This is a genomic window from Kitasatospora sp. NPDC059408, assembly GCF_042751525.1.
Lineage (GTDB): Bacteria > Actinomycetota > Actinomycetes > Streptomycetales > Streptomycetaceae > Kitasatospora.
Map to the genome: position 1 here is coordinate 57,672 of NZ_JBHYWI010000021.1, position 57,671 is coordinate 115,342.

Genomic DNA, 57,671 nt, shown 5'->3' on the forward strand with positions numbered 1-57,671 from the left:
CGCCCGGCCTGGACGGTGGCCCGACTGGCCGACCGGCTGGCCGCCGAGCAGGACCGGATGGCCGAGCTGCGGCTGGGCGACCTGGCAGTGGCGGGCGCCTTCGAGTGGGGCTACCGCCAGTTGACGGCGGAGCAGGCCGACGCGTTCCGGGTGGTCGCCGCGGTGTGCCGGCCGGACATCGGCGCACCGGCCGCGGCGGCCGTCCTCGGGACCGGGCCGCGCCGGGCCGAGGACCTGCTGGAGTCGCTGGTCGACGCCGGCATGCTCACCGCCCCGCGGCCCGGCCGCTACCGCTACCACGACCTGCTGCGGGTCTACGCCCTCCAGATCACCGGCCCCGACGGCCCCGACGGCACCGAGGAGCAGGCCGAGGAACAGGCCACGGCGCAGCGCCACCACCTGCACTTCCTGCTGGCGCACGCCACCGCCGCCTTCCAGTGGCTGGTGCCCGGCGATCCGATCGGCACCGCACTCACCTCGGCGCTCACCCCCGCGCTCACCCCGGGCCCCGCCTTCGAGGACGCCCAGGCGGCGGCCGACTGGGTGGCCGAGGAGTTCGAGGCGGCCATCACCGCGGTCCTCGCGACGGCCCGCCGGGCGGCGCCGGTCGAGGACGTCCGGGCCGCCGCCGACCTCCTGGTCGCGCTCAGCCCGTTCGACGCCGACCCGCGCTACGGGCGTCTCGCCGACGCCGCCGCGGCCGTCGCCCAGGCGGCCGACGCGCTCGGCGACCAGCGCTCGCTGGGCCGCGCCGAGTTCGTCCGCGGCAACCTCGCCGTCCAGGCGGCCCGGCTGGACGAGGCCGCCGAGCACAGCCGCCGCGCGGCCGACGCCTGCCGGGCCGGCGGCGACGTGGTGGTGTTGCAGCAGGCGCTGAACGACCTCGGCCTGCTCGCGCAGTTCCAGCACCGCTACCAGGAGGCGGTGCGCCTCTACGACGAGGCGAACTCGCTGGCCCGCGCGCTCGGCCACCGCGACGGGCACACGACGACGGCGCTCAACTCGGCGCTCGCCCAGGTGCGCGACGGCCGGCCCGCCGAGGCCGCCGCCGCCTGTCGCCGGCTGCTGCCGGGCCTGACCGACGCGGAGGAGTGGACCGGCCTGTCCTACGCCCTCTACGTGCTCGGCCTGGCCTCGCACGAGCTCGGCGAGCACCAGCAGGCCGTCACCGCGCTGGAGGAGTGCCTGCGGATCTGCCGGGCCGCGGGGATCCCGCTGCGCGAGGCGCAGGCCCGCTACCGCCTGGCCGACACGCTGCGCCTGCTGGACCGTCACGAGGAGTCCCTCGACCAGGCGCTGCGGGCCCTGGCCGACTGCCGGGAGCTCGCCGCCGAGCGGGACCGGGGCCACGCCCTGGTGATCGTCGCCAGGACGCTCGACGGCCTCGGCCGCACCGAGGAGGCCGTCGACCGGCTGCGCGAGGCGCAGGAGCTGTTCGACGGGCTCGGACTGCCCGACGCCGAGGACGTGCGGCGAGTGCTGGCCCGGCTGGACGGTTCGGCCGACGCACCCGCATCACCGGCGAAGACCGGTTACGTCGTGGGCGTCGCGTAGGACACACCTTGGCCCGCCGGGGCCGGAACGGCGACCCCGGCGGGCAGCGACCCGCCGGGGTCAGGACCCGGTGTTGTTCCAGACCTTCATGTCGCCGGCCCTCCTCGCTGCTCCCGCGCGCATCATCGTGAGCGCGAGTTCCTTCGCTGCTCCCGCGCGCATCTCCGTGAGCGCGGATTCCCCTCGCGGTGGCCGCGTGCACGGCACCACTTGCGGCCACAGCCTCCCAGCCCCCGATATCCGTCCGATATCCGGCGCTCTTCGCCGCACCGCAACCCGCCGCCGAGCCGGTTCCCGGCCGCGTAGACCACGCGCGTATCCCACGGTGATCGACTGGGGGCAAGCTCGTTCCTCCGCGGAGAAGAGGAAACGGAGTACGGGATTTGAGCACGGTCCTCGTCAAGCGCCCGCCTCGCGCCGACGGCCCCCCGCTCCCCGAGGGGCAGATCGAACTGGCCGAGCCCCCGGTGCTGGGCGAGCCCGCCACCCCCGACCTCGGCTCCGCGCTGATGTACCTGCCGATGGGCCTGGGCGCCGGCGCGATGGTGCTGATGTTCTCCATGCGCGGCGGCGGTGCGTCGACCTACATGATGTCCGGGATGATGGGCGTCGCGATGGTCAGCATGACGCTGACCCAGATCGGCCGCCCGGGCGCCGAGCGCCGGCGCCGGATGCGCGCCGAACGCCGCGACTACCTCCGCTACCTGACGCAGAAGCGCGTCCAGGCCCGGCAGGCCGCGGCCGAGCAGCGCGCCGCCGTGCTGTGGGACCACCCGGACCCGTCGGAGCTGTGGGCGCTGGCCCGCGGCACCCGGCTGTGGGAGCGGCGCCCCGGGCACGAGGACTTCGCGCGGGTGCGGATCGGGCTGGGCGCGCGCCGCGCCGCCCTGGAGTTCCTGCCGCCGCGCACCAAGCCGGTCGAGGACCTGGAACCGCTGTGCGCGGTGTCGCTGCGCCGCTTCACGCACGCCCACCAGAGCGTCCCCGGGCTGCCCGTCCCGGTGGGTCTGCGCCGTTTCAGCAGCGTCGAGTTCGCCGGCACGGCCGAGGACGCGCTGGGCCTCGCGCGGGCGATCGTCGGGCAGCTGGCGGTCCTGCACTCCCCCGACGAGCTGCGGGTGGTGTTCCTCGGCGACGAGGGCGCCCGCGCGCAGTGGGACTGGCTGAAGTGGCTGCCGCACAACGCCCACCCCGGCGAGGAGGACGCCGCCGGCCCGGCACGCCTGGCCGCCGAGGACCCCGAGACCCTGCTGGACCTGCTCGGCCAGGAGGTCCGCGACCGCCCCGAGCACGACCCGGCGGCCTCGCCCAGCGTCGCCGAGCCGTTCGTCGTGGTCGTCGCCCAGGGCGTGCGGATCCCCGCCAGCTCCCGCCTGGCGGGCGGCGGTCTGCGCAACGTCGTGCTGCTCGACGTCACCGGCACGATGCCCGGCGGCCCCAAGGTGCTGCGGCTGACCGTGAACGACGGGAAGGTCGAGTTCGCCTCCGGCGAGGACACCGACTCGGCCGACGCCGACGCGCTCAGCGCCACCGCCGCCGAGGCCCTGGCCCGCTCGCTGGCACCGATGCGCACCAGCGGCAGCGTGGACCTGGCCGACCGTCCGCTCGAATCGGACCTCGACCTCGTCACCCTGCTCGGCCTGCGCGACCCGCACAGCTTCGACGTCGCCGCCAAGTGGCGGCCCCGGCAGGTGCAGTCCGCCCGCCTGACCGTGCCGCTCGGCGTCACCGACGACGGCGAGGTCGTGGAGCTGGACCTCAAGGAGTCCGCGCAGGGCGGCATGGGCCCGCACGGCCTGCTGATCGGCGCGACCGGCTCCGGCAAGAGCGAGCTGCTGCGCACCCTCGTGATGGGCCTGGCCGCGACCCACTCCTCCGAGGTGCTCAACCTCGTCCTGGTGGACTTCAAGGGCGGCGCGACCTTCCTGCACATGGACCGCCTGCCGCACACCTCCGCCGTCATCACCAACCTGGCCGACGAGATCCACCTCGTCGACCGCATGCGCGACTCCATCAACGGCGAGATGATCCGCCGCCAGGAGCTGCTGCGCGAGGCCGGGTACTCCTCGCTCTTCGACTACGAGAAGGCGCGGGCCGCCGGCGCCGGCCTCGCCCCGCTGCCCTCGCTGCTGATCGTGGTCGACGAGTTCTCCGAACTGCTCGCCAGCAAACCCGAGTTCGTGGACCTCTTCGTCTCCATCGGCCGGCTCGGGCGCAGCCTCGGCGTGCACCTGCTGCTCGCCTCGCAGCGCCTCGACGAGAGCCGCATCCACAAGGTGGAGGGCCACCTCTCCTACCGGATCGCCCTGCGGACCTTCTCCGCTATGGAGTCGCGCAGCGTGATCGGCGTCGCCAGCGCCTACGAGCTGCCGTCCTCGCCGGGCAACGGCTACCTGAAGATCGACACCACCAACCTGGTGCGGTTCAAGGCCGCCTACGTCTCCGGCCCGGCGCCCGAGCCGCTCGCCGCCGACGAGCAGCCCTCCCAGGAGGCCGGCGCGTCCGGTGTGCTGACCGACTTCGGCCTGGCGCGGCAGGGCGCGCTGCGCTCCGAGAGCACCGACGAGTCGCTGGCCGCACTCGCCCCGACCGGCCGTCCCGAACCGGCCGCCGCCGCGCCCGACGAGCAGGCGAACGCCGAGAGCCTCCTGGAGGTGCTGGTCGGCCGCCTGGAGGAGAGCGGGCCGCCGGCCCGGCAGGTCTGGCTGCCGCCGCTGGCCGCCTCCCCGAGCCTGGACGAGCTGCTGCCCGGCATCGTGCCGGACCCGGTCCGCGGCATGAGCGCCGCCGGCCACCCGTCGCTCGGCACGCTGCGCGTCCCGCTCGGCATCGTCGACCGCCCCTACGAGCAGCTGCGCGAACTGCTCGTCGCCGACCTGTCCGGGGCCGACGGCCACGTCGGGCTCGCCGGCGCCCCGCAGACCGGCAAGTCCACCCTGCTGCGCACCCTCATCCTGTCGCTGGCGCTCACCCACACCCCGGGCGAGATCCAGTTCTACTGCCTCGACTTCGGCGGCGGCGGCCTCGTCTCCACCGCCGGCCTGCCGCACGTCGGCTCGGTCGCCACCCGGCTGGAGCGCGACCGCGTGCTGCGCACGGTGGAGGAGCTGACGCAGCTGCTGGAGCGCCGCGAACGCGAGTTCACCTCGCGCGGCCTGGAGTCGATGGCCGCCTACCGCGCACTGCGCGCGGCCGGCGAGATCGACGACCCGTACGGCGACGTCTTCCTCGTGGTGGACGGCTGGTCGACGCTGCGCCAGGACTTCGAGGACCTGGAGGCCAGGGTCATCGACCTGGCCGCCCGCGGCCTGTCCTTCGGCCTGCACCTGCTGGCCTCCGCGGTGCGCTGGTCCGAACTGCGGCCCCGCCTGCGCGACCTGCTCGGCACCAAGTTCGAACTGCGCCTCGGCGACGCACTGGAGTCCGAGGTCGGCTCGCGGATCGCCAATGCCGTCCCGCACCAGCCCGGCCGCGGCCTGAGCGCCGGCGGCCACCACTTCCTGTCCGCGCTGCCGCGCCTGGACAGCTCCGGCGGGACCGCCGACCTCACCCCGGCCACCAAGGCGGCCGTCGCCGAGATCGACGCCTTCTGGACCGGCTCCCCCGCCCCCGGCGTGCGCCTGCTGCCCACCCGGCTGCCGGCCGACCAACTGCCGCCCGCCGAGGGCGACCTGCGGCTCTGCCTCGGCTGGGACGAGCAGCGCCTGGAGCCCACCTGGCACGACTTCTCGACCAGCCCGCACCTCATGGTGTTCGGCGACGGCGAGACCGGCAAGACCAACGCGCTGCGCCTGGCCGTCCGCGCGATCACCTCGCGCTTCAGCACCGACGAGGCCCGGATCGTCGTCGCCGACCCCGAGCGCGGCCTGCTCTCCTCCGTCCCCGAGGAGTACCGGGCGGGCTACGTCGTCGACCGCGACTCGCTCGCCCAGCTCGCCGCGAACGCCGCCCACTCGGTGGGCAAGCGGGTGCCCGGGCCGGACATCACCCCGGAGCAACTGGCGCAGCGCGACTGGTGGGAGGGCCCGCGGCTGTTCGTCGTCGTCGACGACTACGACCTCCTCGCGGGGGCGCCCGGCGCACCCACCCCGCTGGCGCCGCTCGTCCCGCTCCTCGCGCAGGGGCAGCACATCGGGATGCACGTGATCATCGCCCGCAGCACCTCGGGGGCGATGCGGTCGATGACCGACCCCGTCCTGCGGCGGATGTGGGAGCTCGGCAACCCGGCGCTGCTCTTCTCCTACCCCAAGGAGGAGGGCAAGTTCCTCGGCGAGGCCAAGCCGCGCACGCTGCCCGCCGGGCGCGCCCAGCTCGTCACCCGCCGGGCGGTGCGCCTCGTCCAGACCGGGCTGGTGACGCCCGCGTGACCGCCGCTCTCCCGTCCACCGCCCCGTCCACCGTGCCTTCCGCCCCGTCCGCCTCTTCGCCGTCCAGGAGCAGCATGTCGACCCCCGCGCCCGCCGGTGCCCCGCCGGTCACCGAGGTGTGCCGGCTGACCGTCGTCCACACCGACGGCCGCTTCGACGTCTCCGTCCCCGTCTCCACCCCCGTCTCGGCCCTGCTGCCCGTGCTCCTCGGCAGGCTGACGCTGAGCCCGCAGGAGCGCGGCACCGTACAGGTGCTCCAGCGGCTCGGCGAGAACCCCCTCGACCCCGACGGCACCCCCGAGAGCCTCGGGCTGAAGCACGGCGACGTGCTCCACCTGCGGCCCGCCGAGGCCGCGCTGCCCGCGCTGCACTTCGACGACGTCGCCGACGGCGTGGCCCAGGTGATCGGCGGCCGGACGGACCGCTGGCAGCCGGTGGCCACCGTCCGCCTCGCGCTGGCGGCCGGGGCCCTGCTGCTGGCCGTCCTCGCCGCCGCCCTGCTCAGTGGCGGCCCGGGACCGCTCACCGCGGCCACCACCGGCGTGAGCGCCGCCGCGCTGCTGACGGCCGCCTGCCTGGTGGGCACCCGGCCCGGCGCACGGCGCGGCACCGTGCTGACCGCCGCCGTCGGCGCCATGGCCCTCGCCGCCCTCGCCGGGCTCACCTTCCGCGGCGGGCCGGACCACGCGTTCCTGCTCGGCCCGGCCGAGGTCCTCGCCGGCGCCGTCGCCACGGCCGTCGTCTGCGGCGTCCTGCTGATCGTCCGTCCGCTGCCGTTCCTGCTGCCGGGCACCGCGCTGCTCACCGCGGTCGCGGCGGCGGCCGGTGCCGGCCTGGTCCACGTCGCGCACTGGGACGCCGCGCAGGCCCTCGCGGTGGTCGCGGCGGCCCTGTTCGTCCTCGGGCAGCTCGGCCCGCGGCTGGCGCTGCGGCTGGCCGGGGTGCGGGTGCCCGCCCTGCCGCACGACGCCGAGGAGCTCCAGCAGGACATCACCCCCGAACCCCAGGCCCGCCTGGAGCGCGCCGCCGGGGCGGCCAACGACTACCTGGACGCGCTGGCCCTGGCGTCGGCGGTGCTGTACGCGGCGGCCTTCTGGTTCCTGGTGCGCGAGCCCGGCTGGATCAACTGGGTGCTGCCGCTGGTCCTCGCCGGCGCGGTGCTGCTGCGCTCGCGCGGGCTCACCGGCGTCCTGCAGCGGGTCTGCGCCGTACTCGCCGGCACGCTCGGCCTGGCGCTGCTCCTGCTGGCGCACGCCGCCTCGCACGGCACCGCCGCCCGGATCCTGGTGCCCGCCGCGCTGCTCGCCGCGGCCGTCCTCCTGCTGGTCCGCGCGCCCCGGCTGACGGACCGGCTGCTGCCGATCTGGGGGCACGCCGGGGACATCCTGGAGACGGCCACCGTGATCGCCCTCCTGCCGCTGGTCCTCCAGGCCCTGCACGTCTACAGCGCGCTGCGCGTGCTGGCGAGCTGAGCGGGGGCCGGGCATGCAGACACGACGCGACCACCTCCAGGCGTACCGCTTCGCCATGGCCCGCCTGGCCACCGCCCTCGTCCGGGGCGACGTCGGCCGCGGCGAGGGACCGACCGGGCGGGCCACGCTCGCCACCGTGCTCGGCGCCGGAGTCGTGGTGCTGCTGTGCGTCGGCTTCGCCGTCTACGGGCTCATCGCGCCCGTCGCGGACACCCGTTGGCGCAACCCCGGGTCGATCATCGTGGAGCAGCAGACCGGCAACCGGTACCTGCTCCTCGACGGACAGCTCCGGCCGGTGCGCAACTACGCCTCCGCCCTCCTCCTCGGCGGCAAGAGCAGCGCCGTCCACACCGTCTCCGGCGCCGAACTCGGCACCACCCCGCACGGGGCCCCCGTCGGCATCCCCGGCGCCCCCGACTCGCTGCCCGCGCCCGCGGGCCTGCTGCCCGGCCCCTGGACCTGGTGCCTGCGGCCCGACCTCGCGGGCGGCCAGCTGCTCGACCTCGCCCCCGACGGCCAGACCGCCGCCTTCCCCGACGACCGGCAGGTGCTGCTCGCCGCCCCCGACGGCTCGCACTGGCTGCTGTGGCGCGGCGTCCGCTACCCCGTGCCCTCCGACACCGCGCTCATCGCGCTCGGCCTGGACGGCGACCGCCCGGTCCCCACCCCGCAGAACTGGCTCGGCGCGCTGCCCACCGGCGCCCCGCTCGCCGCCGCCGTCCCGGAGGCCGGGAAGCCGGCCGGCCGGGTCGCCGGGCACGAGGTCACCGTCGGCCAGCTCTTCCGCACGGCCACCGGCGGCGTCCAGCACTCCTACGTGATGACCGACGCCGGCGTCGCCCCGGCCAGCGCCACCGCCGCGGCCCTGCTGGCGGCCCGCCCCGGCGCCCCGGCCGTCCTGACCGTCGGCGCCACCGACATCGCCGCCGCCCCCGTCTCCCCCGACCAGTCGCTGCTCACCGCGCTGCCGGACGTCCTCGGCGCCCCCGGTCTGGACGCCGGCGCCCAGACCGCGTGCCTGCGCCAGCGCGCGGACGGCACCAGGCTGACCAGCCAGCTGGTCGTCGAGGGCGGCCAGGCCGCCACCGGGACCCGGACCGTGCTCGTCCCGCCGACCCGCGGCATGCTCGCCGTCGACCTGGAGCAGCTCGCCCGCCAGAACGGCAACGCGCAGACGTTCCTGGTGACCGATCAGGGCATCGCCTACCCGCTCGGCGACAGCCGCGCCGGCACGGCCCTCGGCATCACCGGCGCCCCCGCGACCGCGCTGCCGGAGGACCTCCTCAAGCTCCTCGGCCACGGCCCGACGCTCACCGCCCGGGCGGCCGCCGACACCGTGCAGGGAGGCTAGCCGTGCGCCTCGCGATGAAGCCCGCCCGCGCCGCCGGCCCCGCCCTGCGGATCCGGACCGCCGGGCACGCCCTGCTGGTCCACCCCAAGGGACCGCCGGAGCCCAGCGCGCTGGCCTTCGCCGGGGCGCTCACTCCCGACCCCGAGCACACGCTGGTCGTGGTGGACCTGCTGCCCGCCGACCTCGACACCGCCTGGCCGGCACTCGCCGACCTGCTCGCCCGCCGCCCCGGCAGCCTCCGGCTGGTCTTCCACCCCTCGGTGGAGGGCCCGCCGGTCGGCCAGCGGATCGCCGACCAGCTGCGGCGGACGGTCCTCACCCCCGACGGCGAGGCGCTGCCCACCGCCGGCGGGGGCCTGTTCGTCCCCGCCGACAGCGGCACCGGCTGGCTGCGCCTGCGGCCCGGCCGCGCGGCCGAACGCGACTCGCACCGCTACCCCAAGCCGCTGTGGGAGTTCGCCACCTACGACCGCATCTGGCAGACCAGCCCGCTCGGCGTCGTCGAACCCGTGCCCGGCGGCGTCTGGGTGCGCAGCGCCCGGTCCGCCGAACTCGCCGCCGGACGGCGCCGGCTGATCGCCGCGCTGCCCGGCCACCCGAACGCGCTCACCGTCGTCCTCGGCAGCCCCGGCGGACCGGCCGTGCCGCTGGCCGACGTGACCCGCTTCTGGGGCACCGTGCTGCCCTCGGCCCGCACCGGGGTGCGGTTCGTCCACTTCGGGCCGGTCGCGCTGCCGGAGGGCAGCGGCGCGCTCGGACAGGTGCTGGCGGACGCACTGCGCCAGCGCGTCGTGCTGTCGCCGGGGCCGACGGCCGCCGAGGCCGTCGGCGGCGGGCCGGTGCTCCAGGGCGAGGTGGTCTACTCGCCGGCGCCCGGGTACCTGGCGGAGCCGTCGGCGTGGAACGCGGATGCGGACGCCCCTGCGGTGCGGGTGGTGGAGCCGCCGGTCGCGTCCGTCGAGGCGCCGGTGTCGGTACCGGTGCCGGTGTCGACGGCGGCTGCCGAGGGGGTCGTCGAGCTCGGCCCGGTGCCGGTGAGTACGCCGACGCCGGCTGCTGGGACGGTCGTCGAGGTGGATCCGGTGACGGTGGGCGCGCCGATGCCGGCGGCCGGGGCTGTCATCGAGCCGGACCCAGTGACGGTGAGTGCGCCCACGCCCGCCACCGGGACGGTCGTCGAGCCGGAGCCGGTGCCGGTGAGCGGCCCGGATCCGGTGGCGGAGCCCGTCTCCGCGCCGCCGCCGCTGCCGACGTCGCTGGTGACGTCCTCCCCGGGCCCGGTCGCCGACTGGCCGGCTCCGGCCTTCGAGCCGAAGGTCCCCGTGCTGGAGACGGAGTCCGAGGCCCTCCCCGAGCACGCGCCCGCCCCGACGAGTCCCCCGGTCCTCACGTCCCTGCTGGAGTCGGCTCCGCCGGAGCCCGTGGCGCCCGTGGCGCCCGTCGCGCCGGTCCCCCCGGTCACGCCCGTCACGCCGCTGCTGCCGCTGCCGTCCATCGAGCCCTCCAACGCCCCTGCCGCCAACCCCGAACCGACCACGCCTGCCCCGGCACCCGAGCCCGCGACGCCGGTCCCCCCGGTCACGCCCGTCACGCCGCCGCTGCCGTCCATCGAGCCCTCGAACGCCCCTGCCGTCGCCCCCGAGGCAGCGCCGACGGCCCCGCCCGCCGAAGCCCCGCCGACGCCCGCTCCCACCCCCGCGCCCCTCCCTGCGATGCCCCGGATCCGCCTGGAGTCCGGCGCCCCCAGCGCGCCGCCCGTCGAGCCCACCCCTGCCCTCGACGCCCCGGCGCCCCCGCCCACCGCACCCACCACGCCGGTGCTCCCCCCGGCCGCCACCCGCGCGACCGCCGTACGCGTGCAGCCCGTCCCGTCGGCCGCCGCCCTCGCGCTGCCGCCCGAGCGCGGGCTGGAGCGCGAACGCGACTGGGTGCGCCGCAAGTTCAGCGCCCAGTACCACGCCGTCGCGGGCACGGTGGCCCGGGTGATGTCCGAGTCGCCGGGCCTGCGCAGCTCCTCGCGCGCGCTGGACGGCGACGCCCTCACCGACCTCGTCGCCGTACGCCTCTACCTCTCCGGCGACAGCGCCGCCGTCGACGCCGCCGTGCGCGCCGGAACGGCGGGCCCGCACGTGCCGCTGGCCCGCTGCGTGGCGTCCGGGCTGAACCGCCTGCCCTCGTACCGGGGTGTGGCCCTGCTGCGGGCCGCGGTCTCCGGTCCGGAGCTCGACTGGTACGAGGAGGGCAGGGCGGCCACCGAGTGGGCGTTCTGCACCGCGCGGATCACCGTGCCCGAGACCCCCGGCGACGGCACCACCGACTTCCTGATCTGGTCGATGACCGCGCGCCGGACGAGCCTGCTCGACCCCTCCGACCCCGACCGCGTGCTCTTCCCGCCCGGGACGGCCTTCAAGGTGCTGCGCGCGGGCTCCGCGACGGAACCGGTGCTGCTGCGCGAGCTGCTGCCGTCCGAGGGCGACGAGGACACCGACCCGGACGCCCCCCGGCTGCCGCTGGACGAGATCGCCCTGGAGGGCCTCACCCAGGCCGCCGAGCAACTGCCCACCCACGGACGCCCCGGGCCCGGCGGCCCGCCGCTCACCGCCCCGCCCGGACTGATCACCGCCCCGCCCGAGCCGTCGGCCCGCGCCGCCCAGGGCACCCGTGCACCTATCGAGGGAGCAGAGAAGTGACCCGGCAAGTCCTCCTGGTGTCCGGCGACCGGCCGGGCGCCCACCGGTCCATCGCCGCCGCCCTGGCCGACGCCGTGGACGGCGCGCTGATCACCGTCGCACCGGGCCGCTACGACGAGGCGCTGACGGTCACCAAGGCGGTGACGCTGGCCGCCGAGGGCCCGGCCGGCACCGTGCGGATCCACTCCGCGGCCGGCAGCACGGTGGTGCTCGACGCGGAGGCCGTCCAGTTGTCCGGCCTGCACCTGAGCGGCGCGGACCGCGAGGCGCCGGTCCTGGACGTGCGGCGCGGGCAGGCCGCGCTGGACGGCTGCCAGGTCGCGGGCGAGGCCTGGGCCGCGGTCCTGGCCTGGCACGAGGGCGTGCTCGGCCTGCGCGACTGCACGGTGACCAACACGCAGGGCGCCGGGATCGTCGTGACCTCCGGCGGCGGCAACGTCGTGGAGCGCTGCGAGATCACCGACGTCGGCTCGTCGGCCGTCGTGGTCGCCGAGCACGGGCGGCTGACCGTGCGCGAGTGCTCCGTCCGGGGCGCCCGGGGCAACGGGATCTGCGTCAACGGCCACGGCACCGCGCTGGTCGAGTCCTGCCGCATCGACGGCAGCGGCAAGCCCGCGATCGCCGTCGAGCAGAACGGCCGCGCGGACCTGCGCAAACTCACCGTCACCGGCAGCGCCGCCCTGGACGCCTACCTCACCAGCGCCGTCCAGACCCTGCTGACCGACTGCACGTTCACCGGCTCGGGCGGCCAGGCCGTCCACGTCAGCGGCGGCGCGGCGCCGGTCCTGCGCAACTGCGTCGTCGAGGGCGCCACGAGCGGCGGCGTGCAGGTCGCCGCGGGCTCGCGGGCGCAGCTGGAGCACTGCCGGATCGCCGGCACGCCGGTGGGCCTGCTGGTCGAGGCCGGCGGCGAGGCGGACTGCGCCGACCTCACGGTGACCGGCGCGGGCGTGGCCGCCAGGGCCACCGGCGAGGCCAGACTGACGGTGCGGCAGGGCGAGTTCACGATGGACGGCGGTCCGGGCGGCATCGGCCTGGACCTCGCCGACCGCGCGCAGGCGTCGCTCACCGGTCTGCGCCTGCGCGCCACCGCGGGCACCGGCCTGGCGATGGCCGGCGGCGCCCGCGCCGAGCTGACCGCCACCCTCCTGGAGGGCTGCCGGACCGTCGTCGGCCCCGACTGCGAACTCACCGCCCGGGACAGCGGGTTCGCCGGTTCGGACGCCGACGGCATCAAGGTCTCGGGCGGCGGCGCGGTGACGGCCGTCGGCTGCCGGATCAGCGGCGCGCGCGGCCACGGCCTGAACGTCCAGGCGTCCTCGCGCGCGGAACTGGACAACTGCGCCGTCTTCGACAACTCCGGTGACGGCGTGCGCTGCAACACCGACGAGCCGGTGCGCGTGCACGACTGCGAGATCCGCGACAACGGCGGCACCGCGGTCCACCAGCTCAAGTCCGGCGGACGGGTCTCGGTCGAGCGCCTCGACACCGGCGGCGACGAGCGCACCGCGCCGGCCGGGGGTGGCGGGCAGGAACCGGCCGACCCGGCGGGCTCGCCGCGCCACCTGGGCACCGGGCCGCTCGCCGAACTGGAGGCCCTGGTCGGCCTGGAGAGCGTCAAGCACGAGGTCACCGGCCTGATCAACGTCAACAAGATGGCCCAGCGGCGCCAGGAGATGGGCCTGCCGATGCCGCCGATGAGCCGCCACCTCGTCTTCGCCGGGCCGCCCGGCACCGGCAAGACGACCGTCGCCCGGCTGTACGGCGCCGTCCTCGCCGAGCTCGGCATCCTCAGCCAGGGCCACATCGTCGAGGTCGCCCGCGCCGACCTGGTCGCCCAGATCATCGGCGGCACCGCGATCAAGACCTCCGAGGTCTTCACCAAGGCGCTCGGCGGCGTCCTCTTCATCGACGAGGCGTACACCCTGACCAACCAGTCCCGGGGCAGCGGACCGGACTTCGGGCAGGAGGCCGTCGAGACCCTGATGAAGCTGATGGAGGACCACCGCGACGAGATCGTCGTCATCGTCGCCGGCTACTCGGCGCAGATGGACCAGTTCCTCGCCTCCAACCCGGGCATGGCCTCCCGCTTCGCCCGGACCGTCGAGTTCCCCAACTACAGCCCCGCCGAGCTGGTCACGATCGTGCGCGGCCTGTGCTCCAAGCACTTCTACGAACTGGACGCCGGCGCCCTGGAGGCGCTCAACCGCTACTTCGAGGACGTGCCGAAGGGCGCCACGTTCGGCAACGGCCGCGTCGCCCGGCAGGTCTTCGAGGAGATGATCAGCCGGCAGGCGTCGCGGCTGGCCGTCCACCCGCCGACCGACGACAGCGAACTGAGCCGGCTGAGCAGCGAGGACGTCATCACCGTCCCCGGCGACCAAGCGGGCGTCCAACCGGCCACCCAGCCGACCGCCCAGCCGGCTGCCCGGGCCACCACGCCGACGGCGTCCGCCGCGCCGGTCCCCGTGAGCGAGGGCACTCCCCCGCTCGACACGCCCGCGCTGCGCCGCATCGACGGCCTCGTCGGCCTGGACGGCGCCCGGCGGACCCTGCGCTCCCGCCTCACGCAGCTGGCCCGCCTCCGCGACGCCGGCGAACCGCTCGCCGGCCTGGGCAACATCATCCTCCAGGGCCCGCCCGGCGGCGGCCGTCGCGCGCTCGCCGGACTGTACGGGCGCGGCCTGGCCGAACTCGGCCTGCTGCCCACCGGCGTGACCCACCGGCTGGCGCTCTCCACCGTCCCGGCCCGGTGGGCCGAGCAGCCCGGGTTCCGGTTCGCCGCCGCCTGCGCCGAGGCGGAGGGCGGGCTCCTCCTGCTGGACCTGGACCCGGCCTTCGCCGAGCGCGCACCCGCCGCCCGCACCGCCGTGCTGACGTCGCTGACCCGGCTGGCCGCCTCGGGGCCGGGCGTGGTGCTGGCCCTGAGCGGCAGCACGGCGCACGTCATGGAGGTGCTGGGCGAGCACACCGACCTGATGGAGGCCTTCGCCGAGAACGTCGAACTCGCCGCGTACCGCGCGGAGGAGCTCGTGACGCTCACCGACCGCCGCCTGCGCTCGCTCGGCTTCCAGCTGGGCGAGGCGGCGGGCACCGAGCTGGTCGCGCGGTACGCCGCGCAGCCGCCGCAGGGCGGCGCGTTCGCGGCGCACCGGCTGGGCGACACGCTGGCCCGCTCGGCCCGCGCGCGCACCGTCGCCGTCGAGGACCTGCCGCCCGTGCCCACCCCGCCCGAGACGCCGGCCGCGCCGCCGCAGGCCGTCCCGGTCCCCCAAGAGCCCCGGACGCCGGGCACCGCACCCCTGGTGCACTCCTGACCCCGGCTCCGTGACCCCGCACGGTGCGCGAGCGCCGTGCGACCCCCGAAATGAAAGGACGTACCCATGGCACTGACCTCCGTGGAAATCCAGGGCATGACGGCCGCCCAGGGCACCTTCCAGACCGCCCTGGACGAGGCCAGCGGCTCGTACGCGCAGATGGAGGGCCAGATCGACGGCCTGCGCGGCAGCTGGAGCGGCGAGGCCGCGCAGGTCTACCACCAGGCGATGCAGGACTGGCTGACCGACTTCCAGAAGGTCAACCAGGCGCTGACCACGATGCTGGAGAAGCTCGCGGCCAACACCAACGTGTACGCCAACATCCACGAGAACACCCAGCAGATCGCCGGCCAGGTGGCCTCCGCCATGGCCTCCGGCGTCACCGGCCTGCCCGGCTTCCCGGTCTGAGCCACCCCCTTCCACCGCCGGCGGCGGTCCGCACCGCCCCGGCACCCCGTCCCAGTCGAGGAGAACGCAGCATGAGCACGTACACGGTCCAGATGGAGCAAGTCGACTACATCGTCGGCGAGATGAACGCCATCACCCAGAAGCTCAACCAGACCCTGGCCGAGCTGGACAGCCAGGCCAGGATCAACCTGCAGGCGTGGACCAGCGACGCCCAGGCGACCTACACCCAGGTCAAGGCGCAGTGGGACCAGGCCGCGGCCGACATGACGGCCAAGGCCGCCACCGCCGTGCAGATGCTCGGCACCATCAACGAGTACTACTCCCACGGTGAGCGCCAGGGCGTTCAGCTCTGGGGCTGACGGCATGCCGGGCTACATCCCCCCGAACCACTACAAGCCGAAGCCGAAGCCCCCGATCGACCCGTACCACGGGAGCACCAGCGTCCCCGACGCCACGGGCACCGGGACGGCGACGGCGCACACCACGTTCACCGCGCCGCCGGTGCCGCCCCCGGACGGCCAGCACAGCGGGACGTCCGTGGACACGGCCTCGATGGAGACCTTCGCGAAAAACATCCAGCTGCTCATCCAGCCGACCAACGACGCGCGGAAGCTCCTGGACGCGGTCAACATCGCGCCGGGCGCCTTCTACCACGCGAACAAGATGCGCATCGCGGTCAACGGCCCCAACGGGGACGACGGGCTGAAGAAGCAGTTCGAGAAGGTGCTGGACGACCTGGCCAAGGGTCTCACCGACCTGCACCAGGGCGTCATCGACCTGGCGACGAAGTACAAGACCATCGAGGACGCCAACCACATGGCGTCGACCGAGCTGCAGACCTTCATGGGCAACTCGTCGGCGGACTTCGGCGGCCTGGTCACCGATGCCGGGGGCAGCCCGGCCCCCGGTGGCGGAGGCGGGGGCGGCGGCAAGCCGGGCAACGGCAACACCTGACGACCCCGCGCAGGAACCCCGTCCGGGTCCCCCGCACCACACGCGGGGGACCCGGCGGGACCGCCTGGCCCGGACACCGGGCCACACTCCGGACACCACAGCGGACACCACACCGGGCGGAACGGCCGACGGACGGCGGAACGACAGGAGGGAGAGGGCGCGATGGGCGACCCGAACTACAACGGCAACGGCTTCAACCAGGGCAACGACGGCGCGGTCTACGGCGCGCCCGGCAGCGACCCCGGCTCGACGGGCGACTACGAGACCTGGGACTGGAAGCAGATCGAGGCCGCCATCAACGGCATGGCCGCCGGCACCGGCGACGACAGCGGCCACGGCAAGTCGGTCTCCGACCCGCAGTCGCTGCAGAACGCGGCCGACACCTTCTACCAGGTCCAGCTGCTCCTCGCCGGCGTCGCCAAGAGCCTCGTCGACCAGGGCAAGGCCCTCGCCGGCGAGCACGGCCCGTGGAAGGGCGACGCGGCCGACGCCTTCACGACCATGCTGACCACCTTCTCCAAGCAGGTGCAGGCCACCGCCGACGTCCTGTCCGGCGGTTCGACCCACACCTACTCCGTTCCCCAGCAACTCGCCGACAACGCGGTCAACCTGGTCAACGCCCAGAACCTGATCTCCCAGATCGACACCTGGTACGCCAACCAGGCCATCGCCCAGGGCGTGACCGCGATGTCCAACGGGCTCATCCCGATCAGCCAGAAGCCCGAGCTGGTCAAGATGATGACCGCCGACATGCGCAAGGTGCTGAAGAGCCTGGCCGGCGAGTACCAGGTCACCATCGACTCCGTCCGCGCGCCGGCCCCGATCACCCCGCCGGTCAACCAGCCCAAGCTGACGGACACCAACGCGCCGAACACCAAGCTGCCCGACCTCAAGGACTTCGAGCACGGCGGCCCGAACCAGCTCGGCCCCGCCAAGAGCTTCAACATGCCCGACCTGAAGAAGTTCAGCGGCGCGCCGCAGCCCTTCCCCGGCGACCTGGGGACCGGCCACGGCCCCGGCGCGGGCGGCCTCAAGAACTTCTCCGCGCTGAGCGACCGGCCGGGCGCCGGCGGCCTGCACTTCCCCGGCGGCCTGGGCACGGGCGGCCCCGGCACCGGCCTGCCGGTCAGCGGACTGCCGACCACCGGACTGCCGTTCCCCGGCAAGCTCGGCACGGGCGGGCCCGGCACCGGCGTGCCGGAGACGGCCGGCCTCGACCCGCTCGCCTTCGACCACGCGATCAACCCGGGCACCGGCAGCGGGGTCCGCTTCCCCGGCAGCACCGGCGTGGGCGACTTCGGCAACCTGCCGGGCGTCGCGCCGGTCGGCCTGCCGGGGACGACCACCAACGCCCGGGGCGCCCGGTTCCCCGGCCAGACCGGCACCGGCAGCGGCGCCGGCGAACTCTCCTCCCCGCACGGCACGTTCGGCACCGGCAAGCCGGTGGCCTTCCCCGGCACCACCGGCGTCGGCTCCGGGAGCGGCTCGCACGGCTTGGGCGGCGGGCTCGGCAGCGGCCTGGGCGACGGGCTGGGCAGCGGCATCGACGCCGGCTCCCCGGCGGCCTTCCCCGGTCTCACCGACGGCCTGGGCACCGGCACCGCCTTCCCCGGCCAGACCACGACGGAGTCCGGCCTTCCCAGCGCCTTCTCGCCCGCCGGCGGCACCGGCCTCGTGTCCGAGGGCCCCGGCGCCGGCATGGGCGCAGGCATGGGCGGCGCGGGCATGCCGATGATGCCCGGCATGGGCGGCGGCGCCGCCGGGCAGAACGCGCCCGGCGAACGCAGCGACGCCTCCGGCCTGCTGGACGCGAACGGCGAGCCGTGGGCCGGCAGCCCCCTCACCGGCGAGGAGGTCGGCTCCCCGCTCGGCACCGCCGCCGGTGGCGCGGCCCTGGACCTCCCGCCGGTCAAGACCGCCGATCTGGACGGCCCGGGGCTCGGCCTGCCCGACGCCCAGGCCGCGCCCGGCGCCACCGTCCTGCCCGGCTTCGGCGCGGCCGGGGGCGCGGCGGGCGCAGCGGAGGCACCCGGCATGGGGATGCCGATGATGCCCGGCATGGGCGGCGGCGCCGCCGGGCAGAACGCGCCCGGCGAACGCAGCGACGCCTCCGGGCTGCTGGACAGCGACATCGAGCCGTGGGCGGACGAACTCGACGCGGCGGAGGAGGAGATCACCGCCGGTGCGCTCGCGGGCGGTCCCGGTCTCACCACGGCGGGCGGGAGCCCGGTCACCGTTTCCGGCGACGCGCCTCTCGGCGCCGAACCCGCTGAGACCGCCGGGCAGGAGACTGCGGCCGAGCAGGCCGTCCTCGGCTCGGACGGGCTGCCGCTGCCGGTGGCACCGACCGCTCCGACCGCTCCGACCGCTCCGGCGGCACCTGCCGCGCCGGTCGTCGTGCCGGAGTGGGAGGAGCCCGCAGCCCCGGTCGCGCCGGTCATCGTCGCGGCGGCCGCTGTCGCCGCTGTCGCGGTCGCCGCCACCACCGTCGAGGAGAAGAAGAAGAGCTCGACGGAGGTGGAGGCGGAGGCGGAGGCACCCGAGATCGCCGTGGTCGAGCCCGAGGCCGAGCTAGAGGTCGAAGAGGTGGCCCCGGCGGCGACCTCGCCTTCCGACCCGCTGTCCGCGCCCCTGCCGCTGCCGACCGAGAGCGGCGAGCACGAGGAGCACGAAGCCTGGGAGGCGGCCGGCTCGGCCTTCGTCCCGCTGCTCTGGACAGTGCCGACCGAGGACGAGGAGGAGGTCATGGCCCCCGGCTACACCACGGAGGCAACGGCCACCTGGAGCGGGGAAGCGGGACGACCCGAGCCGGAGGAGCCGCAGTTCGCGGTCTGGCGGCCGGACCGCTCGGCACCGGCCGCCGCCGCACCGGGGCAGTCGGCGTTCGCCTTCGACCCCGCCACCGTCTCGTGCGGAGCCGGCGCCGCCGGGGACGAGCCGCTCCTCATGGAGGACGAGTCGGCCGAGGAGCCGGAGGCCGAACCGGAGGCTCCCCGCGGCATCGCCGACCTGCTGGTCCAGGAGAGCGACGCCTGGGGCAGCGCACCCAAGGAGGGCTTCTCGGCCCTCGGCTGACGGAGCACCCGACGCACTCGGGCGTGTCCTCCGGCCCACCGACCCGAGCCGGAAGACACGCCCCGGGCCCCCGCCGGCCCGCGAGACCGCACGACACCCCCGAGGAGGGGCGCATGAGCACCACACCGTACGACCAGGGCATCGAGGACCTGCTGGCGCTGTACCACCGGCAGCGCGAGGAGGCCGTCGAGACCCGCCGCAGGATCAACGAGGTCACCTCGACCGCCACGGCCCCCCGTCAGACCGTCGAGGTGACCGTCACCGCGCAGGGCGAGGTCACCGCCATCGACTTCCCCACCGGCGCCTTCCGCCGGATGGCTCCCAAGGAGCTGTCCGAGCTCCTGCTGGCCACCATCCGGCAGGCCCGCGCCCAGGCACTCCAGCAGGTCGCCGAGCTGACGTCGCTCGGCCTGCCGCCCGGCGTCTCGGTCGCCGACCTGCTCCAGGGCAAGGCCGATCCGACGGCCATGCTCGCCGAGGACCCGACGATGCCCGACTCGGTGCGGGACTACCTCGCCGCGGGCGGCCCCTCGGCGACCCGCGGCAGCGCCCGGCGCAGCGGAACGGAGGACTGACGATGGCGAACGAGTCGTTCTCGGTCGACACCGACGGACTGCACCTCCAACTGCCCTACGTCCAGCAGCTCGCGGCCCGCTTCAAGGGGATCGCCGGCGGGCTGGAGGGCCGGTTGTCGGACCTGGGCCCGTGCTGGGGCGACGACGCCACCGGCGAGGAGTTCTTCAAGCAGTACGACGCCCCGCACCAGGAGATCCACAAGGGCATCGGCGGCATCGGCCAGGTGGTCCACAGCACCGCCGAGGGCATCCGCACCATGGCCGTCAACTTCGAACGCCTGGAGGACAACAACATCGAGTCCGTCCGCCGGATCAACACCGGCGCCGGCGAGCACCGGCCCGCCCCCGAGAGGCCCGTGCACGGATGAGCATCGACATGCCCCCGGAGCTCGCCTGGGTCGCCCGGCTGGCCGTCGGCCAGTCCTGGCCCAAGGGCGACGAGGACAAGCTGCGGGCGCTGGGCGCCGCCTGGTACGACACCGCCCAGCAGCTCGACTCGATCACCAAGGAGATCGGTCCGGCGACCCTCGGCGTGCGGAACAGCATCAGCGGCCCGGTCGCCGAGCAGTTCAACGCGTTCACCCAGCAGCTGCAGACCAACCTGCCGCAGATGGCCGAGGCCGCCAACCAGATCGGTGACCTGGGCGACAACACCGGGGTGCAGGTCGAATACGCCAAACTCATGGTCCTCGCTCAACTCATCTGGCTCGCGTATGAGTTGAGCACCCTCTCGTTCGCCGCACCGGAGGCGATCCCGGCCGCGATCACCTCCGCGCGCCTGATCGTCCAGATGATCCTGCGCCGGCTGCTGGTGTCGGTGATCTCGGGCGTCGGGTTCATGGTCGGGATGGACGCGCTGATCCAGAGCATCCAGATCCTGCTCCTGCACGACCGCACCAAGTGGGACACCGACAGCACCATCCAGGCCGTCGAGGGCGGCGCGATCGGCGGCGCGATCGGGGGCATCCTCGGTGGCGGACTCGGCGCGTTCGCACCGAAGTTCGGCGGCTCGCTGATCGGCAAGCTCGCCGTCGGCGGCGCCACCGGTGTGATCACCACCGCCACGATGACCGCCGCCTTCGGCGGAGACGCCGACTACACCTCGGCCCTCACCTCCGGCCTGATCGGCGCCCTGGGCGGCGGGAAGCACGGGCGCGGCGGGGAGGAGGGGAAGACCAAGATCGACCCCGTCAACCTCAAGGAGATCAAGGCTCCGGACCTCCACCTGCCGGACGTCCAGCCGGTCGACGTGCACACTCCGGACGTCCACGCGCCGGACGTCCACGCGCCGGATGTGCACACACCTGCCGTCCACCCGACGGACACCGCGCCCGCCCCGATACGGACCGGATCGGGCGACAACACCGCCGGGGTCAAGGAGACGGCGACGCCCGACACCCGGCCCGTGACGGTCTCGGAGGACATCGGCACCCACACCGACACCCACTCCGTCGGCACGCCCGACGTGCGCACCGTCAACACGCCGTCCGTCTCCGAGAGCCCCGCGACGAAGGAGGCCACCCACGGGCAGGCCGGAACCTCCGTCGGCACGCAGGAGCGGACCAGCCCCCGCACCACGGACACCACCGTCGAGACGCCCGCCCGGACGACGGCATCGCGAGGCGAAACCGGCAGCACGACGGGATCCGGCCTCCACGGCAGCGAGACCACGACCTCGGCCCCGACGCCCCACCAGGAGTTGGGCCTCCCCGGCTTCGAGACCAAGCCGACCGACACGACCGCCGGAGCCACCCGCCCCGCCGAGACGCCCGGTACGCCCGGTACGCCCGGGATCACCGGAGCCGCCGTCGCCGACAAGCCGACGACGACCGGCGCCGACGCCTCGCGCACCACCGACTCCCCCGTCACGAGCGGCAACAACACCACGGCCACGGCAACGGCCAACCAGCCCCGTCCCGGCGAAGGACAGGCACAGGCCCCGGCGCAGACACCGGCGCAGTCCCCTCGGGTCACCACCGAAACGAGCAGCACCAGCACCTCGACGGACAGCCGAACTGCCGCCCCCGTGCGAACCACCGGCGAGCCGGCCGTCACCCGCACGGAGGGCAACCCCACCGCCCAGGCCCCGGTCGACCAGCCCCAGTCCGTCCATGCACCGGTCGATCACACCACGGTCGAGCACACCCCGGCCGAGCACGTCTCCACCGGCCCGGTCGACGTCCACCACACAACCCCCGAGCACACCTCCACGGCCCCCGACGTCCCGCCGCCGCTCCCGCCCCACACGGCACCCCCCGAGCCCCCGCTGCCCGCCGCACCGCACGAGCCGGTGCGGGTCGACCTCGGCCCCATCGCCTTCGACGGCGGCTCCGCCGACCTCACCGCTCCCCGGCAGCAGGCCCTGAACTCCACCGCCCGCCAGGTCGCCGACCTCGGGGTGCGCAACGCCCGCGACGGCGGCGGCCCGCCGGTGGTGACCGTCGAGGGACGCGCGAACGTCCTCGACCAGGGCCTCCCCCACTTCGGGAAGTCCCTCAAGCTGGGGCAGGAACGCGCCGAGGCGGTCGCCACCGCCCTGCGCAGCGAGCTCAAGGACCGGCTGGAGACCCTCCAGAGCGACGGCCCGGTGGTGCTGCACGGCGACGACGTCACCGTCATCCCGCGCTCGCGCGGCAACCAGGACTTCGAACCGGGCTCGCCCGATCACACCGGCGACCACGTCGCGGTGAGCGTCGAACTGCCGCCGCCCCCACGCCTCGAAAGCGACCCCGGCACCCCGCACGAGACCCACGAACAGCCCGCTTCCGTCGTCGTCCCGGTCGTCCCGCAGGTCCACGTCCCGGAGCCCACCCCCGAACCGGTCGCCCGCCCGGTGCGGCAGCCGGCCTCGCCCGACTGGCGCTCCCGCCTCGACGGCGCGCCGACCACCCGCGTTCACACCGAGCGCTTCGACCCCGCGCGCGACCCGCTCAAGGGCAACGCCCCGCACTCGCTGGCCGGTTCGCAGACCCTGGTCCGCTCCGTGGTGCGCCGCGTCCAGGCCGAGAACGGCACCTGGGTCCGCCATCACACCGTCGAGCTGCCGGTGAACCTCGGGCACAGCGGCATGTCGGCCGGCGAGCTGGCCGGCGTGCACGAGCGGATCCAGCGCGCGATCGACCACCACCTCAACGGCGGCCTCGAACTCCCGCGCTCCGGCGACCAGTTCCACCTCGACCTGAAGCTCGTCGCGGGCGACGACCACCCCGAGGCCATCACCATCGGCCGCAACGACCAGCGGGTGCCGCTCGACCAGCGCTCCTGGAACGTGCCCGTCGACCCGGCCCACGACGACACCCACATGCCCCGCGTCGTCCACGAGGTCCTGCACTACCTGGGCCTCAAGGACGAGTACCAGGACCCCGACAGCCTGTTCCGCCACAACGGCGACGGCCCCGGCGTCCACCGCGACGGCCTGATGGGCCACGACGTCAGCAGTTCCGCCGAGGTGCCCCACCGCTACCTGGAGACCATCGAGGACACGGTGGACCACACCGCCGTCGTCAAGGACCACCCGCACGGCGCCCCCGACGCACCCGAGACCGCCACCCGCACCGACCTTCCGCACATGGACGCCGACGACCTGGCCCGCTGGGACGCGCCGAAGGTCCTGGAGGTCGAGAAGACCGTCCAGGAGGACGCGGAACGCAGCTACCACGACATCGGCGCCGGCCTGGAAGGCCACCCGGACCTCCATCGGCGGTGGTACGACCCGGCCCAACGGCCCTCGATCGTCAAGGTCCTCACGGAGTGGGTCACCGCCCCCGCACCGCCGTCCATGCCGACGGCGAACGGTGGAGGCCGGAGCGCGGAATCCCGGGACGCGCTCTCCCGCGTCTACAAGACGAAGGACCAGGCGGCCTCGGCGGTCCTCGACCGGGTCAAGTCCCTCCCGATGGCCGAGATCGAGCGCGACCTCGCCCTGTCCGTCCGCCAGGACACCGACATCCACGCGTCCAACTCGAACTTCGTGCAGACGAAGCTGATCCCGTGGCTGGCGGCGAACACGACGGGCAACGCCGAGTTCACCCAGCACCTCGGGAGCAGCAGCGCGGACCTGGCCGCCCTCAAGCGCCTGTACCTCCCGTTCGTCGAGCACGGCACGAAGACGATCAACGACATCCTCGGCTCACCCCACACCGAGTCGTTCTCCACGCTGATCTCGACCATCCACGACGTGGCCGAACTCATGTACATGGCGGAACCGAAGGACCTCGCGCACCACGTCACCGTCAAGGAGATCAAGCCCACCACGGAGCCCGACGCGAGGGCCGCACAGCAGGATTCCGACATCGAGTTCAGGGGCTACGTGCTCGGCGACGTCCCGGACCCCGCGTCGGAACGCACGTATCCCAACTGGACGAGCACCACGGCCGATCCGCCTCCGAACCCCCCTCTGGACCGGACCCCCGTCGAGCGGACCTTCCGCGGCGCCGCGGCCACCCCCAACCAGTTGGACCCGCACGTCGCGACCGCCGGCCGGCTGGGCTACCCGGTCTCGCTCGGCCCGTCGCGCACCACCGGAAAGCTGATCAGGCTCGCCCACGAGGCGGGCGCCACCCCGGAGGAGAAGAAGGCCCTCGCCTTCTCGCTCCTCAGCCTCTGGTACACCGACTACCGCCGCGACCTGACCGACATCCACCGCTACCACTTCGTGATGGACATGGCCGCGAACTTCGGCGTCGACTACGACCCGTTCTCGCGTCCCGTCCACCCGGTCACCGGCAAGGACGTCTACGGCGACCTGATCGACAACGCCCTGAAGCGCCACCGCGACACCACGGCGGACCTCCAGCGGGACTACGTCCCGACGGAGCCCCCGCCGGTCGTCACCGAGAGCGCCCCCGCGGAAGCCTCCTCGTCCGCCGCGGCCGCGCCGGCACAGGGGCACGCGCAGGCGGAGCCCAACCTCAACATCCCGCAGAAGTGGGAGAACGAGACGGGGGTGCTGGACCTGGTGCGCCGGCTCGCGAAGGCCCCCGGTTTCATGATCCAGGTTCCTGGTGATCCCGACTCGCTCGGCCGGGACACCCCTGAAGGGAGCGCCTGGGCAAGGGTGCTGGAACACGAGAGCGTCAAGGCCCAGCGGCTCCTCGGGAAACAACGACGGCCGGACGGCACGTGGTACATCTCGATCCCCCCGAAAATCCAGAAGATGCTGGGCCTCAAGTGAGCGACGCCGGACCGGCCCGAGGGATTCCGCCTCGGGCCGGCGCCCGGCAGCCTCCGCGGACAACAGCCGGCAGCCGGCAGCCGGCAGCCGGCAGCCGATTGACCGATAACGCTCTCGTGCACGGCGCGCATCGTACGGAGACTTTGATCGTCCGTATCCGTTCGACCGCGCATCCTTCGAGGAGGATCGGTGACGAAGAACATCGGCGTCCGCAAGCTGTCGGCCGTGCTCGCCCTGGCGGCCGCGACCTTACTGGGCCAGGCCGTCTCTGCACAGGCCGTTTCGACTCAGGCCGTCTCGACTCAGGCCCGGCCGGTCGACGACCACGCCGCCACCCAGGCGGCGCTGAACTCCTTCCAGGCAGGGGCCGCCCCGGGAGCCGGGCTGTACGCCGGCGACAGCACCGGCTCCTGGAACCTGTCCGCCGGAACGGCCCTGCTCAACAACGACCGGCCGTTCCAGCCCTTCTTCCACTTCCGCATCGGCAGCCAGACCAAGAGCTTCACCGCGGTCGTGGTGCTGCAACTCGTCGACGAGGGCAAGGTCTCCCTCGACGCGCCCATCGAGCGCTACCTTCCGGGCGTCGTGGACGGGAACGGCTTCGACGGCAACACCATCACCGTGCGCCAGCTCCTCCAGCACACCAGCGGCATCAAGGAATCGCAGAATCCGACCTCCCAGAATGCCGACGGCACCTTCGACCTGGCCGCGGTCGTGCGCGACGGACTGAGTTATCCGCCGGTGTCCGCGCCGGGAGCGGCCCACCACTACTCCAACACGAACTTCCAGATCCTGGGCATGCTGATAGAAAAGGTGACCGGCATTCCGGTCGCCCGCGCGATCACGAGCCGGATCGTCGACCCCCTCGGCCTGACCCAGACCACCTTCCCCGCCCCGGGCGACCGCACCATCCCCGTCCGGTTCGCACCGGGCTACCAGGGCGGGTGGATCGGCCCGTTCTTCTTCTGGCGGGACATCACCGACACGGTCGAGCCGTCCTTCTACAGCTCGGCCGGAGCGATGATCTCGACGGAGCAGGACCTGACCGCGTTCTACCAGGCGCTGTTCGGCGGCAAACTCGTGTCGGCGGCGAGCCTGGCCGAGATGGAGAAGCCCGTCGAAGCCGGGAGCGGCACGGGCTACGGCCTCGGCCTGCAGACCTTCCCGCTGCGCTGCGGCGGCGCTGCCTGGGGCCACAGCGGCGGAGTGCCCGGCTACACCACGATGACCGTCTTCGCCCCCAACGGCCGCCACGCCTCGCTGGTCTCCAACACGATGACCGTCTCCGGCTCCAAGATGCTCGACGTCCTCAGCTCCGCCCTGTGCGACTGACCCCGCTGCCCGGCCACCCGGTGCGATCATGAACACATGACGACAGCAGCGCTCGTGGACCTCCTCACCCGGTACGGCTCGACCGGGGACTTCGCCGGCCTGCGCCCGCTCGGGCCGTACCCGGTGCCCGAGCGGGGCGAGGCCGAGGATTCGGGGCGCGTCGCCGACGAGTTGCCGTGGCCGCAGTGGTTCCGGTTCGGGTGCATGTCGGTCGACGTGTGCCGGTGCGGGATCGTCAACACGGTCTCCGTCCGGACGTGGTACGACGACGTCGTCCTGCCGGTCGGCGGGCCGGGTGAATACGGCTCCTTCCCCGGCCCGCCCGGCTTCCGGGAGCTCTCGGACGCCTTCGCCGCCGCCGGTGTGCACTGGGAACGCGTCCCAGAGACCCACTCCCTCCCGCAGTTCACCATGCGGACCACCGTCGCCGATCTCCCGGACGTCACGGTGGACTTCATCTTCATCACCGACGAGACCCCGGACCGGCCGACGCTCTACAGCGCCCACGCACACGAATACACCCACCTCTGCCCCGACGGCCCCTGACGGGCCGTGATGGCGGGCGCGGCCAGGGTCAGCCCCGGGCCGCCGCCGAGAAGACGTACACCGCGGAGGTTCCCAGACCGGCGAGTCTGGCCCCACCGTTCGCGCGGCGGAGCCAGAACCCACTGGCTTCATCAGCCTTCCAGATCGTGCTTCGTCTCGCTTCTTCCGTTGCGGCCGACGCCTACTTCCACCGCCCCACCCGGGACAGACGGGCGCCGAGGTGGTTCAGCGCTGCAGCCAGGCCCAGCCAGTGGGCGGTGAAGTCCGCCACGGCAAGACGCCGGTAGACGTCGACCGCCTCCTGGGTCACAGCCCGCGAGTCGTCCAGCCGCCCCAACGCCGTTAGATGGATACCCAGTTTGTTCAGCGCCTCGGCCAAGGCGGATTCGTAACCGGCGGGGTTCGCCTCGGCAAGGCGCCGGTAGGCGTCGACCGCCTTCTGGGTCACAGCCAGCGCCTCCTCCGGCTGCCCGTCCCGCTCAAGGCGGGACCCCAGGGCCCACAGGACCCGGGCGAGGTCCGGCTCGTACTTCTTGGGAGCATCGCGCGCTTGTCGAGCCCGGATGTCGGCGGCTTCACGGGTCGGTGCAAGGGCTTCGTGGTGGCGTCCTAGATCTGCCAGCGCGGAGCCGAGGTTCTCCAACGCTCCGGCCAGCTCGACACCGCCGTGGAAGGCGTCGGCCCAACGCCTCCCACGCTCGACGGCCTCCGCAGCGACAGCGCGGCGCCGCTCGGGGTCGGACTGGTGTCGGCCGGCGAGGTTGGCCAGTATTCGTACGAGCGTGGGTTCGTAGCGTTCGCGCTCGGCCTGACTGAGACGACGGAAGATGGAGGCCGCCTCCTCGGTTGCTTTGAGGGCGTCGTCGCGTCGGCCGGTCAGCTCGAGATGGATTCCGAGCAAGTCCAGAGCCCGCCCTAGGGCTGGCTCGTAAACGGACCGGGCCGGCGCGTCCGCTTTCACCAGTTCCCGATAGATGTCGACAGCTTCCTGGGCAGGTTCCACGCCCTGGCCATGGAATCCCGCGTTGAAATACCGCCCGCTGAGGTCGTGGTGGATCCGGGCGCGTTCAGCTGGGTCCTCAGTCGTGGCAAGGAGGTGATCGGCGAGGCGTTGCGCAAGGGTCGCGATGCCTGTGTCGAGGTCGACGCGCCGATCCGGGACCTGGGCCTCGATGGCCTGCAGCACCGCGGGATCCACGTCGGGAATCTCGGCAAGGCGAGCCAGTGCGGCACCGCCGGCCTCCAGAGCCAGCTGAGGCCGGCTGCGCAGAAGTGGGTAGAGCTGGCCGGTGGCGACGTGCTCCCAGCGGTGGGCGGTCTCGATGAGGACGGTCAGGGTGGAGGCTGTCCACACCGGCGGGTCCGTGGCCTCCGGCTGGGCGAGCAACCGCTCGGCGGCCCTGACGGCCCAGCGGTTGAGCGGACGGGAGGCGTGGTGGCCGCGGGTGGTCTGCGCGAGGAAGTCCTCGCCGAGCCGGTCGGGATAGAGCGGCTCGAGCACGGTGAGCGGATTGCTCGCCGGATAGCACAATGCGTGGTCATCGATGATCTCATCCACCGACACGGAAGACTTGATGCGCACCCGCTGCAGCGCCGTCTCGGCCTCGTCATCCCCGAGAGGGCCAACGAGGGTTGCGGTGAACACAGCCTGGGCCATGACATCGGCGTCGATGCGCACACGACCCTCGGCGAGCGTGTGGAGCTTGTGCCAGTACGCGCGCTCGCGGTTCAACAGGTAGACGGAGAGTGCCTCGGGATCGGGGTCGGGTGTCGGGCTGAGGCCGCGCCGAAGCCGGTCCACCCCGACGAGGGCGGCCATGTGCACGGTGAGCATCAACCCGAACGCGGGATCGTCGATGTTGCCAGGGACCTCGACGGCTCCGGCGTCCGCTACGCCGAGGGCATCGGCGAAGCGGTCGCGGGCCGCGAGGAACGCCTCGGCCCGGTCCCCGGTCGCGCCGTCCCTGAGGGGCTCCAGCTCGACCGCGCCCGCCGCGTAGCCGAGGAGTTGGAGGTCGTGGGGGAGGTTCTGCCACCAGGAGCCTGCGGAGCGGGCGATGAGCAGAACCCGTAGCCGCTCGCAGCGACGACGCGCCAGGTCGTGCATGAGCTCCATCAGGGTGGTGGCGGGCCAGCGTTCGGCGTAGTCCACGATGACCAGCACCCGCTGCCCCGGGGGCCCGGTCCTTCTCGCGGTCGGTACCGTCGAGGAACCGGCGGTGTACGCGGCCTGACACACCTGCCAGCCGGCAGGTGTGTCGGCAGCGAATCTCGCGCCCAGTCGTGTCTTTCCCTGCCCGCCGGGACCGTGCAGCAACCGCACGGCGGCCACTGGCCCGGCCGGATCGTCCCGCCATGCCGTCAGACGTTTGAGGTCATCGAGGCGGCCGGTGAACGGCACTATCTGATGTCGTGCCATGAGCAGTTGACTGGGCTGCTCGTGCAACGACTCCACCGGGGAGTCCGCGCCGTCGCGGGGGAAGTGGCTGACCTTGTACCGGGCGGACCTCTCCGGGCCGGACCAGGGCGGGTCCGCGACGTCAGAGCCGTCCGGGCGGCCGAGGTCGCGGACCTCCGTGGAGGCAGGGGCTTCACGTGCCTGTTCGGCGAGTCTCACCCACTCCCGTCGCTTTCCCGGGGCACGACCGGCGGTTTCGCTCCAGAGGCAGACCAGCGCCCACAGGGCGTCCTCGCTGTCACTGGAGGGGGCTTGGGCCCGCCGGAAGTCGGTCGGAACCCAATCGCTGACGCGTTGCCCCCGGAAGCCGGGGATGTTGTAGGGCGGGTTCCGGAGCGCCCTTTGGATCTCGGATTGAGACAGCGGCCGACCGCCGTTCTCCCGGCATTTGGCATCAGCAGCTGCTTTGAGGGCCGATAACTCGCTGTACAGGCGTCGGCGGGGATCCGGCGTTGGGATGGTCTGCCCCCTGTCTGGATGCCGCCCGGCCCGCCCGCTGCGGGCGGGGGCGGGCAGTGCTACGTGCTGCAGGGTATCGCCGAAGTTGGCCGGGGCGCCCGCGGTTTGAGGTGTTGTTGCCGCACGCGAATGAGAGTGGGAGTACTGCTCCGGCATCCGGCCGGGCAACGAGTGGGGGTGTACCCGATGAAAAGGAATGTGCAGCGGACGGCACGCCGACTGGCCGTGGCGGCCCTGTTCAGTGCTGTGCGCGCAGCGGCCACTGCCGGCGGTACAGCAGTGGCCGGCCTGGCCATGTGGTGGCTTCGGGGGCGGTGACGTCCCGACAGGCGGACGGTACCGGGCGGCCGTCGCGACCGGTGCCGTCCGCCTGTCCCCGTGCCCGTCACCGCGTTCAACGACTCGACTCGCCGGCGACGCGGGTTCGGGGGCAGCGTCCGGCCTCCGGTCGGTCGACCCGGTGATCACGACACCAGTGATTGTGGCTCCTCCAGACGGCGCCCGGGCGGAATCACCCGGCCTCGGCCGGCATGATCACCACCGTGAAGCTCGCCGCGTTCCCGGCCTCCGCGCGGAGCGAGCCCGTGTCGCCGTCGACGTGGTCCAGCAGGTACTCGGCCATCTCGCTGGCCAGGCTCGCGCTCCGGGGGAACCAGAGCGGGCGGCGCGCCTTCTCGTCGTAGCGGGGCAGGGGCAGGTCGTCCGAGCCCTTCCGTTCGTGGAACGGCTTCGCGTCCGCCGCCACGACGACCCGTACGCGCTTCCGCTCGCCCCAGCCCGAGGGCACCTCCACCACCGTGAGCCGGACGTTCCCGACGCCGTCGTCCATGCCCCACGGGAGCGTCCACTCCAGCAGGCCCTCGATCCCGCCGGCGATGCGCCGCTCGCGGTACTCCTCGATCAGGGGCGGTAACGCGGCGAGCAGCACGCGCAGGTGCCGCAGGACGTCGGCGAACCAGACCTCTTGCACGGGAAAGCCCTCCCATTCCTCGCTTACTCGCATCGAAGCGGGCGTCGGGCGCGCCTGGCAAGGGGTCGGCGCGGAGGAGGGCTCAGGGGGTGGGCAGGCCGCCCGGTCGGGTGGGAGGCCCGAAGCGGACGGGCACGCCCGGGGAGTACAGCACGCTCACCGGCGGCCCGGCCGGCGCCGGCAGGCCGGCCGCGGCCACCAATTCGTCCTCACACTCCAGGAGTTCGGCCCGGTGCAGCGGCCAGCGCGGGTGGACGTTGGGCAGGTGCACCGTCCGGCCGAAGAAGGCGTTGTGCAGGCCCCAGCGGGCGGTCAGGAAGTGTTCGAGGGCGGTCGGCTCCTCGATCCGCCCGCCGACGCGGACGGCGATCCGGGAGCGGGCGCCGCGCGGTCCGGGCCAGCGCCGCCTGCTGGTGTAGGTGAGGGTGTCCGCGTCGCGGCGGATCTCCATCCTGGCCCACATGTAGGGCAGCCGGAAGGCGCTGCGGGCGATGGCCACCGGCAGCAGCCGCGAGGCCTCAAGCGACCGGAACACCACGCCGCGCCGCCCGTGCCGGTCCACCGAGTAGAGCCGCACGTTGGTCTCGGGGAAGGTGCCGAGGTACGGGATGCCCGGCACCTTGAACCAGCCCACGCGGTGCATCCGGAAGGCCACCAGGCCGATGTAGGTGAGGCCGTCGTGCGTGTCCGGCACCGTCCCGGGCGGGAGGAGCGGGGCCACGTCCGCGGGGTCGGCGGCCCAGTGCAGGAACGACAGGTCGAGCCAGGACTGGGTGAGCAACGTGCTCGGCACGTCGCCCACGGGATCGGGCGTTATCGGCTCCGCGGGGGCAAAGACGGGCGGCATCGCTCCAGCGTCGCACGGCCTGACATCGATCTTTCCGGCGGGGCCGGTGCTCCGCTGCCCGCCGCGCGGGGCAGCAGTTCGCCCGAGGCCCCCGCCCGTTTCGTCGCCGCCGTCAGCGGGGCTCGATGCCGAGGTCGGCGAGCAGGCCCCGGATCCGCCGTTCGATCTCGTCGCGGATCGGGCGGACCGCGTCGACGCCCTGGCCGGCCGGGTCGTCGAGCTTCCAGTCCAGGTACTGCTTACCCGGGAAGTAGGGGCAGGCGTCGCCGCAGCCCATGGTGATCACGACGTCGGACGTCCGAACCGCTTCCGTGGTGAGCACCTTCGGGGTCTCGGCGGAGATGTCGATCCCGACCTCGGCCAGGGCCTCGACCACGGCCGGGTTCACGGCCTCGGCCGGCGCGGAGCCGGCCGAGCGGACCTCGACCCGGTCGCCGCCGAGGCGGGTGAGGAAGGCGGCGGCCATCTGGGAGCGGCCGGCGTTGTGCACGCAGACGAACAGCACGGAGGGGACGGACGGGACGGCGGGAGTGCTCACGAACGGGGTCCTCGGGTCTTCGGAGTGGGCAGGAGAATGCGGGCAGGGGAAGGCGGGGTCAGCGGGCGGCCGGGGCCGGGTGGTGGTCGGCGTGCGGGACCACGACGTCCTCGCCGACCGGGGTCGGGCGGCCGAACAGCACCGCGACCAGGGTGACGCCGACGGCCGTACCGACGAGCTGGGCGGCGATGAACGGCAGCACGGAGGCGGGGGCGATGCCGGCGAAGGTGTCGGTGAAGGCGCGGCCGATCGTCACGGCCGGGTTCGCGAAGCTGGTGGAGGAGGTGAACCAGTAGGCGGCGCCGATGTAGGCGGCGACCGCGGCCGGGGCGAGGTGCGCGCGGCCGATGCGGGCCAGCCCGAAGATCAACAGGATGAGACCGGCGGTGGCGACGACCTCGCCCAGCCAGAGGTGCGGCGCCGACCGGGCGTGAGTCGACCAGTCCACGACCGGCTCGGCGAACATCGCGTCCGCCAGCATTGCGCCGCCGATCGCCCCGGCGACCTGGGCCGGGACATAGGCCGCCGCCTCCCGCAGCGTGGGCCCGTCCCCGTCACGGCGGCCGGTCCACCAGGCGGCCAGCGTGACCGCGGGGTTGAAGTGGGCGCCGGAGACCGGGCCGAGGAGCAGGATCAGTACGCCGAGGCCGAACACGGTCGCGAGGGAGTTGGCCAACAGTTGGACGCCGACGTCCTGAGAGAGCTCGGTGGCCTGGATCCCTGAGCCGACCACGACGGCGACCAGCGCGCCGGTGCCGGTGAACTCGACGGCCGCCCGGCGGCCCAGCGGAGCCGTCCCGGTCATCTGGACCCCCCGGCGGTGGCCGGGGCCTGGAGCAGGGCGGACAGCCTGGCCAGCGCGGCGGGCAGCACCCAGTAGTAGACCCAGGTCCCGCGGCGCTCGGAGCCGACCAGGCCGGCCTCGCGCAGGACCTTGAGGTGGTGGGAGATGGTCGGCTGGGAGACGTCGAAGGGACCGGTCAGGTCGCAGACGCACGCCTCGCCGCCCTCGTGCGAGGCGATCAGCGACAGCAGCCGCAGCCGCACCGGGTCGGACAGGGCCTTGAACATCCTCGCCAGGTCGACGGCGGCCTCTTCGTCCAGCGGCTCGCGGACCATCGGCGAGCCGCACGCGACCGCCGTCCCGTCCTGGTCGAGCACCTTCAGCTCCAGATTCGACATGTGTCTATGTTGACGCTCATCTAATCCGGTGGCAAGCTCGCCTGTATCGATGTCCATCGAAACAGGAATCCGGATCAGGGAGGATCGCCATGTCCCGCGTCCAGCTCGCCCTGCGCGTCGCCGACCTCGAAGGCTCCGTCGCCTTCTACGCCAAGCTCTTCGGCACCGAACCCGCCAAGCGCCGCCCCGGCTACGCCAACTTCGCCATCACCGAGCCCCCGCTCAAACTCGTCCTCATCGAGGGCGAGGCGGACGAGGAGACCCGCCTGGACCACCTCGGCGTCGAGGTCGCATCCACCGAGCAGGTCGCCGCGACCACCGTCCGGCTCACGGAGGCCGGCCTGGCCACATTCGAGGAGAACGACACCTCCTGCTGCTACGCCCTCCAGGACAAGGTCTGGGTACACGGCCCCGGCAAGGAACCCTGGGAGGTCTACGTCGTCAAGGCCGACGCCGACACTCTCGACAGGGGCTCCGCCGCCGTGGGCGACACCTGCTGCACCACCATCGAGCAGGGCGCCGAACCGACAGCCGCCGTGGGCTGCGCCTGCAACTGCTGATCCCGCTCCGATGATGCCGGTGCCGACAGGGACGGACAGTCGGTCAGGAAAAATTTCCGACGGCGTTGAACCGATCCCGCCGAGGATCCGTGTGGAGGGTGCACAGGGCGACACCGCCCGAATCCACAACCACACCTGCTCCAGGGGGAGTTCAGCATGCCCACGTTCACCGTCCCCGCCTTCGCCGCCCGCCGCCTGGTCGCCGTCTCCGGCGTCGCCCTGCTCGCGCTCGCCGCCACCGCCTGCGGGCCCGACACGAGCAGCGGGTACGGCGGGAACAGCTCCAGCACCGCCGCCGCCCCGGCGGCCACGGCGTCCGCCCCCGCGGCCGGCGGCTCCTCCGGGGTCCGGATCGTCGCCGCGAACTCGCCCGCGCTCGGGCCGATCGTCACCGACTCCGCCGGCCGGACCCTGTACCGCTTCGACAAGGACACCGCCAAGCCGTCCGCGAGCACCTGCACCGACGCCTGTGCGGCGAAGTGGCCGCCGCTCACCGCCCAGGACCCGGTGAAGGTCACCGGGGTCGACTCCACCCTGGTCGGCAGCGTGACCCGGCCGGACGGGACGAAGCAGGTGACCCTCAACGGCTGGCCGCTCTACCGCTTCGCCGGCGACACCGCGGCGGGGCAGACCAGCGGCCAGGGCGTCGGCGGCACCTGGTTCGCGAGCACGCCCGAGGGGAAGAAGGCGGCGGGCATGCCCGGCCAGGCCTCCGCCCCGGCCCCCGCCCAGACCCCGTCGGCCGCCCCGTCGCAGGGCGGCTACTCCGGGGGCTACTGACCCGCCCCGCCGCGCCCGACGGTCCGGGTGATGGGCCGCCTTGCCCGGGCGGCGGCCCGTCGCCCAGACTGTCGCGGTGCACCGGGAACGTGATCACCACCGGCTGGGCGGCGTCGCGCTCCCGGTCGGCGTCCTGCTCTGCCTCGCCCTGGGGCTGTCGCTGCTGGCGATCAGGCTCTGGCCGGCCGGGCCGGAACCGGCGGCCGGGTTCGTCGACATCACCGCCGTGGCCGTCGCCGCACCCGCCCCTCCGTCCGCCGCCGCCGGACCGGACGCCTCCACCGGCTCGTACGCGCAGGACTGCGGGCGCAACCAGGAGGGGCACCGCAACGCGGACAACGTGGTGATCTCACCCGGCACCGTGGGCGGTGCCCACCACGTGCACGACTACGTCGGCAACCTCTCCACGGACGCGGACTCCACCGACGACAGCCTCGCCGCCGCCGCGACCACCTGCACCAGCGGCGACCGCTCGACCTACTACTGGCCGGTGCTGCGCCGCACCGACGGCGCCGCACCGCGGACCACGGCCGGGGCTTCCGACGACGACCCGCACGGCAACACCGGCGAGATCCTCACCCCCGACACCGTCACCATCGAGTACCTCGGCAATCCATGGGCCAAGGTCGTGCCGATGCCGCGCTTCCTCCGGCTCCTGGAGGGCGACCCGACCGCCGCCACCGACGGCGGCGCGGACGCCGGCGCCCGCTGGGGCTGCACCGGCTTCGCCGGCCGCACGACCACCGACCGCTACCCGCTCTGCCCGGCCGGGAGCCTCCTCACCCGCACCCTGGACTTCCCCAGCTGCTGGGACGGGCGCGGCACGGACAGTTCCGGCCACCGCTCGCACGTGCGGTTCCCGGACGCCGCCGGCGTCTGCCCGCACGACACCTTCCCGGTCCCGCACCTGCGGGTGACCGTCGGCTACCGCCCGCCGCCGGCCCGGGAGTTCGCCCTGGACGCCTTCCCCGAGCAGCACCACAGTCCGCTCACCGACCACGCGGTGTTCATCGGCCTGATGACCGACCGGCAGATGGCCGCCGTGGTGGCCTGCCTGAACCAGGACCGGACCTGCCGGGAATCCGGTTGAACCGAACGGCCCCCGCGTACGTGCTGGACGTGGCACCCGACGACGGAGGAATGGCGGATGGCGAGGACACGATCAGCCGGGCGGCAGGACGCCGCCGACGAGGCACTGATCCGGACGCTCTACGAGCAGCACGGCGCCGCGCTGCTCGCCTACGCCGTCCGGCTCACCGGCGACCGCGCGGCGGCCGAGGACGCCGTCCAGGAGACCCTGATCCGGGCCTGGCGCAACCCCGAGGCACTGACCGAGGCGCGCGGGTCGGTGCGCGGCTGGCTGCTGACCGTGGAGCGCAACCTGATCACCGACCGGTTCCGGGCCCGGGCGGCCCGGCCGGCCGAGGTGGCGGAGGTCTCCGAGGCGACGGCCACCGTGCCGGTCGAGCACGACCACGCCGAGGGCGTGGTGGAAGCGCTGGTGATGTCGCAGGCGCTGGAGCGGCTCTCGCCCGAGCATCGCGACGTGCTGCGCTCGATCTACTTCCAGCGGCTGTCCGTCAGCGAGGCCGCGGAGCAGCTGGGGGTGCCGGCCGGCACGGTCAAGTCCCGCGCGCACTACGCGCTCCGGGCGCTCAAACGCTCGTACACCGGCAGGTCGGGGACGTGGCAGGAGGTGTCGGCGTGACCAGGGACGACTCGAACGGGAACGACGCGAACAGGAACGACGTGAGCACGACACCGCACGAGTGGAGCGCGGAACTCGTCGGCGCCTACGTGCTGGGTGCGCTCGATCCGGCCGAGGCGGCGGCGGTCGAACGGCACCTGGCCGACTGCCCGGCCTGCCGTCAGGAGGTGACCGAATTGCGCGAGCTGGAGACCGCCCTGGGCGAGGTTCCGCCCGAACTGCTCGTGGACGGCCCGCCCGAGGGCGGCGACCTGCTGCTGCAGCGCACCCTGCGCCGGGCCCGGGCCGAACGCGGCTCGGCGCTGCGCCGACGCCGGGCCCGGATCGGCGCTGCCGCCGCTGTCGCTGCGGCAGCAGCGCTCGTCGCCGGGATCGCGCTGGGCCGCACCACCGCGCCCGCACCACCGGTGGCAGTCGGCCCGGCTCCGAGCACCACCGTCGCCACCCCGCCCCCCGCCGGCACCAGGACGGGCTCCGCGACGGACCCGGCCACCGGCGCCCGGATGACGCTGGCGGTGACGCCGGCGATGGGCTGGGTCCGGGTCAACGCGGCCGTCACCGGCATCCCGGCCGGCCAGCGCTGCCACCTGGTGGTCAACGGCAAGGGCGGGACGAAGGCGGACGCGGGCGGCTGGCTGGTCTCCACCGTCGGCGCCAAGTCCGGCACCACACTGGACGGTTCGGCCATCGTCGCACCGGAGGACGTCGCCTCGGTATCGGTCGTGAACGAGTCCGGCCAGACCTTCGTGACGGTCCCCGTCTAGGCAGCGATCATCCCGGTGGGTCCGCCCCGAGAGCGGGCGGACCCACCGGGAGTGAGCTCCCGCCGGGGTTCAGGTGCGCTCCGGGATCCGGGGGGCCGGGTTGGCCTTGCCGTCGCCGTGCGGGCCCGTCGAGTGCTGGAGGGAGTGCAGGATCGCGAGGCCCTGGCTGACGATGCCGGCCGCCATCTGGTTGACGCCGTCGCTGCCGTTGAGGACGGTGAGGTCGGCCCCGGACATGCCGCGGGCGGCCGCGTCGGCGAGGGCCGGGAGGTTCTCCACGATCCGGTTGGCGGCGATGAGTTCCTGGTTCCCGCCGCGCAGCGAGTCGGCCCGGGCCGTGTTGGCGTCCGCCTGTGCCTGGGCGAGGGTCCGTTCGCTGTAGGCGCTGCCGTCCGCCTCGAACTTCACCCGGTCACGGGCGGCCTCGGCCAGCGTCCGCTGCCGGTACGCCTCCGCGTCCGCCGGGCGCCGCACCTCCGCCTCCAGCTGCTGCGCCGCGAGCGCGGCCCGGCGCTGGGCGAGCGCGGTCTGCTCCTCGATGACGTCCTGGGAGGCGCGGGCCTCGGCGAGCGGGCCGGCCTGGGCGGCGCGGGCCCTGGACTGTTCCGTCTCGGCGAGGAAGCCGGCCCGCTTGATCGCGGTGTCCCGCTCGTACTCGGCCTTCAGCGCGGCCGCCTGCTGCTCCCGTTCGGTGGCCTCCTGGTCGGCCTTGGCCTGGGCGATCCGGGCCTGGCTGGCGACCGCCGCCACGTGCGGCGCGGCGAGGTTGTCGATGTAGCCGGTCGAGTCCTCGATCTCCTGGATCTGCAGGGCGTCGACCACGATGCCGAGCTTCTCCATCTCGCCGTGGCTGCCCGCCATCACCTCCTGGGCGACCCTGCTGCGCTCCCGGATGATCTGCTCCACGGTCAGCCCGCCGATGATCGACCGCAGGTGGCCGGCGAAGATCCGGCCGACGAGCTCCTCCATCTGGTTCTGCTCCGAGAGGAAGCGGCGGGCGGCGTTGGCGATCGACACGGCGTCGTCTCCGACCTTGAACACGCAGACCGCGCGGACGGTGAGCCGGATGCCCTGCTGGGTGACGCAGTCCTCGGCGATCGTCGCCTCCCGGAGGGCCAGGGAGAGCATCCTGACCTTCTGCTTGACCGGCAGGACCAGGCTGCCGTGACCGGTGACGATGCGGAACTGGGTGTCCTGCGACTGGCGCTTGGACCCGGATATGAGCATCGCCTCGTTGGGTGCGGGAACGTGCCAGAAGAACATGACCGACCACCTGACCTGCGGGGATTCCGACACGCGCCTAGGGCGGCAGGAGTTCGACGATCACCGAGCGGGCCGAGATCGCGTCCACCACGACCACCCGGACGTCCCGGCCGACCGGTTCCGAGCACCAGGCCGCGAACGCCTCCGACCCGCCCCGCAGGGCGACCAGGACCTCGCCCGGACCGCCCGGCGGAATGGGCACCGTCACCCTGCCGACAGCCCCGACCGGGCTCTGCGAGGAGTCGTCGGCTGCCGCGCGCATGCGCTCGTGCGCCACGTGTTCCACGGTACTCCGGCCGCGGCACGGGAACCCGTCCCGGAATCGGGCGTGGAAAATCGACCCGTCGCAGGCCCGAGCCTGCTAGAGTCGTTTTAGTTGCAGTAGTGGTTCCCAAGAACTTTGTGTGCGCCTGCCGATGTTTTGCAGGCGCATTTTTTGTTTTCCCGGCTCTTCCCCGGGTGGGCACTCCATGCGGCGACTCGAAACCCGCACCGTGCGGGCTTCGGACAGCCCCTTGAAGGAGTAATTTTTATGGCTAATGGCACCGTGAAGTGGTTCAACTCGGAGAAGGGCTTCGGCTTCATCGAGCAGGAGGGTGGCGGCCCCGACGTCTTCGCCCACTACTCGAACATCAACGCCAACGGCTTCCGTGAGCTGCTTGAGGGCCAGAAGGTCGAGTTCGACGTCGCGCAGGGCCAGAAGGGCCCGCAGGCCGAGAACATCCGCCCGCTGTAGTACTTCTGCCACGGCACCCGCCTGGTAGCGAGGGGCCCGCACCGCGCACACGCCCGGTGCGGGCCCCTCGGCATCGCGCCACGACGCATCCCCCCGGCCGTTCAAGGCCCTGGCTCCGCCACCGGCGGCCATCCCCACGCGAGACGCACAGCGCCGCGTCGGGATCGGCGCCCTGCCGTGACAGCTCACGGTTCGAGGTTCCCCGCTCCCGCCCTCCGCGGTGAGCGCCGACCGTAGGTGACGTGCCGCACGGTTCCACCGTCCACGCTCCGCCCGTCACATTCTCGGCCCGTTCCCTTGCGGTCTCCGCCCGCGCCCCGCGCCCCGGAGCCTTCCTCGTGACGTGCCGCCCCGAGGAAGGTTCTCCGCATGGCCCGCTCCAGTCGCTCTTCGTACCAGAACGCCAACTCCCGCTCCGCCCGGGGCTCCCGCTCCGGCGGAAGCTCCTTCTACGGCGACCGGCCCGCCGGAGGCCGCCGCCCCGCCGGCCGGAGCGCTCCTCAGGGCCCGTCCGCCCAGGGCGAGTTCGCGATGCCGGTGAGCACCACCCCGGCGCTGCCGGCCGTCGAGTCCTTCGAGGAGCTGGACATGCCGAAGGCGCTGCTGTCGGTGCTGGCCCGCGAGGGCGTCACCGCGCCGTTCCCGATCCAGGCCGCGACGCTGCCGAACTCGCTGGCCGGCCGCGACCTCCTCGGCCGGGGCCGGACCGGCTCCGGCAAGACCATCGCGTTCGGCCTCCCCGTGCTGGCCCGCACGGCCGGGCAGCGGGCCGAGCCGCGCCAGCCGCTGGCCCTGGTCCTGGTCCCCACCCGCGAGCTCGCGCAGCAGGTCTCCGAGGCCCTCGCCCCCTACGCCCGCGCCGTGCACCTGCGGATGGCGACCGTGGTGGGCGGGACGTCGATGAGCCGCCAGGCCTGGCTGCTGAACCGCGGCGCCGAGGTCGTGGTGGCCACCCCGGGCCGGCTCAAGGACCTGATCCAGCGCGGCGACTGCCGGCTGGACCGGGTCGGCATCACGGTGCTCGACGAGGCCGACCAGATGGCCGACATGGGCTTCCTGCCGCAGGTCACCGAGCTCCTCGCACAGGTCGCCGCGGGCGGCCAGACCATGCTCTTCTCCGCCACCCTGGACCGCAACGTCGACCGCCTCGTGCGGCAGTTCCTCAAGGACCCGGTCACCCACTCGGTGGACCCGTCCGCGGCGACGGTCAGCACCATGGAGCACCACGTGCTGCACGTGCAGAACGTCGACAAGAACGCCACGATCGCCCACATCGCCTCCCGCGACGGCGGACTGATCATGTTCGCCGACACCAGGGACAGCGCGGACCGCCTGGTGACGGACCTGCTCGCGAACGGCGTGAAGGCCGCGGCCCTGCACGGCGGCAAGTCCCAGCCGCAGCGCACCCGCACCCTGGACCAGTTCCGCACCGGCGAGGTGACCGCGCTGATCGCGACCAACGTGGCGGCCCGGGGCATCCACATCGACGGGCTCGACCTCGTCGTCAACCTCGACCCGCCGGGCGACCACAAGGACTACCTGCACCGGGGCGGGCGCACGGCCCGGGCCGGCGAGTCCGGGACCGTCGTCACCCTGGTCCTGCCCAGCCAGCGCCGCGCGACGGCCCGCCTGATGAGCGCCGCCGGCATCACCCCCGTCACCACCAGGGTCAGCGCCGGCGACGAGGACCTGGCCCGCATCACCGGCGCCCGCGTGCCCACCGGCGTGCCCGTCGTCATCGCCGACCCCGTGGTCGAGCGGCCGCGCCGCAGCGCGTCGACGAGCCGCGGCCGCCGCGGTCGCCCCGGCGGAGACGCCCGGTCCGCCTCCGCGGGCGGCCGGTCCGCCGGCGGCCGCGACGACCAGGGCCCCGCCGGCCGCCGCCGGACGCCCAGGAACGCCGCGCGCGCGGCGTGACACCACCCGAGGTCGAGGTGCTCTTCCCGGAACGGAGACGGTTCGGTAGTTCTACGGATGTGCCCGCGTGGCAGGTCCGACACGATGGTTCCACGGCGTCGAGGCGAGGTCCGCTCCGCTCTGCGCCGGAATTGACACACCATCAACTCCTCTGAGGCATCCGAATCATGAAGAAGACCACGCTCGCCGGTTCGGTGAGGGCCGCCACCCTCGCCGGGTTCCTCTGCCTCGGCCTGAGCACCGTGACGTCGTGTTCCGGCGGTGCGGCCGAGCCCGCCGACACCGTCAGGCCCGCCGCCGCCCCGCCGAGCTCCGCAGCGGCGCCCGGCCCGGCGGGCTCGGCAGGCTCGGCGGGTTCGGCGCAGGCCGCGGCGCACGGGGATGCCACCCGCTACCAGGCGTCCGCCTGGCTTCCCGCAGAGAGCCTGCCGCTGTACGGCACGTACCTGTGGCTGTCCGAGAACACCGAGGACCCGAAGTCCAGCGACGACGCCCTGAACTGGATGTACGCCTGCAGCGACGGCGGCAAGGAACCGACCGCCGCCCTGAAGATCTCGGCCTACCAGACCAGGCAGTACAGGACCGACCTCAAGGACGACCCCAGGGCCGCCGCCTTCCAGTGGATGCTCTACTTCAAGGACGAGGCCGCCGCGAAGGCCGCGCTGACCAAGATCGAGAACGACTACGCCTACTGCGCCGCCCGTTCGTCCGACGAATCGAGCCGGACCACGGTCGTCAAGACGGCCACCGGCTCCGGGGGCATCAGCTGGCTCACCACCGTCCGGGACAAGGACGGCAAGCCGCACGTCGCGTTCGCGGACGTCGGCTCCGACGCCCACGAGTACTTCGTCCAGTCGAGCAACGTCATCAGCCTGGTCCAGGCCATGGGCGACACGCCCGCCATCGACCCTGCCACGGCCGACGGACAGACGCTCGGCACCATGGCCGCGGCCCTGGGGACGATGCGCTGAGCCCCAACGCCGGCCGTCTCATCGCCCGCGGGCCCCGGACGCGGGGCGCGCTCCGGCCCATCGGCCGGCCGTTCCGCGCCCGAGGATCGGGTAGTCGAATCGCGTAGTTCTACCGATGCCGCGGCACCGCCCGCCTCCCCATACTCGGCCTGGCAACACGAGTGAACGCGGAGAGGTGACGACAAGGCGATGGCTGCACCGCACAACCAGAACGACCCGGATGTCCGGCAACTCACGGACGACACCTGGCAGTTCGGCCAGGAGGACCCGCCCGGCCGGTCGGCCGGGCAGCAGTACGGCCGGCCCGCCACGGCGCCGCCCGGATACTTCCCGCCCGCGAAGCCGAAGCGCCGCCCCTTCCGGACCGCCTACTTCGCGCTCCTGGGCGTGCTGTTCTGCAGCATGCTCGGCCTCGTCGGCTTCCTCGTCCTGAACCGCCCCCACCCGGCCCCGGACGCGCAGGTCGACGGCAACGGCAACGTCACCAAGGGCGGTGACCTCGGCCTCCGCAGCCTGACCACCGGCCAGTACTTCGACGAGCCGAGCGGCGCCGCCCAGCAGCAGGTGGACGGGGTCTCGGCCGTCCCGTGCAGCGACCCGCACGACGCCCAGGTGATCGGCTACTCCATGCTCACCGACTCCTCGTACGACGAGGCGAAGATCAAGGACGAGGCCGCCGCGGCTTGTCGGAAGCTGTCCGCGGGCCCGACCGTCGACCGGACCAAGCTCGGCAGTGGTGCGAACATCGTGGACTTCGTCCCGACCGCGGGCTCCTGGCAGCACCTCGACCGCAAGGTCACCTGTGCCGTCGACAACGGAACCGGCGCCAAGCTCACCGGCTCGGTGCTCAAATGACCCGGCACAGCGGGTCCCGGCACGGCGAGTCGGAGCATGGCGAGTCGCAGCACGGCGAGTCCCGCCTCGGCCCTGTCGTGGCGCACTTCCGGGGCACCCTCCGCTTCGGCGGGTACCTGCCCTACATCGGGTCGCTGGCGCTGATCGCGGGACTGGCCGGAGTCGTCACGGGAGCGCTCCTCAACGGGCTGTACGGCCTGGCGGTGGGTGTCCTGGCCTGGTCGCCGTCCGTCCTGGCCTGGCGGCACGAGGTGGAGGTCCACCAGCAGGGCTTCGTCTGGCGGCGCCCGACCGGAACGCGGAGCTTCCGGTACGCCGAGATCAGGGGTGTGCAACGCACCAGGGTCAGCAGCTTCCTGCTGGGCACCTACGACGCCGTGACGGTGACCCTGCTCAGCGGGCACGAAGTCCTCGTCGGACCGGTCCAGGACACGCCGCGGCTCGCGAGGCTCCTGGCCGGCGCGGAGCCCGCTCCGGTACCCGCCTGGCAGCCGCCGGACACGACCGGACGGAGCGCCTGGTGACCGCCGCCCTGATCATCCCCGCGATCGGCATCCTGATCGGCGGATTCGTCCTGGCCCGGGGCACGCTGCTGACACGCGGCAGCAGCCGCGCGTACGCCCGGTACCAGGCGGGACACCTGGCCTGGCTGCTCGGGCTCGACCTGGTCGAGGGCGACCCGGCGACGAACCTGGGCGTGCGGATCGCGAACCCCGAGATGCGGCGCGGCCATGCGCCGGACCGGCCCCTGCTCGTCCGGGTCCGGCTGGCCGGCTCACCGCAGGAAGTGCCGGTCGAGCTCTCCTACGAGTACCGGGAGCAGTCGGTCCGGGGCCTCGGCTCGGTCACCCGGGACGAACGGTTCGCCTGCGGGATGACCGTTCGGGCGCGACGGCCGTTCCCGCCCTTCGAGGTGACGTCCCGCAAGGTCCCGCACGGCAGCATCGACCGCCTGCACGAACTGCCCGCGATGGACACCGGACGGCCCGCGGTCGACGCCGCCTACCTCGTCACCACCTCCGCACCCGCGATGGCCGAGCTGCTCGGCGGCCTGTTGGAGGGTTTCGCCCCGCTCGTCCCTTCGGGCGTGCACCTGGTCGGCGACGGGCAGCACGTCACGTTCGTGATGCGGCAGCGGGGGTTCCCGTTCGTCCGCACCTCACTCGACCACGCGGTCACCATGAGGGACCAACTCACCGCCCTCGCCAGGGGCGTGGGCGGCTGAGCGACTGAACCACGACCACCTCACCCCGCGCCCGGCGCCTCGGTCAGAAGGGCGCGGGTGAGGCTCGCCCGGTTGGCGACACCGAGTTTGCGGTAGATCCGGCCGAGGTGACCGTCGACCGTCCGTACGCTGAGGACCAGCGTGCCGGCGATCTCACCGCTCGTCAGGCCGGTGCCGGCCAGGCGGGCGATCTCCCGTTCCCGTCCGGTGAGCGCGGCCAGCACGGCCGACGGGTCGGGGGCGTCGCGGCCGCCGGCATCCTGCGCCGCATCGCGCAGCGCGTCGAGCAGGGCTCGGCTCTCGTCGGCGTCCCCGGTCAGCAGCCGGGTCCGTGCGAGCAGCACCCGTGCCTCGTGCCAGTGGTCCTCGCCCTCCCGGAGCAGCGACAGGGCGGCCGAGAGGTACTCGGCCGACGTCGTGGGAGAGGTGTGCAGCGCGTTGCGCGCGGCGGCGATCAGGGTCGTCACGTGCTCCGGCGCGCCGGGATCGGCGGCCCGTGCCACGTGGTGGGCCCGCCGGGCGATCGGCGCCGCCCGCTCGGCGAGTGCGGCCGCGGCACGGCGGTGCAGCGTCAGGCGCCGGCTGGGTTCGAGGCGCTGGTGCACGACCTCGGCCACCGCCCGGTGACGCAGCACCAGCTGCGGCGCGCGTTCGGCCGGGCGCAGCAGGTCCAGACCGGTGAGGGTGTCCAGCGCCCGCATCGTCTCGGCCGGTTCCAGTCCCGCGACGGCGGCGAGCAGCTCCGGGTGGAACGGCTCGCCGAGCACCGCGGCGGCCTGGACCGCGGCGAGCGCGGCGTCGTCGAGGGCGGCGAGCTCACCGAGCACCGCCGTGCCGGCCTCGGCGATCGCCTCGCCGTCGGCGGCCAGGATCCGGAGGTACTGCGGGTTGCCGAGGCTCTCCCGGTAGAGCTCGTCGAAGCGGTGTGCGCCGTCGAAGCGGTGTGCGCCGTCGAGGCGGTATGTCTCGTCGAAGCGGTGCGCCTCGTCGAAGCGGTTCACGCCGGCGAAGCGGTTCACGCCGGGGAGCTCACCGAGCAGTTCCGCGGCCTCCTCCCGGGAGAGCGCGCCCAGCTGCCACACCTCCAGCAGGCCGGCGGACGTCGCCCGGGAGAGCACCGCGGCGATCGCGGGCGACAGCTGGCGCTGCCGGTAGGCCAGCAGGCAGAGCAGCGGGCCGGTGGCCGCCGCGTGGATCATCCGCTCCAGGCCCGGGATCTGGTCGGCGGCGAGCTGGTGCACGTCGTCCAGGACCACCACGGCGGCACCGCCCCGCGCCACCTGCTCGCGCACGTCGCAGTTGTCGTCCAACAGCGGCCGGAAGCCCGGAAGCGCGGCCGCGATCTCGTACTGCCCCTGGGCCGCGGCCACCCGGACCCCCGCGGCCCTGGCGTGCGCGGCGGCCGTGAACACGAGCGCGCTCTTGCCGATGCCCGGCTCCCCCACCAGCGCGATCGCCCGCCCGCCGGCCGACCCCAGGCCGTCCAGCACCGCCAGCAGCGCCTCGGTCTCCCGCGCCCGCCCGAGGAGCCGGCGCCCTCCGGCGACCGCGTCCCGCGCCGGCAGGCCCCTGATGAGCGGGCCGCCGTTCCGTATCTCGTCCGACATGACCGGCACAGTAGCGGTCCCGGCTGACGCCGACATCGCGCGACCGCGTCCCGGGGCGCCCCGGGCCGTCACGCCCTGTTGATGGGGACCTCGAATCCGGCATAACCTCCCAGAATGGTGCAGAGTAAAGCCGCCGACGTCGACGGCTACCTGATCGAGGTTCCCGAGGAGCAGCGAGCCGTCCTGGCCGAGGTGCGGCAGCTGTGCCGCGAGGAGTTGGCGGGCTTCGACGAGGTCATGGCGTACGGGATGCCCGCGTACGAGCGGGACGGCGTTTGCGAAATCGCGTTCGCCCGCCAGAAGCAGTACTTCTCCTTCTACCTCATGCGCAGTGACGTCCGCGAGGCGTTCGAGGAGCGGCTGGCCGGGCAGGACATGGGCAAGGGTTGTCTGCGCTTCCGCAAACCGGAGGACATCGACCTCGGCCTCTTGCGGGACCTGCTCAAGGCCACCGCCGCCCGGCCCGGAAGGATCTGCTGACGTCTGCCGGTCACGGGGGCACCGCGCGGCCGGCGCCGCGTCAGCGCGGGGGTACCGGAGACGTGTGGAGCGTGCCGGAGAGGATGAGCAGAGCAGCCGCGACGAAGCAGGTTCCCACCAGGAACCCCATGACCGGGAACTGCCAGCCCAGCCGGCCACCGGCTTCCCGGGCCTGCTGCGGCCGTCCGGGCGGGTAGCAGACGATCACCTCGCTGCCTGGTCCCCCGGGCCGCGACAGGTACACCTCCTGCCGGTGCACTCCACCCTCCGGCGCCTGGAACCGGACGGTGCCCTTCCAGCGAGATCCTCCCCTGTTCGTGCGCTCGCGGAAGCACTGGAGGAGCATGCCGACGACCCGGGTCCCCCTCTGGGCGCGCACCTGCCGAACGGCGCTCGTGAGGGAGAAGCCCCATACACCGACGCCCACCACCAGAAGGAACCACAACCCGCCGTCGCCGTGCATGGCGCGACCCACCGTCTTCCGTAGCAGGAACGAGGCCGCCCAGGCTACGCGACCGCCGGCCCCCCGCCCGGGGCGGGGCCCGACCGCGCCGGCACAGGCACGGGCCCGTCCCGCACCCGTCCACGTCGGGTTGCGGAGGCCGCCGGAACGGGGCGTCATGACAGGAGGGACCGCGCTGCCTGCCCCGGGAAGCGGCGCCGCGCCGTTCCCCGGCCACTAGAGAATGTCGGAGACCTCCGTGCAGACCGTTCGCACCTCACCGCAGATCACCCGGGACGTCATCGCCTTCATGGAGCCCGCGCTGCGCGCAGCGACGGCCCGGCTCGACGAACCCGTCCGGCGGATGACGGAGTACCACTTCGGGTGGGTCGACGCCGAGGGCCGCCCGACGACACCGGTCGGCTTCCGCCGGCGGCCGGCGCTGGTCGCCCTGCTGTGCGCGGGCAGCGGCCCGCAGGCGTGGGAGGCGGTCCGGACGGCAGCCGTCGCCGGCACCCTGATGTCGGCCGCCGGGACCGTCCACGACGACGTCATCGACCAGGAGATGGTCCGCAAGGGCCGGCCGACCCTCTGGACGGCCTTCGGCGTGCCGGCCGCGATCCAGGTCGGGGTCGCCCTGCACTGCCTCGCGTTCGAGCTCCTCGCCGAGGAGGGCGACCGGGTCTCCACCGAGCTGATCCGGCGCGCCGCCCGCGCCATCCGGGAGTGCTGCTCGGGGCAGATCCGCGACCTGGAGTCGGAGGGCACGTCCCGGATGAGCCTGGAGCTCTCGCTGGAACTACTGGAGAGCACCATCGCCAGCCCCACCGCCGGGGTGTGCCTCGCCGGCGCCCTGGTGCGCGGCGCCGGCGAGGAGGAGCTGGTCGCGGCCGAACGGTTCGGCTTCCACGCCGGCATGGCCATGGCCTTCTTCGACGACTGGGAGGGCGTCTGGGGCACCTCCCGCGACACCCTTGAGGACCCGCTGGCCGACCTGCGGCGGCGCAAGTCCCGGGCCTTCGTCGCGGTCGCCCTCCGGTCCGACGGACCGGCCCGCGACCAGCTCGCCGCCTTCTACGACGACACCGCCGCGCCCACCCTCGACCAGCTCCGGCACGTCGCCGGCCTCATCGAGGAGTGCCGGGGCCGCGCCTGGCTGGAGGAGCGGATCCGGGAGCACATCCGGCTGGCCCACGCGATCCTGCCGCAGGCCGTACCGGACCCCGTCGCGCGGGCCGAGCTCGCCGCGTTCGTCGCCGCCATCGCCGACGAACTGCCCTGACGGGCGCACGATCCGGGGTCGGGAGCACAGGGGACCGCAGGAGGAGGGGCGGGGCGCAGCGGTGTTCGCCGTCTCACCGCCGACGATCCGCCGCCTTCTCGCGGAGACCGTCAGTACTGGGCGAGGTCGAGGGAGCGGACGTCCTGCGGGGCCAGCGCCGTGACCGGGCCGAGGGGGATGCACTCCCCGGTCCCGGCGAAGGTGCACAGCTTGGCCTCGTGCAGGTCGTCGCCCTCGGGCACGAACTTCCAGATGTATGCGAAGTAGGCCGTGTCGGCTTCGAGGGGGCGTCCCGGCCACACCGCGCCGAAGGTGTGTCCGGCGCGGGCATCGGCCTCGGTCAGGAAGTGCGACTCCCCGTCGACGTTCCAGCAGCCCGTCCCGGGGATGCTCTCGCAGGCGGGGTACCTGATGGCCCAGGCCATGAACATGGGCGACCTGGCGGTACGGCCCTCGGGGTCCGAGGTGACCTTGAGCCGGACCAGCAGGGCGGTCTTCCCCGCGGGGGCCGCGACTCCGGGGAGTGCGGCGCTGGTCCCGACACTGACGACCTGGGCCTTGATCGTGTCACCGTGGATCGCCGGCCCCGTGGGGGACGGGAAGGGCGACGGGCTCGGGGAGACGGCGACGAGCGTTGTCGGGTGCGGTACTGAGCCTCCCGGCGCGGCACCGATCGGACCACTGCTGCAACCCGCGAGTGCCGTGATCGCGATGCCGAGCGCCGCGACCTGCTTCGTCGGTCGATGAATCGTCATGAATCCCCCGTTACCGTGCCGGGCCGCGTGGTCCCCGGCCCCGTGCGAACCACGGGATCATGGCACACCGGTCGATCACCGGGGCAAGCACTGCCGCCGAGCGGGATTCCACGGGCGGGCGGGGGCAGGCGGCGGGCGCGCGTCGGGCAGGCGGCGGGCAGGCGGCGGGCGCGCGTCGGGCAGGCGGCGGGCGGGCGGACAGCGGGCGAGCAGGTACTCGACAAGCGTCCAGCAGGTACCCGACAAGCTTCTACAACCCTGTAGACAGTCGGGCCAAAAGCTGTAGAGTGAGCGCCGGTTGAACGACGGCCACCGCCGCCCGGCCGGTCCGGGACGGCCCGTGGGCGTCGGCGTTCCGTTCGCCGCCGCCGCGCGGCACGGGCCCGGCCGCGCCGCACTCGTCGGCCTGCCGAGCACCCGCCGCGCTCCATCCCGACGCACAGTTCCCGCAAGCCCCGACGGCGGCACCAGGCGCCGGAGGCCGCCCCGCCCCCTACCCCGCCATCGCGAGAAGATCGGCCGACCGTGTCGCAACCCCCAGACCTCCGGGAGGCACCGGCGCACCACGCCGCCCCCTCCTGCCCGCCCGGTTCCAGCACCGGGCGCGTCGTGATCGTCTCCGCGAGCGTGGGCGCAGGGCACGACGGGGCTGCGGCCCAACTCGCCCTTCGGCTTTCTCATTTGGGCTTCTCGGTCGACCGCCACGACTTCCTGGACCTGATACCCGCCGGCTTCGGGCGACTGGTCTCGGACAGCTACCGGCTGCTGCTGACCATCGCCCCCTCCGCCTACCAACGGATCTATTCGGCCACCGAGAACGCCGGGCGTCCGGGCCTCATGATCCGGCTGATGCAGCGCAGCAGCCACCGGCGGCTCCTGCGCCGGCTGCCGCCGGACACCCTCGCGGTGGTGGCGACGTACCCGCTCGCCGGGCAGGTGCTCGGCACCCTGCGCCGCCGGGGACGCCTCGCGGTGCCCGCCGCCGTCTACCTGACGGACTTCTCCGTGCATCCCCTGTGGGTGGCTCCCGGTGCCGATCTGCACCTGGCGGCGCATCCCGTCCCGGCCGGGCAGGCCCGCGAGCACGGCGCCGAGCGGGTGGTGGTCGCCGGCCCGGTGGTCGATCCCCGGTTCACCCCGGCCACCGACGCCCAGCGCAGCACCGCCCGGGCCCGGTTCGGCCTCCCGGCGGACGCGCCGCTGGCGCTGCTGGTGGCGGGCTCCTGGGGAGTCGGCGAGGTGGCGAAGGTGGCGGCCGAGATCCGTGACACCGGCGCGGCCGTTCCGGTGGTGGTGTGCGGGAAGAACGGCCCCCTGGCGGCCCGGCTGCGGGCGGACGGCATCGAGCACGCCTTCGGCTGGGTCGACGACATGCCCGGCCTGATGCACGCCTGCGACGTGCTGGTGCAGAACGCCGGCGGCCTGACCTCCCTGGAGGCGTTCGCCTGCGGCCTGCCGACCGTCAGCTACCGCTGCATACCCGGCCACGGCCAGACCAACGCCGCCGCCCTGGACGAGGCCGGCCTCGCCCCCTGGATCGAGGACCCGGCCGACCTCAAGCCCGTCCTCGCCGCCATGGTCGACGGCATCACCCGGCGCCGGTACCGCGAGGCCGGGCTGGCCCTGCACCGCGAGGCGACCGGCCCCGCGAACGCCATCGCGGCCGTCGCCGAGCAGTACGCCGCCGGCCAGTACGCCGCCGAGCGCTCGGGTGCCACCACGACGTCCCCCGCGATCCCCCTGGCCCCCGCGATCCCGGCGCAGCGGCGTCATCCGGGCCGGGCGACCGCACCCGCTCCGCGCCGCCCCGTCCGCAAGCTCGGCATCGCGGCCGCAGCCCTCGCCGCGACCGCCTGGCTGGCCACCGGCGGCACCCAACTCGCCGTCGCCTACGGGGGATTCGACACCGTCGACCCCGACCACACCGGCCGGGCCTACCTCGTCGTCCACCCGCCGCACAACGGTCGCCTCGACGACGCGACACTGCGCACCCTGGTGGCCGAGAAGGCAGCCGTCTCCATCGACGCGGCCGAGGCCGCCGCCGACCCCGGCGAGGTGCGCCGCCTCGCGAGCGCCGGACTCACCGTGGTCAACGCCGGCTACGGCCCGCCGTACGCGACCGGGATCGTCACCCGCCGCGACTCCGTCGAAGCCGGTGCCACCGCCCTGCGCGCGGCCACCGGCGCGGCCGCCAGGTTCTTCCTCTCCGGCACCGACCTGGACGCCCTCGACCTCGGCCTGGCCGCCTACCACCACGAGCACGTGGTGGTCCCCGACGCCCGGATCGCCTGCGGCACTTCCACCCCTCCCGCCGTGCGGCCCGGCCAGGTCGTCCTGGTCGAATGCGGCGACGCCCACCCGGCGGACCTCTCCGCCACCCTGCACCGCCTGGCCACCACCCCCCACCGGCTCCCGCGCCTCGGCGCGCTCACCACCCTTTCCTGAGGCCGTACTCGATGAAGCCCCGCACGCTCCTGCGCATCGGCACCGCCGCAGCCGCGCTCACCGCCGTCCAGGCGGCCCCCGTCATCTCCACCTTCGGACCGCTGCGCAACCGCCTGATGCCCCGCCTCGCCGGGACCGGCCGACCCGACCACGTCGCCCTCACCTTCGACGACGGCCCGGACCCGTTCTCCACGCCGCACTTCCTGACGATCCTTCAGAAATACGACGTGCAGGCCACGTTCTTCCTCCTCGGCTCCATGGCCGACAAGTCCCCTGGCTTGGTGCAGGAGATCGCCGACGCCGGCCACGAGATCGCCGTGCACGGCTGGGCCCACCGCCCGCTGCTGCTACGCGGCCCCCGCGCCACGTACCAGGACCTGCGCCGCGCCCGCGACACGATCGCCGACCTCACCGGCCGGGCACCGCAGTGGTTCCGGCCCCCGTACGGCGTCATGACCACCGCCGCCCACCTGTCCGCACGCAGGCTCGGGCTCACCCCCGTGCTGTGGACGAGCTGGGGCGAGGACTGGACGAGCCGCGCCACCGCCGACTCGGTGCACCGCACGGTCACCGCCGACCTGCACGGCGGCGGCACGATCCTCCTGCACGACTCCGACTGCACCTCCGCCCCCGCCGCCTGGCGGTCCGCCCTCGGCGCCCTGCCCACCCTCCTCGACCACTGCGCCGCCAAGGGCTGGCAGGTCGGCCCACTGCGCGACCACGGCCTCCCGAACGCCCCGGGCCGGCCGACCCCCGGCACGGAAGCCGCCTGAAGGGGCAGCCCCGGCGCGCCGGCGGGAGCTGCCGGCCCGCCGGGTCAGGCCGTTCGCCGGTACTCCGCCACCGGTACTCCGTCAGCGGCGGGCCGTCCGGCGGCGGGCGGCCACGAACACGCCTGCACCGACGGTGAGCAGGGCGGCACCGCCGGCGGCGTAGGCAAACATCCGGCTGCCGTCGCCGCCGGTTTCGGCCAGGCTCCCGTCCGGCACGATGGAGGCCGACGGCGAGCCCGCGCCGGTCGGCGCAGCACTCGACGTGGCCGTCACGGTGGCGCTCGGGCTCGGCGCAACCGTGGCCGTGACGCTCGGGCTCGGCGTACCTGTCGCGGTGGCGCTCGGGCTCGGCGCAACCGTGGCCGTGGCCGTCGGGCTTGGCGCGACCGTCGTGGTGGCGGTCGGACTGGGTGTCGCCGTGGCCGTCGCGGTCGGGCTCGCCGTTGCCGTGGGAGTGGCCGTCGGCGAAGCCGTCGGCTCGGGCTTGCAGGAATGGCCGCCGTTCCAAGCGGAGATCAGGTCCCCGTAGATGACGCCCTCAGGGTAGTTCGGCAACGGATTGTCGACACCGTCGAACTTCCGGTCACCGCGGTACAGGTCGAGTTGGCCGAAGCATCTCGGCAGGTGGGCCGATACGTCCAGGGACGCCCGGGGGTTGTCGGCGGAAAGTGCGGCGGTCGCCCAACCGAGGAAGGTCTGCTTGCCCGACGAGGACCACGTCGGGCCCTCGGAGTCGTAGGAGGCCAGCGAGACCTTGTAGACGCAGCCGGCCTTGGGCTTCCCGACGAGTCGGACGTCGATGACGCCGTGCGGCTCATTCATCCGGCTGCCCCTGGTCCAGGTCTTGCCCCCGTTGACGGAGTACTCGACTGCGACCGGCTTGCACGTGGGCACCTCGGCGGCCTGGGCCGGGCCCACGGCGACGAGCGGAATGCCGGTGGCTACGCCGAGGGCGGCGAACCCCGGAATGTGACGAAGATACGTATGGCGCACGAAAGAGCCTTCTGAATAGTGCGGTGCTGATGAGTCCCCTTGCCTCCACTCCCTTGAAGGCCGGAACGAATCTATTGGCATACGAACGGGAATCGATCCGCACGACTGCCGTACTTGCTGCAGAACCCGCATGCAGGTTCCTGCACCGCACGTGACATTGGTCCCGACGGCGATGGACCGAGGCCTCTTGGGCGCCCCGGGTCCCCCCTTGCAGGATCTGTTCTCGGCGGCGGCGCCCGGCCTGGGCCGCCGTTCTGTTCCGACGAGTTCCCGGGAGTCCGATGAACGGCAACGCGCTTGCGGCGCTGGGCGTGAACGCCCAGGAGGAAGCGGTCTACCGACTGCTCCTGCGCTCCCCCGGAATCGGATTCGCCGGGATCCGGCTCGGCTGCGGCATGGACCAGGATGTCGCCGGTGCCGCCGTCGCCCGGCTGCGGGACCTGGGCATGGTCAGGGTGCTGCCCGGCCGCGGCACCTTCAGCGGCAACGATCCGAGGGCCGTGGTCGAACGGCTGGCACGGCGCCGCGTCCACGGGCTCCAGAGCGAGATCCGGCAGGTCGTCTCCTCGCGCCACGTGGTGGACGTCCTGCTGGACGACCAGCGGCAGGGGCAACGGGGTCCGGCCTTCGACCTGCAGCGCGTCGAGGGAATCGACCAAGTGGTCGCGTGCATCGACGAGTTGTCCTTCTTCACCCGCGAGGAGCGGCTGACCACCCACCCCGGAGCGATCATCACCGCCGCCCTCGATTCGGTCCGGAGCTCCGACCTCAAGTGCCTGCGACGCGGCCTGCGAATGCGGACCATCCTCCACACCAGCGCGCTCGACCGCCCGGAGGTCGGCCTCCTCGCGAGGGAACTGGCGGAGCAGGGCGCCGACGTACGGGGCACGGCGGGTCCGCTGGAACGGATCGTCATCTTCGACCGGCAGACGGCCGTGGTCGCGGTCGACCCGCACGACATCACCCGCGGCGCCCTCGTGATCCGCCAGCCCGGCCTGCTGGCAAACCTGCTGGCCCTGTTCGAACGCCGCTGGTCACAGTCCTGCCGGGTCGAGGAGCAACTGCCGGGCGAGACCGAACGACAGGTCCTCCAGGCGATGGCCCGCGTCGACAAGGACGAGGCCGGAGCACGCGAACTCGGCATGTCGCTGCGCACCTACCGCGGCCATGTCGCGGCGCTGATGCGCCGCCTGGGAGCATCGAACCGGTTCCAGGCGGCGCTGGTGGCCCGTGACCGGAACTGGATCTGACGCGCCACCGCCGACGGTGGCCGAGCGACGACGCCGGAGCACCGCGCCAAATCCGGTGACACGCGCGTGCCGTACGGGGAGACTGACGGCAGACGTGCACAGGCAGTCGAAGGCCGAAGGGCGAGCAATGGCACTGGTGAAGAAGGGCTCCCGTCGCATCGTCGTCGACGGCGTCGAGTACCGCTGGCGACTGAGCAGGAAGCACTGGTGCTGCGACTTCGACGTCAGCACCCTGGCCTACATGGTGGAGGACGCGGCCCGGCCCGGCACGACGCTCGTCGTCGAGACCGGTCGGCCGTCCCTTCTCGCACCGAGCCTGGTGCCGGCCGAACTCGTCCTGCCGCGCGAAGTCGCCGCGGGCATCCGGGCCGCGCGGTCGAACGGCTGGACGCCCACCTCCAACGGTTCGCCGTTCAAGCTGCACCTTTCCGCCGTCTGACCCGGCCGCACGGTCGACCACAGCAGGATGCTCTCCGGCCGGATTGAGCCTGGCAGGCGTGATCGCCTGCTGCCCGCCGGGCTTGCGGCAGCGGTCCAGGAGGCACCCTGTCCCCACCCGACGTCCAGGTGCTCGTCCGCGAGGTAGCGCTCGAACATCGCGACGAGCTCCGCCACCGGGACGTGCCACGCGAAGCGGCAGTTCACCCCGAAGACCACCAGGTCGTAGCACGGCAGCGTCCACGCCCGGTACGCCACCTGCCCCGCCGCCACGCCCACCGGCAGCCCCGCGGCCCTCACGTCACCACCTCCATGCTCCCGGTCTTCGCCGGTCCGCGGTCCCCCGCGCCCGGCAAGGGACCCTCGTACTTCTCCTTCCCGAACCGCTCCGGACGCCGACAGGGCGGTCCGGCCAGCCGGTTGCGGCGCCCGGGGGAAGCGCCGAGACTGGTCAGTGGGGGCAATCCGGTCGGTGGGGCCAGGTAGGAATCGCGCCCTCACGTGTTCGGCCCCAGGGCGTGTCGTCCAGGCGGTCCGGCGGTCCCGCGAACGAGTTCCCGCACCTATTCCGAAGCGGGTCGTCATGACACCTCCCATGAATCTCGTCTGGAACACCGTCGACGTGAACGGAATCCCGTTCGATCCGAGCTGGCAGTACCAGCTCGACAACCCGGGCCGGTTCCCGGATCCCCGGACGCTCTGTCAGAACAAGGACCTGCCCACCGGCTGCACCGACCAGCGGACCTTCACCGACAGCTACTGGGTCTGCCGCGGCGGGGACTACTGGGGGCCGCCGGGGCACTGGAACTGGAGCATGCCGGTCACCTACCGGGGCCAGCTGTCCTTCGAGCACCGCAGCAGCGGAGTGTTCGACGACGACGATTACGCCTTCGACATGCAGACGGAGGGGGGAGCCGGCTACACCCAGGGCAACGAGAACGGCCGCGGCCTCCACCTGGAGTTCAGCGCCTCCGAGACGGTCGACCACTTCCACACGACCTGGTGGCGTGGTTTCCGGAACGCCGCCGAGAACAGCGATGCCCAAGCGGCCAAGATGGTGGACGGCCGCTGGGCGATCGTCACCGGGCTGCCCGGGATCGACACGGCGCACTCCGACCTCAGCAACGAGATCCATCCGGTCTGGATGATGGCGATCCTCGTCGAACACACGGTCCCGCGCGACACCTGGGCGCTCTTCGTCCGCAACTGGGGGAACGAGGGGTACTGCAGTGAGGGGCAGGAATGCCTGGGCGCCACGGACTATTCCTTCGCGTTCCCCTGGCGGTCCGGCGCCGACTTCGCCGGATTCGCCGCCCCCGAATTCCTGACCAACGATCAGGGCTGCTCCGGTCCGTACGGCCTGGTACCCGACGACAAGTCCGGAGTCCTGGTGGGCTTTCGCTTCTCGCCGCCGGAGAAGCATCCGCGCGTCAACGGAACCATCCAGCTCCTGTGGAACTATCCAGGCGTCACGCCGGACCGGGTCCCGGACAACCCGTGGACCCCGGAGATCGTGGTGTACCCACCGAAGGAGACACGCAGGGAGCGCGAGCCCTTCATCGGAGGGATCGAAGCGAAGATGACGCCCGAGCAGATCGCCACCTACAAGGCACACCTGCCGGCCGCCGTACCGCCCGTACCGGACGAGATCACGCACGAGCGTGTCGAGATCAGCCGGGTACCCCGGCATCCGCCGCCCCCGCCGGCGCCCAGGACCCTCCGCGTCGCCGACCCGGCCAGGGCCGCGGAGCAGCAACAGCGGATCCAGGCACTGCGGACCGCCTTCGGCGGAAACGTACCCGGGCTGCCCCAGCCTCCCCCGGCGCCTGGCCCGCAGCCGTGAGCTGGTCTTGCTCCCGCGGCTGGGCCATGCGGACATTGCATTGCCCTGCCCCGGCCGCTCCGTAGGGTCCCGTCCCATCAACAACATGTAGCTCAGCGAGACAGGGGCCGGCACAATCCTGCCCAACCCGCTGGTGAGCGAACCGGGCGCGCTGGACCGCGCTGCCGGACGCGGCACCGCCTGGCGCTTCCTCGCCTGGAACGCCGACCCGCACTGGCTCCTGCACCGCTGAGCCGCCATCGGCGGACACCTCAGCGACGGCGCCCCCGGAGTGGGAGGTCGACGGGGCCGACTTCCCACTCCGGCATCATCCGATCCGCCGTCAGCAGCGCCGAGTGGCCGTGATGACGGTGGCGTCCAGGTCCTCGTGGTGGGAGGCGGTGGCGCGCAGCCCGGCGTCCCCGGCGATGGCGAGGGCGGCCGGGGTCTGGCGTTCGCTGGTCTCGAAGAGGAGCGAGCCACCGGGGGCGAGCCATTGCGGGGCGTCGGCGGCGACGCGGCGCAGCACGTCGAGGCCGTCGGCGCCGCCGTCGAGGGCGGGGAGGGCTTCGTGGAGGCGGGCCTCGGGCGGCAGGAGGCCGATGTCGGCGGTGGGGACGTACGGGACGTTGGCGAGCAGGACGTCGACGCGGCCGCGCAGGCCGGCGGGCAGGGCGGCGAAGAGGTCGCCCTGGTGGACGTGCCCGCCGTACGGGGCGAGGTTGCGCCGGGCGCAGCGGACGGCGGCCGGGTCGACGTCGGCTGCGTGGAGCTCGACTCCGCCCCGGGTGGTGGCCGCGAGTCCGGCGCCGAGGGCCCCGCTGCCGCAGCACAGGTCGACGACGACGGCGTCGGGGCCGGTGAGCGCGGTGGCCGTGGCGACGAGGTGCTCGCTGCGGCGGCGGGGCACGAAGACGCCGGGGTCGACGGCGATCCGCAGGCCCGCGAACTCGGCCCAGCCGACGACGTGTTCCAGCGGACGCCCTTCGGCCCGGGCCCGCACCATCGTGGCGAGCTCGGCCGGGGTGGCGGCGGCGCTGAGGAGGATCCGCGCCTCGTCCTCCGCGAAGACGCAGCCTGCGGTGCGCAGGCGCGAGACCACGGAGGAGCGGAGGGTTGCGGAAGGGAAGACCGACAAGGAGAACCTCTTGAGGGAATCGAGAAAAGCTGAACGACTCCGTCAGGGCCCCGTCGGGGCTGTCGCCGTGGGACGGGACGCGCCCGCGCCTTATGCGCGCGACGCGCCGTCTCTGCGACCGGACCCGGGGAGCACCCGCTCGGACGTACCGGTAATGGGTCTCACCTCCCTGGATCGCGGTCCTGTTCGACGTCGGTCA

46 protein-coding genes (1 of these 46 only partly in view) are annotated in these 57,671 nt (G+C 73.6%); 33 read left to right on the forward strand and 13 right to left on the reverse strand.

All coding sequences use genetic code 11. The features are described 5' to 3' along the window. The 15 genes from ACFXDE_RS16450 to ACFXDE_RS16520 all read left to right on the forward strand — a co-directional run. A protein-coding gene (locus tag ACFXDE_RS16450; protein ID WP_380494735.1) for a BTAD domain-containing putative transcriptional regulator crosses the window boundary here: on the forward strand, positions 1–1,554 show its 3' portion. The gene continues 1,467 nt to the left of window position 1, outside the view; only the last 1,554 of its 3,021 coding nucleotides appear in the window; its start codon lies beyond the left edge, outside the window; it ends in the stop codon at positions 1,552–1,554. Between the two features lie 383 nt (positions 1,555–1,937). After that, complete coding sequence (eccCa, locus tag ACFXDE_RS16455) at positions 1,938–5,921, forward strand: type VII secretion protein EccCa (protein WP_380494737.1); 3,984 nt, start codon at positions 1,938–1,940, stop codon at positions 5,919–5,921. 74 nt (positions 5,922–5,995) lie between these two features. Then, on the forward strand, positions 5,996–7,393 hold the full coding sequence (eccD, locus tag ACFXDE_RS16460; protein WP_380494740.1) for a type VII secretion integral membrane protein EccD: 1,398 nt from the start codon (positions 5,996–5,998) through the stop codon (positions 7,391–7,393). Positions 7,394–7,406: 13 nt separating this feature from the next. Beyond that, positions 7,407–8,744 (forward strand): type VII secretion protein EccB, encoded by a 1,338-nt coding sequence (eccB, locus tag ACFXDE_RS16465; RefSeq protein WP_380494742.1) that lies wholly within the window; start codon positions 7,407–7,409, stop codon positions 8,742–8,744. Between the two features lie 2 nt (positions 8,745–8,746). Next, positions 8,747–11,434, forward strand: a complete 2,688-nt coding sequence (locus ACFXDE_RS16470) for a hypothetical protein (RefSeq protein WP_380494744.1) — start codon at positions 8,747–8,749, stop codon at positions 11,432–11,434. After that, positions 11,431–14,751 carry a right-handed parallel beta-helix repeat-containing protein gene (locus ACFXDE_RS16475; RefSeq protein ID WP_380494746.1) on the forward strand — a complete coding sequence of 1,107 codons (3,321 nt, stop codon included), beginning with the start codon at positions 11,431–11,433 and terminating at the stop codon, positions 14,749–14,751. Before ACFXDE_RS16470 ends, ACFXDE_RS16475 begins: the two co-directional genes overlap by 4 nt. A gap of 66 nt (positions 14,752–14,817) precedes the next feature. After that, entirely contained in the window at positions 14,818–15,159 is a 342-nt protein-coding gene (locus ACFXDE_RS16480; RefSeq protein WP_380494748.1) for a WXG100 family type VII secretion target, read from the forward strand. 71 nt (positions 15,160–15,230) lie between these two features. Continuing rightward, the gene (locus ACFXDE_RS16485) at positions 15,231–15,518 is read left to right on the forward strand and encodes a WXG100 family type VII secretion target (RefSeq protein ID WP_380444695.1); all 288 of its coding nucleotides are present in this window, start codon (positions 15,231–15,233) and stop codon (positions 15,516–15,518) included. 4 nt (positions 15,519–15,522) lie between these two features. Next, positions 15,523–16,113: a hypothetical protein gene (locus ACFXDE_RS16490; RefSeq protein ID WP_380444693.1), complete on the forward strand. Its 591-nt coding sequence runs from the start codon at positions 15,523–15,525 to the stop codon at positions 16,111–16,113. A gap of 162 nt (positions 16,114–16,275) precedes the next feature. Then, positions 16,276–19,188, forward strand: coding sequence for a hypothetical protein (locus ACFXDE_RS16495; protein ID WP_380494751.1), 2,913 nt, complete (start codon positions 16,276–16,278; stop codon positions 19,186–19,188). A 113-nt stretch (positions 19,189–19,301) separates the two neighbouring features. Then, a complete protein-coding gene (locus tag ACFXDE_RS16500) occupies positions 19,302–19,763 on the forward strand; it encodes a YbaB/EbfC family nucleoid-associated protein (protein ID WP_380444690.1) in 462 nt (153 codons plus the stop codon). Positions 19,764–19,765: 2 nt separating this feature from the next. Continuing rightward, positions 19,766–20,131 (forward strand): WXG100 family type VII secretion target, encoded by a 366-nt coding sequence (locus ACFXDE_RS16505; protein WP_380444688.1) that lies wholly within the window; start codon positions 19,766–19,768, stop codon positions 20,129–20,131. After that, positions 20,128–24,936 (forward strand): hypothetical protein, encoded by a 4,809-nt coding sequence (locus ACFXDE_RS16510; RefSeq protein WP_380494753.1) that lies wholly within the window; start codon positions 20,128–20,130, stop codon positions 24,934–24,936. The genes ACFXDE_RS16505 and ACFXDE_RS16510 overlap by 4 nt, the downstream gene beginning before the upstream one ends. Before the next feature lie 189 nt (positions 24,937–25,125). Then, positions 25,126–26,268 (forward strand): serine hydrolase domain-containing protein, encoded by a 1,143-nt coding sequence (locus tag ACFXDE_RS16515; RefSeq protein WP_380494755.1) that lies wholly within the window; start codon positions 25,126–25,128, stop codon positions 26,266–26,268. A 36-nt stretch (positions 26,269–26,304) separates the two neighbouring features. Continuing rightward, complete coding sequence (locus ACFXDE_RS16520; protein ID WP_380494757.1) at positions 26,305–26,814, forward strand: hypothetical protein; 510 nt, start codon at positions 26,305–26,307, stop codon at positions 26,812–26,814. 181 nt (positions 26,815–26,995) lie between these two features. Here the strand turns inward: ACFXDE_RS16520 and ACFXDE_RS16525 are convergent, their stop codons facing one another. The 6 genes from ACFXDE_RS16525 to ACFXDE_RS16550 all read right to left on the reverse strand — a co-directional run bounded on the left by ACFXDE_RS16525 (position 26,996) and on the right by ACFXDE_RS16550 (position 33,268). After that, positions 26,996–29,260 (reverse strand): tetratricopeptide repeat protein, encoded by a 2,265-nt coding sequence (locus ACFXDE_RS16525; protein ID WP_380494758.1) that lies wholly within the window; start codon positions 29,258–29,260, stop codon positions 26,996–26,998. 982 nt (positions 29,261–30,242) lie between these two features. Then, positions 30,243–30,701, reverse strand: a complete 459-nt coding sequence (locus ACFXDE_RS16530; protein WP_380494760.1) for a hypothetical protein — start codon at positions 30,699–30,701, stop codon at positions 30,243–30,245. A gap of 82 nt (positions 30,702–30,783) precedes the next feature. After that, positions 30,784–31,548 carry a YqjF family protein gene (locus ACFXDE_RS16535; protein ID WP_380494762.1) on the reverse strand — a complete coding sequence of 255 codons (765 nt, stop codon included), beginning with the start codon at positions 31,546–31,548 and terminating at the stop codon, positions 30,784–30,786. A gap of 112 nt (positions 31,549–31,660) precedes the next feature. After that, positions 31,661–32,014, reverse strand: a complete 354-nt coding sequence (locus tag ACFXDE_RS16540; RefSeq protein WP_380494829.1) for an arsenate reductase ArsC — start codon at positions 32,012–32,014, stop codon at positions 31,661–31,663. A 130-nt stretch (positions 32,015–32,144) separates the two neighbouring features. Further along, positions 32,145–32,891 carry an aquaporin gene (locus ACFXDE_RS16545; RefSeq protein WP_380494763.1) on the reverse strand — a complete coding sequence of 249 codons (747 nt, stop codon included), beginning with the start codon at positions 32,889–32,891 and terminating at the stop codon, positions 32,145–32,147. After that, on the reverse strand, positions 32,888–33,268 hold the full coding sequence (locus tag ACFXDE_RS16550) for an ArsR/SmtB family transcription factor (protein WP_380494765.1): 381 nt from the start codon (positions 33,266–33,268) through the stop codon (positions 32,888–32,890). Before ACFXDE_RS16550 ends, ACFXDE_RS16545 begins: the two co-directional genes overlap by 4 nt. A gap of 89 nt (positions 33,269–33,357) precedes the next feature. Here ACFXDE_RS16550 and ACFXDE_RS16555 point away from each other — a divergent pair, with 89 nt between their 5' ends. The 5 genes from ACFXDE_RS16555 to ACFXDE_RS16575 all read left to right on the forward strand — a co-directional run bounded on the left by ACFXDE_RS16555 (position 33,358) and on the right by ACFXDE_RS16575 (position 37,080). After that, on the forward strand, positions 33,358–33,828 hold the full coding sequence (locus tag ACFXDE_RS16555; protein ID WP_380494767.1) for an ArsI/CadI family heavy metal resistance metalloenzyme: 471 nt from the start codon (positions 33,358–33,360) through the stop codon (positions 33,826–33,828). Positions 33,829–33,984: 156 nt separating this feature from the next. Further along, positions 33,985–34,608 carry a hypothetical protein gene (locus ACFXDE_RS16560; RefSeq protein WP_380494769.1) on the forward strand — a complete coding sequence of 208 codons (624 nt, stop codon included), beginning with the start codon at positions 33,985–33,987 and terminating at the stop codon, positions 34,606–34,608. Positions 34,609–34,684: 76 nt separating this feature from the next. After that, positions 34,685–35,698: a DUF1996 domain-containing protein gene (locus ACFXDE_RS16565; RefSeq protein WP_380494771.1), complete on the forward strand. Its 1,014-nt coding sequence runs from the start codon at positions 34,685–34,687 to the stop codon at positions 35,696–35,698. A gap of 57 nt (positions 35,699–35,755) precedes the next feature. Beyond that, positions 35,756–36,316: a sigma-70 family RNA polymerase sigma factor gene (locus ACFXDE_RS16570; RefSeq protein ID WP_380444671.1), complete on the forward strand. Its 561-nt coding sequence runs from the start codon at positions 35,756–35,758 to the stop codon at positions 36,314–36,316. Beyond that, complete coding sequence (locus tag ACFXDE_RS16575) at positions 36,313–37,080, forward strand: anti-sigma factor family protein (RefSeq protein WP_380494774.1); 768 nt, start codon at positions 36,313–36,315, stop codon at positions 37,078–37,080. Before ACFXDE_RS16570 ends, ACFXDE_RS16575 begins: the two co-directional genes overlap by 4 nt. A 69-nt stretch (positions 37,081–37,149) precedes the next feature. Here ACFXDE_RS16575 and ACFXDE_RS16580 read toward each other — a convergent pair whose 3' ends face one another. Then, positions 37,150–38,343: an SPFH domain-containing protein gene (locus tag ACFXDE_RS16580; RefSeq protein WP_380444668.1), complete on the reverse strand. Its 1,194-nt coding sequence runs from the start codon at positions 38,341–38,343 to the stop codon at positions 37,150–37,152. A 37-nt stretch (positions 38,344–38,380) separates the two neighbouring features. Further along, positions 38,381–38,620, reverse strand: a complete 240-nt coding sequence (locus tag ACFXDE_RS16585) for a hypothetical protein (RefSeq protein ID WP_380444666.1) — start codon at positions 38,618–38,620, stop codon at positions 38,381–38,383. A gap of 255 nt (positions 38,621–38,875) precedes the next feature. Here ACFXDE_RS16585 and ACFXDE_RS16590 point away from each other — a divergent pair, with 255 nt between their 5' ends. The 6 genes from ACFXDE_RS16590 (at position 38,876) to ACFXDE_RS16615 (ending at position 44,047) form a co-directional block, all read left to right on the forward strand. Beyond that, entirely contained in the window at positions 38,876–39,079 is a 204-nt protein-coding gene (locus tag ACFXDE_RS16590; protein ID WP_359959873.1) for a cold-shock protein, read from the forward strand. A 369-nt stretch (positions 39,080–39,448) separates the two neighbouring features. Next, a complete protein-coding gene (locus tag ACFXDE_RS16595) occupies positions 39,449–40,996 on the forward strand; it encodes a DEAD/DEAH box helicase (protein WP_380494780.1) in 1,548 nt (515 codons plus the stop codon). Between the two features lie 167 nt (positions 40,997–41,163). Beyond that, complete coding sequence (locus tag ACFXDE_RS16600) at positions 41,164–41,967, forward strand: hypothetical protein (protein ID WP_380494782.1); 804 nt, start codon at positions 41,164–41,166, stop codon at positions 41,965–41,967. Positions 41,968–42,156: 189 nt separating this feature from the next. Beyond that, positions 42,157–42,822: a hypothetical protein gene (locus ACFXDE_RS16605; RefSeq protein ID WP_380494784.1), complete on the forward strand. Its 666-nt coding sequence runs from the start codon at positions 42,157–42,159 to the stop codon at positions 42,820–42,822. Next, entirely contained in the window at positions 42,819–43,346 is a 528-nt protein-coding gene (locus tag ACFXDE_RS16610) for a hypothetical protein (protein WP_380494786.1), read from the forward strand. The genes ACFXDE_RS16605 and ACFXDE_RS16610 overlap by 4 nt, the downstream gene beginning before the upstream one ends. Next, a complete protein-coding gene (locus tag ACFXDE_RS16615; RefSeq protein ID WP_380494788.1) occupies positions 43,343–44,047 on the forward strand; it encodes a hypothetical protein in 705 nt (234 codons plus the stop codon). Before ACFXDE_RS16610 ends, ACFXDE_RS16615 begins: the two co-directional genes overlap by 4 nt. A 20-nt stretch (positions 44,048–44,067) precedes the next feature. Here the strand turns inward: ACFXDE_RS16615 and ACFXDE_RS16620 are convergent, their stop codons facing one another. After that, a complete protein-coding gene (locus tag ACFXDE_RS16620) occupies positions 44,068–45,654 on the reverse strand; it encodes a LuxR C-terminal-related transcriptional regulator (RefSeq protein WP_380494790.1) in 1,587 nt (528 codons plus the stop codon). Positions 45,655–45,768: 114 nt separating this feature from the next. Here ACFXDE_RS16620 and ACFXDE_RS16625 point away from each other — a divergent pair, with 114 nt between their 5' ends. Continuing rightward, entirely contained in the window at positions 45,769–46,134 is a 366-nt protein-coding gene (locus ACFXDE_RS16625; RefSeq protein ID WP_380494792.1) for an iron chaperone, read from the forward strand. A 40-nt stretch (positions 46,135–46,174) separates the two neighbouring features. Here ACFXDE_RS16625 and ACFXDE_RS16630 read toward each other — a convergent pair whose 3' ends face one another. After that, positions 46,175–46,597 (reverse strand): DUF3592 domain-containing protein, encoded by a 423-nt coding sequence (locus ACFXDE_RS16630; protein WP_380494794.1) that lies wholly within the window; start codon positions 46,595–46,597, stop codon positions 46,175–46,177. 238 nt (positions 46,598–46,835) lie between these two features. Here ACFXDE_RS16630 and ACFXDE_RS16635 point away from each other — a divergent pair, with 238 nt between their 5' ends. Beyond that, positions 46,836–47,858: a polyprenyl synthetase family protein gene (locus ACFXDE_RS16635; RefSeq protein ID WP_380494797.1), complete on the forward strand. Its 1,023-nt coding sequence runs from the start codon at positions 46,836–46,838 to the stop codon at positions 47,856–47,858. A 110-nt stretch (positions 47,859–47,968) separates the two neighbouring features. On the opposite strand, the gene ACFXDE_RS16640 is transcribed toward ACFXDE_RS16635, so the two are convergent. Then, complete coding sequence (locus ACFXDE_RS16640) at positions 47,969–48,613, reverse strand: hypothetical protein (protein WP_380494798.1); 645 nt, start codon at positions 48,611–48,613, stop codon at positions 47,969–47,971. 525 nt (positions 48,614–49,138) lie between these two features. On the opposite strand from ACFXDE_RS16640, the gene ACFXDE_RS16645 reads away from it, so the two are divergent. Both ACFXDE_RS16645 and ACFXDE_RS16650 read left to right on the forward strand, forming a co-directional pair. Continuing rightward, entirely contained in the window at positions 49,139–51,058 is a 1,920-nt protein-coding gene (locus ACFXDE_RS16645; protein WP_380494800.1) for a glycosyltransferase, read from the forward strand. An 11-nt stretch (positions 51,059–51,069) separates the two neighbouring features. Beyond that, entirely contained in the window at positions 51,070–51,831 is a 762-nt protein-coding gene (locus ACFXDE_RS16650; RefSeq protein ID WP_380494803.1) for a polysaccharide deacetylase family protein, read from the forward strand. Positions 51,832–51,912: 81 nt separating this feature from the next. Here the strand turns inward: ACFXDE_RS16650 and ACFXDE_RS16655 are convergent, their stop codons facing one another. Then, positions 51,913–52,956 carry a hypothetical protein gene (locus ACFXDE_RS16655; RefSeq protein ID WP_380494805.1) on the reverse strand — a complete coding sequence of 348 codons (1,044 nt, stop codon included), beginning with the start codon at positions 52,954–52,956 and terminating at the stop codon, positions 51,913–51,915. A gap of 149 nt (positions 52,957–53,105) precedes the next feature. On the opposite strand from ACFXDE_RS16655, the gene ACFXDE_RS16660 reads away from it, so the two are divergent. The 3 genes from ACFXDE_RS16660 to ACFXDE_RS16670 all read left to right on the forward strand — a co-directional run bounded on the left by ACFXDE_RS16660 (position 53,106) and on the right by ACFXDE_RS16670 (position 56,355). Next, positions 53,106–54,074 carry a LuxR C-terminal-related transcriptional regulator gene (locus ACFXDE_RS16660; RefSeq protein WP_380494807.1) on the forward strand — a complete coding sequence of 323 codons (969 nt, stop codon included), beginning with the start codon at positions 53,106–53,108 and terminating at the stop codon, positions 54,072–54,074. Positions 54,075–54,201: 127 nt separating this feature from the next. Then, a complete protein-coding gene (locus ACFXDE_RS16665) occupies positions 54,202–54,513 on the forward strand; it encodes a hypothetical protein (protein WP_380494809.1) in 312 nt (103 codons plus the stop codon). Positions 54,514–55,107: 594 nt separating this feature from the next. Then, on the forward strand, positions 55,108–56,355 hold the full coding sequence (locus ACFXDE_RS16670) for a hypothetical protein (protein WP_380494811.1): 1,248 nt from the start codon (positions 55,108–55,110) through the stop codon (positions 56,353–56,355). A 322-nt stretch (positions 56,356–56,677) separates the two neighbouring features. On the opposite strand, the gene ACFXDE_RS16675 is transcribed toward ACFXDE_RS16670, so the two are convergent. Then, on the reverse strand, positions 56,678–57,472 hold the full coding sequence (locus tag ACFXDE_RS16675) for a putative protein N(5)-glutamine methyltransferase (RefSeq protein ID WP_380494813.1): 795 nt from the start codon (positions 57,470–57,472) through the stop codon (positions 56,678–56,680). Positions 57,473–57,671 lie beyond the last annotated feature (199 nt).

What these genes read in the sequence shown, in the direction of transcription:
- eccD (WP_380494740.1), top strand. Translation starts at nt 5,996, where the DNA reads ATGTCGACCCCCGCGCCCGCCGGTGCCCCGCCGGTCACCGAGGTGTGC.
- eccB (WP_380494742.1), top strand. Translation starts at nt 7,407, where the DNA reads ATGCAGACACGACGCGACCACCTCCAGGCGTACCGCTTCGCCATGGCC.
- ACFXDE_RS16480 (WP_380494748.1), top strand. Translation starts at nt 14,818, where the DNA reads ATGGCACTGACCTCCGTGGAAATCCAGGGCATGACGGCCGCCCAGGGC.
- ACFXDE_RS16485 (WP_380444695.1), top strand. Translation starts at nt 15,231, where the DNA reads ATGAGCACGTACACGGTCCAGATGGAGCAAGTCGACTACATCGTCGGC.
- ACFXDE_RS16490 (WP_380444693.1), top strand. Translation starts at nt 15,523, where the DNA reads ATGCCGGGCTACATCCCCCCGAACCACTACAAGCCGAAGCCGAAGCCC.
- ACFXDE_RS16495 (WP_380494751.1), top strand. Translation starts at nt 16,276, where the DNA reads ATGGGCGACCCGAACTACAACGGCAACGGCTTCAACCAGGGCAACGAC.
- ACFXDE_RS16500 (WP_380444690.1), top strand. Translation starts at nt 19,302, where the DNA reads ATGAGCACCACACCGTACGACCAGGGCATCGAGGACCTGCTGGCGCTG.
- ACFXDE_RS16505 (WP_380444688.1), top strand. Translation starts at nt 19,766, where the DNA reads ATGGCGAACGAGTCGTTCTCGGTCGACACCGACGGACTGCACCTCCAA.
- ACFXDE_RS16510 (WP_380494753.1), top strand. Translation starts at nt 20,128, where the DNA reads ATGAGCATCGACATGCCCCCGGAGCTCGCCTGGGTCGCCCGGCTGGCC.
- ACFXDE_RS16520 (WP_380494757.1), top strand. Translation starts at nt 26,305, where the DNA reads ATGACGACAGCAGCGCTCGTGGACCTCCTCACCCGGTACGGCTCGACC.
- ACFXDE_RS16535 (WP_380494762.1), bottom strand. Translation starts at nt 31,548, where the DNA reads ATGCCGCCCGTCTTTGCCCCCGCGGAGCCGATAACGCCCGATCCCGTG.
- ACFXDE_RS16540 (WP_380494829.1), bottom strand. Translation starts at nt 32,014, where the DNA reads ATGGCCGCCGCCTTCCTCACCCGCCTCGGCGGCGACCGGGTCGAGGTC.
- ACFXDE_RS16545 (WP_380494763.1), bottom strand. Translation starts at nt 32,891, where the DNA reads ATGACCGGGACGGCTCCGCTGGGCCGCCGGGCGGCCGTCGAGTTCACC.
- ACFXDE_RS16550 (WP_380494765.1), bottom strand. Translation starts at nt 33,268, where the DNA reads ATGTCGAATCTGGAGCTGAAGGTGCTCGACCAGGACGGGACGGCGGTC.
- ACFXDE_RS16555 (WP_380494767.1), top strand. Translation starts at nt 33,358, where the DNA reads ATGTCCCGCGTCCAGCTCGCCCTGCGCGTCGCCGACCTCGAAGGCTCC.
- ACFXDE_RS16560 (WP_380494769.1), top strand. Translation starts at nt 33,985, where the DNA reads ATGCCCACGTTCACCGTCCCCGCCTTCGCCGCCCGCCGCCTGGTCGCC.
- ACFXDE_RS16570 (WP_380444671.1), top strand. Translation starts at nt 35,756, where the DNA reads ATGGCGAGGACACGATCAGCCGGGCGGCAGGACGCCGCCGACGAGGCA.
- ACFXDE_RS16580 (WP_380444668.1), bottom strand. Translation starts at nt 38,343, where the DNA reads ATGTTCTTCTGGCACGTTCCCGCACCCAACGAGGCGATGCTCATATCC.
- ACFXDE_RS16590 (WP_359959873.1), top strand. Translation starts at nt 38,876, where the DNA reads ATGGCTAATGGCACCGTGAAGTGGTTCAACTCGGAGAAGGGCTTCGGC.
- ACFXDE_RS16595 (WP_380494780.1), top strand. Translation starts at nt 39,449, where the DNA reads ATGGCCCGCTCCAGTCGCTCTTCGTACCAGAACGCCAACTCCCGCTCC.
- ACFXDE_RS16600 (WP_380494782.1), top strand. Translation starts at nt 41,164, where the DNA reads ATGAAGAAGACCACGCTCGCCGGTTCGGTGAGGGCCGCCACCCTCGCC.
- ACFXDE_RS16605 (WP_380494784.1), top strand. Translation starts at nt 42,157, where the DNA reads ATGGCTGCACCGCACAACCAGAACGACCCGGATGTCCGGCAACTCACG.
- ACFXDE_RS16610 (WP_380494786.1), top strand. Translation starts at nt 42,819, where the DNA reads ATGACCCGGCACAGCGGGTCCCGGCACGGCGAGTCGGAGCATGGCGAG.
- ACFXDE_RS16620 (WP_380494790.1), bottom strand. Translation starts at nt 45,654, where the DNA reads ATGTCGGACGAGATACGGAACGGCGGCCCGCTCATCAGGGGCCTGCCG.
- ACFXDE_RS16625 (WP_380494792.1), top strand. Translation starts at nt 45,769, where the DNA reads ATGGTGCAGAGTAAAGCCGCCGACGTCGACGGCTACCTGATCGAGGTT.
- ACFXDE_RS16630 (WP_380494794.1), bottom strand. Translation starts at nt 46,597, where the DNA reads ATGCACGGCGACGGCGGGTTGTGGTTCCTTCTGGTGGTGGGCGTCGGT.
- ACFXDE_RS16640 (WP_380494798.1), bottom strand. Translation starts at nt 48,613, where the DNA reads ATGACGATTCATCGACCGACGAAGCAGGTCGCGGCGCTCGGCATCGCG.
- ACFXDE_RS16650 (WP_380494803.1), top strand. Translation starts at nt 51,070, where the DNA reads ATGAAGCCCCGCACGCTCCTGCGCATCGGCACCGCCGCAGCCGCGCTC.
- ACFXDE_RS16655 (WP_380494805.1), bottom strand. Translation starts at nt 52,956, where the DNA reads ATGCGGGTTCTGCAGCAAGTACGGCAGTCGTGCGGATCGATTCCCGTT.
- ACFXDE_RS16660 (WP_380494807.1), top strand. Translation starts at nt 53,106, where the DNA reads ATGAACGGCAACGCGCTTGCGGCGCTGGGCGTGAACGCCCAGGAGGAA.
- ACFXDE_RS16665 (WP_380494809.1), top strand. Translation starts at nt 54,202, where the DNA reads ATGGCACTGGTGAAGAAGGGCTCCCGTCGCATCGTCGTCGACGGCGTC.
- ACFXDE_RS16670 (WP_380494811.1), top strand. Translation starts at nt 55,108, where the DNA reads ATGAATCTCGTCTGGAACACCGTCGACGTGAACGGAATCCCGTTCGAT.